The sequence below is a fragment of the Acidiferrobacterales bacterium genome, assembly GCA_028820695.1.
Taxonomy (GTDB): Bacteria; Pseudomonadota; Gammaproteobacteria; order Arenicellales; family JAJDZL01; genus JAJDZL01.
The window spans coordinates 1-47,533 of sequence record JAPPIB010000026.1 but is presented as its reverse complement, the minus strand read 5'-3'; the positions used below and the strand labels follow the sequence as shown (position 1 = coordinate 47,533).

Here is a 47,533-nt window from a genome sequence, read left to right as displayed (position 1 = left end):
GGTGAGGATGAGGATCATCACGGAGAGGAGGAAGACGATCACGGAAGGGCTGAAGACGAGGATGAGGATCATCACGGAGAGGAAGAAGACGATCACGGAAGGGCTGAAGGTGAGGATGAGGATCATCACGGAGAGGAGGAAGACGATCACGGAGAGGCCGAGGATGAGGATCATCACGGAGAGGAGGAAGAACATGCGCACGGTCGCTACGACATGCACATTTGGCTCGATGTTAACAATGCCAGGGTGATCACCGAAGAAACAGCCGAGCAGCTTGCGCAATTGTTTCCTCAACATGAGGCGCAACTGACTGCAAACGTGAAAACTACCCTTGAGAAACTGGATTTGTTGGAAACGGAACTACGGAGTTTGTCAGAATCTTTTTTGGACTCGCCGTATGTGGTGTTTCACGACGCATATCAGTACCTCGAAAAAATGCTCGGGCTTAACAATGTCGGGACGGTCACTGTGAATCCGGAGCGTTCCGCAGGTGCCAAGAGACTGTTGGAACTGCGCGAGACGATCCGCGAGACCGGGGCAACTTGCGCATTCAAGGAACCACAGTTCAATCCAAGTATTCTGGAAGTTCTCGCTGAGGGCACAGATCTGAAAATCGGAACACTGGACCCGCTGGGTGCAGATATTGAACCAGGTCCCGATGCCTACTTCGAGCTTTTGCGTAACATGGTGGTTTCACTGAAGGATTGCCTGGCCGATGCAAGTTAGTTTTCGACTGGCCTGCTCAACACCAGTCCGCTGTTTTCACCACGCGTTGATGCGCATATGAGAACGTACAATTCGCAATGAATTGAGCCGACGGATGGGCAAAACCGTTGGGCAACAAACTTCGAACCTCAGTGCTTGCAACCAGCACTACCTGATGAGTCACGATGGCTGATTCGCCATTCGCGTTTGCTGTGAATCAGCCACTTTTTCTGTACTGATTCAATTAAATCCGGGTCAATTACTCGGTTTCATCACTTCGGTGTACCCGGTCAGCCGAGTATAAGTCTACGACGTCTGCAAGTCCTTTTGCGTGGGTGTTTAACCAGAGCTCATCCAGAACTGGATCAAAATGGTATTCGATAAGTCCCGGTGGGATGCAGATGAACAACTGAAAGGCTGAAAATCATCGATTTGGGCAGTAGCAAGACTGTTCTTGTGATATAGTTTTTGTCATGCTAGCGATAATAACTGCCGTAATTGGTGCGGTTTTCCATGTGCTCGTAAGCGCATGGGAAGTTTATCTTCTCCTTTCGCCGTATTTCATATTCGGTTTGGCCTTTGCGGGCGTTCTCTACGTCCTGATTTCCCAACGCACCGTTATCCGACTTATGGGGCGAGAAGGGCTTGCGAGCGTTACGACAGCTGCGGCATTTGGCCTGCCGTTGCCTATATGCTCCTGCGGAGTGATTCCCATCACCGCAACCCTCAGAAAGAAGGGTGCGAGTCGATCAGCCTGCATGTCCTTCCTGATCACCACACCAGAAACTGGTATGGACTCAATTCTCGTCACCTGGGGACTGATGGGACCGATAATGGCGATCATTCGGCCCGTCGGTGCGTTCTTCTCTGCGCTGCTTGCCGGAATCTGCTCGATCGCGATGATACGCGGCCCCGACCCGGTACCCAAAGGAACCGAAAAGGAGCAGGATCATCACCATCACCACCATCATGACCACGATCATAGTCATGATTTTGAGGAAGACCCTGCTGTTGTTGGAGTTGGCGGGCTGATGACGTCAATTAAGGCTTCAAGTTCAAGGATGTGGAACAAGTTCATCAATTGGACACACATCGCAGAGTGGAATCGCCCGATGCTTGACCGCAGCGCGTTGGCTCTCCCGCTACGAGAAGTCCAGGATGCAGTTCCATTGAGTCGGGTGGGAAAACGCATGTTTACATTTGCGTTCATTGAAATGGCGGACGACATACTCTTCGCACTGGTGGTGGGCGTGGTGCTTAGCGGTGTGGTCATGGTTCTTGTCCCAGATAACATTGCGGAATATGGTCTTTACGGCTGGCGCATGTATCTCGTGATGCTGGTTGCCGGCGTACCGCTCTATATGTGTGCGTCCGCCAGCACCCCAATTGCCGCTGCACTTGTCGCCAAAGGGTTCAGCCCGGGTTCCGCGCTGGTCTTTCTCATGACCGGTCCAGCTACCAATACGGCAACCATCATCGTCCTCATGCAGCAGTTTGGACTGCGCTTCGTTTCGATCTATATCGGCAGCATTGTCTTTGGTGCCGTGGTCTGTGGTATTGCGCTTGACCTAATGCTTATCTACCTCGGTTGGGAAATTGCCCTGAACCTGGAGGGAAGAGGCTCGGGATTCGTGGGGTTTTTGGAATGGACAGGGGCAACTCTGTTGACGATCTTGATCGCATGGCGTTTCTGGAAGGGAGCCGCCGCGTCTGGATACCACGACCTGATGGGCAACATCAATTCTACCGTGCTGCAAGTCAGCGGGCTGGCAAAAGGAGCGCGGATGCGTGAGATATTTTCTCTTAGGTCAAAGCTCGTTCAGATCGGTGTTCCACTGGTTCTGGGTGTCTATCTCGCTACCGGTTTAACTGCGATTCCAGTTGGTTATCTTGGCTACGGCAAGCTGTTCGGCGAAGTTCGATGGCCTGCGCTTGCGCCAGGTCTTCATTACGCGCCGCCTCCCCCTTTCGGAACTATTGACATACATCCCCACACCGTCCAACACCGAATAATCGTGGGGTTGAAAGAAAACCTGAATGTCGAAGAAACAACTGTGAGTATCATTCAAGACGGTGCCGCAAATAAGCCGCGAAGGACTCAATGGCATAGAAAAGGCGACCTGCGCTCGCAAAAGACCTCTCTGGCTGAATTTCTGTCCGGTGACGAAAGCCTGCTGCGGATTTTGATTTCGGTTCATTACAGCATAGCCAATCCATATATGTTCTACTACGAATACGAGAACAGGGAAGATAGCATAGCCCATCACATACAGGCCATCGCGCGCGAATACATTGCAACCAATGAATTAAGTGACTTATTGTCAAAAAAGCGCGCAGAGATCGAGCACTTTATGTTCCATGAGCTGATACTGCATCTCAAAATCTCAAATCAGGTTAGGCACGATTCCCAGCATACCGAGGACCACGACATATCGTTTCAAGATGACCAGGGGACGATCGGCGGCGAGCAGCAAATGCAGGACGATCTCCGCCTACTGTCAGTGAATGTCGTGGATATTCATCCGGTACCCGAGACTATCCCGGCGTTTAGAGACGTTACAGATGCCAGTCAGGATCGTACCACTTCGATACTGGAGGCGGAACGTTCATTTACACTATTGGTACCGCGTGCTGTCGGCAACGCAGATGTCAAACTCAGACGCAATGTAGCTTTGGCCGATGGCCGCGTGATGAAAGCTCAGGCCGAGCAGCAAGCCTTCATTGCAAAAGCTGAATCGGTCAGCGAGGCACCGTCCATACTTCAGGACCTTTTGTGGTATGAAACCGTCGAGTCTGCTTACAATAACCGTCAGACGTTCATTGTACCTGAGCAGAAAACCCCGCAGAATCTCACCCTATGGCGTCGTGTCTCAAATCTCTTTGGCCGATCAGAACATGACGTAGAAACTGACAAATCGGAGCATGAATGATGAAACGCAGTGTAGGAATCGTAGTCGTGCTGGCACTAGCGTATTGGATTATCAGTACCAGTTTATTTGCGGTAGACGAAACTGAAGTTGCAGTCGTCACCCGTTTCGGAGAACCCTTGGAGGAAGTCCGTAACCCTGGACTACAAGTGAAAATGCCGTGGCCGGTCGATCGCGTGATTCGTGTCGATATGCGAAAGTTAATTCTCAAAAGCACCGCGCAGGAACTGCTGACGGATGACGAGAAAAATGTGATCATTGAAATGTTCTTGACATGGCAGGTAGTAAATCCCATGCAGTTTGTCGCGACAGTGCAGAATAAAGTTACAGCTGAGGCAAAACTGCACGATCTGATGGTTGCGCGGCTAGGTGCGATCGTCGGTAATCTCGCACTTGAAGATTTCATCAACGTAGGAATAGATAAAGTTGATTTTCACTTTCTCGCTGAAACAATCCGCGAACAAGTGGATAAGACAGCAATTGAGAATTTTGGTGTCGGCGTACTGTATTCGCAAATCAATGGCTTTACCCTGCCGGTGGAAAATCGAGCAAGTGTCGTTAGTCGTATGAAGGCGGAGCGAGCAAGAATTGCTGCGAGATATCGCAGCGAGGGTGCGGAAGAAGCCCTCAAGATTGAAGCCAAGGCTGCCGCGGAACATGAAAGGATACTGGCACGCGCACATGCGGAAGCGACAAAGATTCTGGGCGAGGCGGAAGCTGAATCGCTGCAAATCCTAGGCGAAGCCTATGCAAAAGATCCAGAATTCTATCGCTTCATCCGAAGTCTGGAGAGTTATGAATCCATTATCGGGGAACAAACCACACTGTTTCTCGAATCTGATTCCAAATTATTGAAAGTACTCAATGGTGAATGAACCACAAATAACCGAATCTGGATCGGAAAACGAAACGCTCAGCGTTCGCGTAATTCGGAGTTCGTTTGACTACCTCAGAAACATTCCGTTAGCTTACTACGGATTGGGCGTTATCGTCATCGCACTTGTGGCTGTGGTAGCATCTGGATTCTATCGGGTGGACTTGGATGAGACAGCTGCCAAGCGTCGCTTTGGACAATTGGTCGATGCCGAAGTTCAGCCGGGGCTCCGCTGGCATTTTCCGTTTGGTGTTGAGCGTGTCAACAAATTCAAGACAGCGCGGGTGCATTCAATTCAGGTTGATACCCAAATTCTTCCCCAGATGTCCACTATCTCTGGAGATTTCAATTTTGTTGACGCTACATTTGTAATTCAGTACAAGGTCACCAATCTCGAAAAATACCTTTTTCGACACGCAAACGCTATCGACATACTGCGGGAGGAAATCCGGGGCAGTTTTGTGCGGTTGATTTCGAATATGTTCATATACATGGTACTGGTGACGGAGAAGAAATATATCGAAGACACAATCATGGACGTACTGTCCGACGGCCTCGACTCGCTGGGAACTGGAATTGAAATTGTTTCGGTGAATATGGTGTCGGTCACACCACCGTTGGATGTCGTGCCTGCGTTTCGCACAGTCAATGATGCCAAGGCACAGCGACGTGAGATTGTAAATTCGGCGTTGAAGAGAAGCAAACTGACTCTGGCGCAAGCGAATGGCGTGGCAGCAAAAATTGTCGATGAGACAGTTGCCAGGGCGGAAGCACACATTGAACAATCTCGTAGCAATGCCAATACATTTTTGTTGCTGTTGGCGAGGAACGAAGTCAATCCAGAACAAACGCAGCACACTCTGTATTGGAATACCGTAAGGAAGGTATTGGGTAATGCCCGTGTAGTGGTGTTGCAGCCTGGGGAAGCTCCGAATATTGCGGTCAATCTACTTGAGAGTCCAAGTGGTGTGCCGGGTTTCGACGATGATAGGGAACACGAAGACAAGCGTCGATCGAGAAGGCTGACCAGCGAAGACGCACAACATCCCGGTTCGGCAGCTGGTCACGTAATGGGTGACACTCCTGACCGCGCACCTGGCTACGGCGGACATCAACCGGGGCAGGAACCGCATCATCTGGGCAACATTCCTGACAACACCAGACGCCTGCCAGAGCACGTGCTTGACCCGAATGTTCCAGACTCGATGAAATCAGAACCCGGACATCTTGGACTACCGCATACCGCCAATGATTCAGGCGTGGATTTGGGAGGGCAAGACTCCGACAATGATGGCCAGCACGCAACCGGTCTGGATGATGAACTGCATCAAGCCACTCAGAACGAACAGGCTCAGCAGCAAAGCGGACAGCTGTTACAGCCTGAACAGCAATCACAGATTTCTGAGAAAGAGGAACAGCACCCGGGTAATGAGGGCAAAGACGCCAGTCGGTACATGAACCAAACCGATTCATTACAGCATGGGAGCGTTGACGTAAACCCCAAGCGCGGCGGCTGACCGCCAGACTTGATTCCAGCGCAGCTGAAGGCCCGCACTACCGATAGAGGCGGGAAGCGAGAGTTGCCTGTTGCCCGATCGTTCAGTCAGATACTGATCTATCGTTGCAAACAGGTTGACCGGTATTGGAGGTCTATGGGATAAGATTCAAAAGGCACGATTCGCATGAGCGTCACCAGGAACGGTATATGCGAAGCAGCGGCTACAGATAGACCGCCACTAGGAACAATCCCTGAACAGCACCTAAAACAAGCAGGCTAATGCTGACGATTCCTGCACATGTAGAGTAGTAGGCAAGGCGTCTCGCCGTTTCATCGTAGTAGAACAACACCTCGTCGCGATCCATGCGGTCATTGACAAATTCGTGCATGGCAATTTCTGCCGAATGCGCTTCCCTGATTGTTGTCGCAGTAACCAAGATCAGTGTGACGGTGGAGAACAAGGTGCCTAAAACGAATGTCAGCAGCATGAACACACAGACCCAATGATAAACGCCGACCAGGTCAAGATAGTTCAGCATTCCGAATGTGGTCGCAACGCCACCGCCGTTGCCTAAAATGAGCATGCGCGCAGACTCAACGACAAAACGGAACATCGTGGAACGCCGCATATAGAGCACTTCGAGCATCTTTCGAAGCCAGTACTGTTGTGCAGCGAAATCAAATTCTGAAAGTTTCACGGTTGTCTATATTGAGTCTGTAATGTGAATGTTTGAACGGATATCTACTCAGTTCAGTCTCGCACGTCAATAGAATCCAATACTACAATCTGATTATTTCTTCCGACTTCAGTCATGTAGACTGTGTGCAATCCTTGATTCTGACCTTCTTCGAAGTGCAAGTCAATCCCTCCGATTTCAAACTCTTGTGTATCGAAAATATGATCCAACAGTGCTTTTCTGGTTGGTTCACCCTCGTCAGCTGACTGAAGAACTTGAATTACAAATCGTGCAGCCAGATACCCTTCGAAAGCGATGTAACTTAACCACGAGTCTGAATCCAGATCGTTCCTCATTGCGTAGGCATCCATCGCCCGGTTAAATTGAGCGACTAAAGGTACAGAATGATCATTAGTTGACGGCATGACTTGGGAAATCAGGACTCCCTGAGCATCGTCACCGAGTTCATCAATCAGAGCTTCAGAACCAACAGCAGAAAGGCTGACAAACTTTGGATTCAAGCCTTGCAAACGGGCATTGCGAATAAAACTTGAAGTTGCCGCATAGGATGAAACTATTCCAATTGCCTGCGGTTCAGCCTGGCGAATATCCCACACTGCGGATGACGCGACAGTGAGGTTACGCGCATGAGAGCCCCTTGCCGCCAATAGCAGTTCTCGTTTCCTGAGTTCCTGCATCACCCCGCGCAAACCAGTCCGGCCATATGCGTCATCTCGGTAGAAGACGGCGATTCTGTCAATGCCAATGCCGGTTAGATACTCTATCCAGGCTTTGGTTTCCTCTGAATACGCTGGTCGCAGATTGACGACAGTTCCATAGCGTTGCTTGCTACGTAAGAATTCGGCACCTGTATACGGCGAAATAAATGGTAATCCATATTGGTCCGCCAACGCTGCGGTAACTCTTCCGGTTGGCGTGCCGACACTTCCAATGAACGCGAAAATTTCATTCGAGTCAATAAATGACTGTGCAATCTCTTTGGTTTTCGCTGGATTATATGCATCATCCTTACTCAATAATTCCAACCGACGTCCGTTGATTCCTCCTTGTGAATTTACTTCATCGAAAGCAGCCCTGATACCCCACGCGAGACTATTCGCAATTCGTTCAGTTCGGCCGCTGAAAGGACCTGTTTGGCCAAATACAATCCGATCGGGGAAAACACCTGGATCAGATGCCTTGACTTGTGAACCAGCCAGAGTTGCGAGTGTCAACGCAAATGACAACAAAAAAACAACTGAAACCATTCTGGAGTCGGTTATTCTTCCAGCTCTTACGCGTGCTGAAACAGTAAGTCTGTCGATCACTTTATTCACCATCGAATAGTCGTCACGAGGACATCTTGTAATGAGTAATGTTTACTCATTCGCCCATCTGCATTATATATGCCTAACTGAGAGGACAAACGATCTATGAACATCCGCAACGGGTTTAGCAGTAGCTGATGAATGGTATATGTTGTTGGGGAATTGATCCGATCCGGAGTGGCGTGGGATAGAGTCAGCTCGGAATCAATGCATATTCGGCATCGATTGATTTCGGGAAAGGTTAGCCTACCATCGTCACAAGCTTGTCCAGACTGTCTTTGGCATCACCAAACAACATTCTGTTGTTTTCCTTGTAAAACAGAGGGTTGTCCACACCGGCATATCCTGAAGCCATGCTTCTTTTGAGAACGATAGTATGCTTCGCTTTCCACACCTCAATAACCGGCATGCCGGCAATAGGACTGTCGGGTGTATCCTGAGCGGATGGATTCACGATATCGTTCGCGCCAATCACCATGACAATATCGGTACCGGGCATGTCAGGGTTGATTTCATCCATTTCCTCAACGATGTCGTATGGCACTTTGGCTTCAGCCAGAAGAACGTTCATATGTCCTGGCATTCTGCCGGCGACAGGATGGATTGCAAATCTCACTTGCTTTCCGTCATCTCGCAGTTTTCGGGTCAGTTCAGCAACAGGATGTTGTGCGTGGGCGACAGCAAGTCCATAGCCGGGAACGATGACCACAGACTCTGAAGCGGAAAGCAACCCTGCAACTTCATCGACATTGACTTCTGAGATGGTGCCGTCTATGGACTCAACAGCCGAGCCGCCGGTGGTTCCGAATCCGCCAAGAATGACACTGACAAAATGGCGATTCATTGCCCGGCACATGATATAGCTCAATATGGCACCGCTGCTTCCGACGAGAGCACCGACCAGAATCAGCAGATCGTTTTCCAGCATGAATCCTGTTGCCGCAGCCGCCCAGCCTGAATAACTGTTTAACATCGAGATGACCACAGGCATGTCTGCGCCTCCGATTGCGAGCACAAGATGCAGGCCCAGCAGGAACGCGAGAAGAGTCATGATCAACAGTACATTGACACCACTTTGGTGGTCGCTGCCGAGAAATTCGGCACCAAGCCAGATACACAGGACTGCGATGATCAGGTTCAGCCAGTGACGGGCCGGCAACATCAGTGGTCGACTGGAGATTACCCCCTGCAATTTTCCAAATGCAGCGACAGAACCGGTGAATGTGATGGCACCAATAAAAACACCAATGTAGATCTCAACTTCATGAACGACTTTTTCCACACCTTCATACTCATGTAGTGGTTCGATGTAGTTGGCAAAACCGACAAACACCGCTGCCAGTCCGACAAGACTATGCAGGATAGCGACTAACTGCGGCATCGCTGTCATCTGAACCCGCATGCTTACGAGGATTCCGAAGACACCGCCAATCGCCATCATCGCGACAATAATTCCAATACTGTCGACTGCTTTGGCGGCGATTGTTCCACAGACCGCAAGTATCATTCCGAGTATTCCCAGAATGTTTCCGCGGACAGCCGAAGTCTGGTGGCTCAGACCACCGAGACTTAGGATGAAGAAAATAGACGCTATGATGTACAGCGAATTGATCAGGCCTTCAAACATTTATTTTTTGAACATCCTGAGCATGCGCTGCGTGACAAGAAAACCGCCGAAAATATTGATCGAGGCAATCAATATGGATACCGCGGCGAGCGCCTTGACGTAAGGATTGACCGCACCGATTTCAAGCAATGCCCCGACTATGATGATTCCGCTGATGGCATTGGTGACACTCATCAACGGTGTATGAAGTGATGGCGTTACGTTCCAGATTACATGCCAGCCGACAAATATGGCCAGAACGAATACGGTAAAGTGTGTCAGGAATGATGCTGGAGCATACAAACCGACGGCAACGATGGCTGCCAAGGCCAAACCGAAAGCGTAAGGACCGATCCTGAATTTTTTCGATTCTGGCGCCTCTTCCGCGGCGATGCCTTGTGATGGCGCGACCTCGTCAGCTGGTTTCTGTGCCAGGGGCTTCGGCGGTTCACTTTGCGGCGGTGGCCAGGTGATCTCGCCATTGTGAACCACAGTCGCGCCGCGTATGACCTCATCTTCCATGTCGATCATAATCTCGCCGTTGCGGTCGGGACACAGGTCATCCAAGAAATTGCGGATATTGGACGCATAAAGCTGGCTGGACTGTGAAGGCAGGCGACTGGGTAAATCCGTGTAGCCGATTATCGTCACTCCGTATGCTTCGGTTGCCTCATCGGGCTGCGTCAGTTCGCAATTCCCGCCCTGTTCGGCCGCCAGATCGACGATAACGCTGCCGGTTTTCATCGATCTCACCATCGCTTCGGTAATCAGTTTTGGTGCGGGCCGACCTGGAATCAGGGCGGTGGTGATGATGATGTCGACGTCCTCAGCCTGTTCGGCGAACAATGCCATTTCCGCTTCAATGAATTCCTTGCTCATCACCTTGGCATAGCCACCAGATCCAGACCCTTCCTCCTCAAAATCAAGCTCAAGGAATTCAGCACCCATGCTTTCGACCTGTTCCTTGACTTCAGGCCGGGTATCGAATGCTCGCACGATCGCGCCCAGGCTGGTCGCGGTTCCGATCGCGGACAGCCCGGCCACACCGGCACCGATTATCATGATCTTGGCAGGTGGCACACGTCCGGCAGCAGTGATCTGACCACTGAAAAACCGACCGAAGTGTTGCGCTGCCTCAACCACTGCCCGATAGCCAGCGACATTGGCCATTGAGGATAGGGCGTCAAGCTTCTGTGCCCGTGAGATACGCGGCACCGCATCCATTGAAATCGCACTGACCCCCTTGTCCGACAGTTTCTGCAGAAGTTCAGGGTTTTGCGCCGGCCACAAGAAAGCGATCAGGTGCTGACCTGACGAAAGCAGATCAGCCTCATCATACTGCCCACTATCACTGAATTCAGGTGCCCGGACTTTTGCTATTACGTCGGAGTTCTCCCACACAGATGTTCCGGCTGATACAACAGTCGCGCCTGCAGTTTCGTATGCGGAATCAGTATAATTAGCCAATTCACCGGCTCCGGATTCTACGACAACCTCGAATCCCATTTCCATGATTGACGGGACAATTTCGGGCGTTACAGCGACTCGCCGTTCTTTGTCGTGGATTTCTGTGGGAATACCGATTTTCATGGATTTGTCGGGGTTGATAACTGGTATTTGTGACTCACCGGTGAAGTGGGCACATTATATATACGCCCCGCAACATTTGGTAAGACTAAAACGAACTCGTAACTGGCAGATATCCGCAAAGAGATTACGGGCTAAAGCAATTGCAGTAGGAAAATTATCATGGAAACGACTCCAACAAGCGAAATTCTGAGTGAACTGGACGAGCGGGTTGAAGCGTTAAGGAGGTTTCTTTGACGTTGACAGCAAGGTTTTGGAATTGCAACAAATCATGGCATCCCTTGAAGACCCTGCGGTATGGCAGGACGTAGAACGCAGTCAGCGACTCAACCAGAAAAGAGTCAATCTTGAAAGAACCCTGCAACCGATCCAGTCACTGCGAACATCGGTTTCCGATGCTGCGGAACTTTGGGAGCTGGCTGTTGCCGAAGACGATGCCGAAACCATCGCGTCAATTGTCGAGGAAGTATCGCAGTTGCAGGAAAAGACCGATGCACTTGAATTCAGAAGCTTGTTCAGTGGCCAACTGGACTCTGCCAATGCTTTCGTGGATATCAAACCCGGGTCAGGCGGCACCGAAGCGCAGGATTGGGCGCAGATGCTGTTTGAGATGTACGATTACTGGGCAAGGAAAAAGGGGTTCGAGTCAGAAGTGGTTGATTACTCACAGGGTGAGGTAGCTGGAATCAAGAGTGCCACGCTGAAAATCAAGGGGGATTATGCGTTCGGTTGGATTCGCACTGAAAGTGGGATTCATCGATTGGTTCGAAAATCTCCATTTGATTCAGGGCAGCGCAGGCATACTTCGTTCGCCTCGGTATTCTGTTATCCGGAAGTTGATAACCAGATCAATATAGAGATTGATCCGGGTGACCTTCGAATTGACACCTATCGCTCGAGTGGCGCCGGTGGTCAGCACGTCAACAAGACAGACTCCGCAGTGCGAATCACGCACAAGCCAACCGGTGTGGTCGTACAGTGTCAGAATGATCGTTCTCAGCATAAGAACAAGGCAGAGGCGATGTCCATGCTAAAGGCAAGACTGCACGATATTGAGCGACAGAAGACCGAGAACAAACAGCAGGAGATTGAAGACTCTAAACCTGACATTTCCTGGGGGCATCAGATTCGTTCCTATGTGCTTGATCAGTCCAGGGTCAAGGACATTCGTACCGGCGTTGAAACAGGCAACACCGACGCGGTTCTTCACGGCGAGCTTGACCAGTTCATTGAGGCCAGTCTGAGAGCGGGGCTGTAGGACTCATGTCAGACAACGAACAGTCGCGGCTGCGCAGGCAGAAGCTGGCGAATCTGCGCGAACGCAATCATGTGTATCCAAATGCGTTTCGTCCGTCCAGCAGTGCTGCCGAGTTACATCGTCGTTTCGGTGACTGCGATGCTGAAGAGCTGAAGCTGACGGATCTGTCGGTTGCCCTCGGTGGGCGGATCATGAATTTCCGCAAGATGGGCAAAGTCACTTTTGCTGATTTCAGGGACTCATCTGGATCAATTCAACTGTTCGTGCGACAGCAAGCGATTGGGACTGAGGATTACGAAAAGTTTCAGGAGCTGGATATCGGTGACATTGTCGGCGCAAGTGGAAAGGTATTCAGAACCCGAACAGGTGAGTTGAGTATCGCGGTGGATGAATACCATCTGCTCACCAAGGCACTGCATCCGTTTCCGGAAAAGTTCCATGGGCTGTCCGATCAGGAACTTCGTTATCGGCAGCGTTATCTGGATCTGATCATGAATGAGGATGTTCGCAAAACCTTCCGAACCCGTTCCGCTATCGTGCAATGTATTCGCAAGTTCATGGACAGTCGCGGTTTTCTGGAAGTTGAAACACCCATGATGCATTCGATTCCGGGCGGTGCGATCGCAAAGCCTTTTGTCACCCATCACAATGTGTTGTCGCTTGACATGTATCTGCGTATCGCACCTGAGCTGTTTCTCAAGCGGCTTGTTGTCGGTGGCTACGATCGCGTGTACGAAATCAATCGAAACTTTCGTAATGAAGGTGTCAGTACGCAACACAATCCCGAATTCACAATGCTGGAGTTTTATCAGGCCTATGCGGACTACCGCGATTTCATGACGCTGACCGAGGAGATGTTTGAAGACATCACAGCATCTGTTTGTGACTCTGCTGTCGTTCAGTATGGCGACCTGGAAATCAATCTGGTTCCGCCATTCAGGCGAATTCCGCTACACCAAGCCGTTTTGGAGCATAACTCGTCGTTGGCTGCGGATGATTTAGGGAATCTCAAGGTGCTGTCCGATTACCTGGTTGGCATTGGGGGAGAGGTAAACAGTGTCTGGGGTGCCGGGAAAGTTCTCTTTGAGATCTTCGAAAGAACCGTAGAAGACCGGTTGATTGAGCCGACATTTATCACCGAATACCCGGTTGAGGTGTCGCCATTGTCGCGGGTAAGCGACTCGGACCCGGAAATTGCGGACCGGTTCGAATTTTTTGTTGCTGGAATGGAAATTGCAAATGGATTTTCCGAACTGAACGATCCGGAAGATCAGGCCGAGCGGTTCAGAAACCAGATTTTGCACCGGGAGTCAGGTGATGAGGAAGCCATGCAGTTCGATGAGGACTATATTCGGGCATTGGAGTATGGGCTGCCGCCGTCGGCCGGGGAGGGGATTGGAATCGATCGTCTCGCGATGTTGCTGACCAACCAAAAGTCTATTCGGGACGTGATCCTGTTTCCCTATCTGAAACCATCAGGTCGATAGAACAATGATACGCCCACTTGCGCTGTTTATCGGTCTGCGCTACATTCGGGCCAAACGTAGAACCCGATTCATTTCCTTTATTACCGGGACATCCATTCTGGGCATCATTATCGGCGTCTGGGCGTTGATTTCTGTATTGTCCGTCATGAATGGATTCGAAAGGGAGCTGAAATCCAGGTTACTGGCTGTCGCCGCGCACATCGAGGTCAGTGCCCCCGGGGGGTGGTTGGAAGATTGGCGTACAGCGATGTCTGACGTCGGGAAATCTGTACAACTCGAAGGGCAGGCGCCGTTTATCCTGACTCACGCCATGGTCAAACAGGGGAATCTGGTCAGTCCGGTCATTGTCAGGGGAATCAACCCCGAGTTGGAGTCCGCAGTATCCTCAATCGGGCAGCATATGGTCAATGGCGACCTGGATGATCTTGAGTCCGGGAAATTCTCGATTGTGATCGGTGAGGATTTGGCGCGCAGAATAGGAAATGTCAAAGTCGGCGACAAGATCGTGATTATCAGCTCCAGGGCACGGTCGACGTTGGTCGGAGTGGTACCAAGGCTCAAGCGCTTTACAGTGGCTGGTATCTTCAACCTGAATTTCTACGAATATGACAATGGTCTTGTCTTGACACACATTGACGATCTGGCGAAATTGCAGCATGTGGGTGATGCGGTTTCGGGTCTGCGATTGAAAGTTGGTGACGTATTCGAGTCACCCTTGATTACCCGCAAACTCAGATCAAGTCTGCCTCCGGGATACACGGTATCCGATTGGACAGATCAGTACTCCAATCTGTTTGAGGCTTTGAAGATCGAACGTCGGGTCATGTTCATCATACTTTTTCTAATCGTAGCGGTGGCCGCCTTCAATATCATTTCCACGCTGGTGATGCTCGTCTCGGACAAGAGTACTGACATTGCAGTTCTGCGCACCATAGGGGTCAGCCCGCGCAGTGTCATGGGAATCTTCATTGTCCATGGTGTTGTAATCGGCATAGTCGGTACGATGTTTGGCGCATTTGTCGGTGTACTGACAGGGTTGAACATGGAGACGCTGATTCCCTGGGCAGAGCAGTTGTTTGGAACACAGTTCTTCCCGGACGATATCTACATCATTACCAAGTTTCCAGCGCAATTGATATGGAGTGATGTCATCAAGATTTCGATCGCTTCGTTGGTGATGTGCTTTGTCGCGACGATCTATCCTGCTTGGAGAGCATCCAAGGTACATCCCGCTGAGGCGCTTCGATATGACTGATACAGTGTTGTCGGCCGATGGTGTCACTAAAGTCTACCAGCAGGGAACGCTCGATGTCAGTGTGCTTGATGGAGTCGATCTTCAGATTGACAAAGGTGAGCAGATTGCGATAGTTGGTTCATCGGGAACCGGGAAAAGCACCTTGCTGCATCTGTTGGCCGGCCTGGATGTTCCAACCGCTGGGACTGTCTCACTCAATGGTCGGAATCTATCGCAGTTGAGCGAGTCCGAACGGGGCAGGCTGCGCAATGAGACACTGGGCTTTGTCTACCAGTTTCATCACCTGTTGCCGGAATTCACGGCACTGGAAAACGTGATGATTCCCTTGATGGTAAGAAAGCTTTCGACCGAACAGATAAGGCGCGAGGCGATAGAGTTGCTCGAACGGGTGAATCTCTCGAACCGTCTCAACCATAAGCCAGGAGAGTTGTCCGGTGGGGAGCGTCAGCGGGTGGCAATTGCCAGAGCACTGATTATAAGGCCCCTATGCCTGCTTGCTGATGAGCCGACCGGGAACATTGACCGTCACAATGCCAAAGTCGTCCAGAACATGATGGTAGAACTGGACCGTGATTTGAACGTTGCGTTGGTCGTTGCGACGCATGACTTGCAACTTGCCAATGCGATGACCCGGATTTTCAGACTTGAAAATGGAGTTTTGAGAGAAGAATCCTGATTGTGCAGGTGTTCAGCAGTGAACGATGACATGCGAATATTCTTCGGCAGTCAGCAACTCCACTTTTTCCGAAACGGGTTTTCTCACATCCAGGATCTTGAAGTCCAGCTGCAGACGGAATTCGAAAGAGTTCAGGAATTCATCAAACTTCTCGCCTCCTGCGGTACCGACGACATAGTAATTGTCTTCGGAACTGTCATATTCGATCAGGATTGATGCAAGTGGCTGGGGAGCCGGCCCGCCGATTACCTTTGCCCCTTTCGCCGGATCATACACACTTCGCTCCGAGCAGCAATAGATGATTTTCTCGCGCTCCTGGCGTCTTCTTTGCTCGTCGAAAAATACGACTTTGGAATGTCGGTAATTTATGAAACTCGCATTTTTTGCAGGATAAGTCATTTTGTGAGCGCAGATTGCCGAGTATGCGACAATGGATTGCGAAGGCCCTGCACCGCCAGACCAGACGTACGGATCCTGATCGACAGTCGACAGTTTGACTCTCTGATCGACTGTCTTTCCGAGATTGAAGACCATGCAGGGGGTTGCAACATAGGGATAGTTGAACACAAAAACCTGTCCTGGCAGGAAATCCGATGACGACATCGGGATGCCGTTGCGCATCAATAGAGCACGGCTGTAGTAATTTGGTGTTGCCGCAGCATTGGTGGCGGTTGGATGCCAGGCAGCGAGAGCCGCCAGGTAAGAACCACAAACCTTGAAAAAGCCTCGTCGGGATGTCTTATTCATTGGCATTTCGTTTGATGGGATTCGTAGTCGCGAAGTATTTCCACGATCAGTTCGTCCTCATTCGCAATGGCCCGATCGAGTGGACTCCATCCGAATTTGTCTTTGACTGACATCCGTGCACAGTGATCCAGCAAGACTCTGACGACATCCTTGTGACCGTTGGTTGCAGCATGATGCAGTGCAGAGGCTTCATTCTCATCGCCTGCATTGACATCTGTAAGGGGATGCGCGAGCAGTTCACTCACAGCTTCTGCGTAGCCGGCGAATGAAGCCCGCATCAACGGGGTCCAATGATAGACGTCCCGACTATTGACATCCGCCCCCGAGTTGACCAGTTTCCTGACAATCACAGCATGGCCTTTGGCCGACGCGACCATCAGGGCGGACCAACCGAATTTCGCCGTGAGATTGACGCTTGCCCCTCGTTGAAGGAGAATATCAACAGTCGCCTCATCACCGCGAATGGCGGAGTACATCAGAGCCGTCCCGCCATTGTGATTGCGGGCATTGACATCTGCACCGGCCCGAATCAGATCGCCGACCATTTCCTTCATGCCAAATTTTGATGCGAGCATCAGGGCAGTACGTCCGTCATCAAGTGGTCGATTGACGTCATCGACATAGCCCAGCAGGCTATATGCAGTTTTCATATCCTCAGTCTTCAGTGCTTTGATGAATGCCACCTGATCCGCTTGAGTTGAGGCACTGACAAAACCCAGCAATAATGCCGGCCAAAGCCATAAATTGAATGCCCTAAGACTCATGTGCGGCTTATTGGACAGTGGTATTGCCTGCGTAGGGATTTGATGTGACTGATCTGAATTCATAATGTGATACGACTTCGCGCAAGGCACTTTCCACATCGTATTGGCCTGTCAGTCGGACCATGGCGTCATGTTGTGTAGCTTCATCCAGATCTTCCTGGAATGCGGCATGTTCAGCGGGTCCCAACTGATTTTGCTGGTTATGAATCACCCAGTAAGCAGCATCCGAAAAGAACCAACGAAGGATGGACTGGGTTGTCAGTAGCTTCAATGTCTCAAAATGGGTGGCAGTCTCTCCCGGAGTCAAGAGAATCTCGCCGGCCAGGGGGTCGAGTTCGTCAGTGAAGACCTCAATCCGGATGACGACAACAGCAGCCGAATTGTGTTTGATTACATCAGTTTCGATCGCCACCGGCACTGCATTTTGTGTTCGGGTGAGAATGCGACGGTCATGCTTGCTTTCAGATCCGCCGACTTGAAAGAATATTGCAGACTCCCATTCATCTGAGTCGAATTTGACCGGTATGCAGGTCACGCACGACCCGGTGTAGTCCATGCTGTCTCTAACAAATTTCGGAAATCTTTTCATAATTCTCGAATTGGGGTTTGAGGATGATGAACGTATTTATTCGAAAGTCACCTGATTGCGGGTCCTTTGAGCATGTTCAGTTTCGGCGATACTCTAAGCGGGATTCCATTGCATAAAAAACGCATCTTGGGCAAATCACCCAAGATGCGCATTCAATGAACGTTTCGGAACTTTCAACCGCTTGGTGAGGCAGTCGATTCTCCTGTACCAGCCGTTCCGGTTTCGGGATCGCCTGGCATTTCGGCAGTGTCCTTTACCTTTTCGTACCAGATATCATGATGCTGCTTCGCCCATTCGACACTGACATGACCTTTGGACATTGCATCGATTGAGCCTTCGCTTCCAATTGTGCCGATGTAAGCGTGACCGACGAAAATAGCGATCCACAGAAGGGCGCTTATGGTATGTACGACATGCATGAGCTGTGCGAGTTCCCGGGTATTCGCCACGCCAAAGTACTCCTGCACCCAGCCGATCAGTGTGAACCCGGACACACAGACCAGGACCAGCCCGATCAGCATCACGATCCAGAACCAGATTTTTTCTCCCGCATTGGCCTTGTCTGCACTTGGATGCCTGTTGCCGATAATCCCTCCACCTTGCATCAGCCAGCTGAAGTCACCCTTGCCTGGCAGGTTATGGCGAATCCACAAGATAAACATCAGCAAGGGACCGATTGCGAAAAACGGCCCGAGAGTATTGTGGATGTTGATGGAGAAACTTGCCCATAGGGCGTAGTTCTGCGGCCCGAATAGAGGAATCAGCAAAACCCGTCCGAACAGCAGGCTGAGTCCCGAAATGGCCAGGCAGATGAACAGCACCGCTGTATACCAATGCAGTGTTCGTTCCAATCCAGTCCATCGTTTCACCCGCCTTCCGGAAGCGGGTTCAGCGAGTTCAACCCGTCCTCTGAACGAATAGAACAAGAGTATGGAAACGACCACGAGGAATAGGAACCAACCACCATAATTGGCGATCAGGCCATTTCTCAATTCCCGCCAGTTCTGGCCGGTCGTGTTGTAAAGCACATTCGTTTCGATGTTTACGTCATTGCTGACGACGGAAGAATAGCCACTGCCGCCTTCGCGGACAACGCGCCAAAACTCGGATCTCTGGTTGGCTTCGCTGCCGGTTGCCTGAGCTTGCAGGGTGGTTTGGGATTCAGAAAAAAGATAACCGGTCATCGGCAGAGCCATTGCGCAAAACAGTATGAACGCAAAACTCCAGGCCATCCAACGGAACCTTTTGGATGTCGCGGTTTTTGAATTTCTAATTGGCTTTGCCATCTAAATAACTCCTATTCTAAATGATAACCTTAAGAAAGTCAGTTAACAATATGAATCAATAGTGATTTTTGTAATTATTCGTTTCAGTGAACGCTTGTTGTTCCGACAGAATGTCATCGGTCGGTCTGAACAGTATTGAAGCGTTCCTGAAGCATGCTGATCTGAGAGCCCTTATCGACTAACGGGTCTGCAGGTCCTTTGTAGACAGCTGGCTCATGAAGTGTAACCTCATAGTCATCCAGGCATCCGGCAAGAACCAACGATCCGAAGAGAACCACTATTGACAGAAAAAGCTTTTTACGCATATCTATACTGCTCCAAAAAAATGTTTGTTCGTTTCAGTAATTCAACTATTTCAACTTAGTCCGAAGGATAGGAAAAGGGGGAATGGCTCCCCCTTTTCACAATCTCCATTTTATCCAGCTGGATAAGCTGTTTCCCATCCCCAGGTTTGAGGACGTGTTCCACGTTGCAGAATACGCTCGCGGTAGATGTCGGCAATGATATCGCCATCACCGGCAATGAGTGCCTTGGTGGCACACATTTCGGCGCATAGCGGAAGTTTGCCTTCAGCAATCCGATTGCGTCCATACATCTTGTATTCCGCATCCGAATTGTCTGCCAGAGGACCACCTGCACAGAATGTGCATTTGTCCATTTTCCCGCGTACTCCAAACGCCTGCTGCTGCGGATACTGCGGCGCGCCGAAAGGACACGCATAGAAGCAATAGCCGCAGCCGATGCATAGATCCTTGTCATGCAGTACGATCCCGTCGTCGGTTGTGTAAAAACAATCGACTGGGCATACCGCCGCACAAGGAGCATCGGTGCAGTGCATACAAGCAACCGAAATTGATTTCTCACCGGGCTCGCCATCGCCGAGCACTACGACGCGGCGGCGATTTACGCCCCAGGGGACCTCATTTTCGTTTTTGCAGGCAGTAACACAAGCGTTACACTCAATGCACCGCTCGGCATCACAAAGAAATTTCATTCTTGCCATTTTGATAACCTCCTAGCTAGGTGCTGAGTTTGCAGAGAGTGACTTTCGACTCCTGCATTTGTGTTACTGAGTCATAACCATAGGTGAATGCTGTATTGCAAGCTTCACCCCGGACGTAAGGAGCGGTTCCTGCCGGATACTTGTCCACCAGGTCCTTGCCCTGGAACCAACCACCGAAGTGGAAGGGTGTAAACAAGACTCCGGGAGCCACGCGCCTAGTTACCATGGTCTTCACAAGTATCTTGGCACCTTCCGGTGTCATGATCCAGACCATCTGGCCATCGCGAATTCCACTGTCGTTGGCATCCTTGGGATTGACCTCGACAAACATGTCCTGCTGCAGTTCAGCAAGCCATGGATTGGAACGTTGCTCTTCTCCGCCGCCTTCGTATTCAACGAGTCTTCCACTGGTTAGAATCAGTGGATACTCGCCGGACACGTCTTCGGCCTGGATTGAAGCATAACGCGTGGGCAGTCGATAGAAGCGTTTCCTGTCCGCATAGGTCGGATATTTCTCTGCCAGTTCCCTGTCGGGAGTATACAGAGGCTCACGATGGATCGGAACCGCATCCGGGAAAGTCCAGACAATCGAGCGTGCCTTGGCGTTGCCGAAGGGTGCGCAGCCATGGGCTATGGCGACCCTTTGGATTCCGCCTGACAGGTCGGTTTTCCAGTTTTTGCCTTCTGCAGCAAGTTTCTCATCGTCAGTCAGGTCATTCCACCAGCCGAGTTGCTTGAGCAGCTTGTCGGTGAATTCAGGATGACCGTCCTGGATTTCCGAACCGACCGGATACGAATCCTCGGCGAGGAGATTGACTCCATCGCGTTCAGTTCCGAATCTGGCGCGGAAGCAAAGACCACCTTCAGCTACTGGCAATTCGGTGTTGTAAAGCACCGGCGTTCCAGGGTGACCCATTTCGGGGTTACCCCAGCACGGCCAAGGCATGCCGTAGTAATCACCGTTCGCCGGTCCGCCTTCGGCTTTCAGCGTGGTGGTGTTGAACGTGCCTTTGTTTGCCATGTGAAGCTTGAGACGTTCCGGGCTCTGACCGGTGTAACCGATCGTCCACATGCCCCGGTTGATTTCCCGGGTCACGTCTTCGATCAGCGGTTCGTCGTTGTTGACCTTGATATTCTTGGTAAACTCCCGATGAAACCCGAGTTTCTTCGACAGCTTGTAGAGAATGGTATGGTCAGGCAGTGACTCCCACACCGGATCAATAATCTTATCGCGCCACTGAATCGAGCGGTTCGATGCGGTTACTGAGCCGTAGGTCTCAAACTGTGTCGCCGCCGGCAGCAGGTAAATGCCGTCCGTGCGATCGTTCATCACAGCTGCATGGGTCGGATGTGGATCCACAATCACCATAAGGTCCAGCATTTCCATTGCCTTTTTCATCTCCGGACCACGTGTCTGACTGTTCACCGCATGACCCATGTAGATCATTGCGCGAACGTTGTCTCTCTGACCGATGTTGTCCTTGTCCTCAAGGATTCCGTCGATCCAGCGTGATACGGGGATGCCTTTGTAGTTCATGGGATGGACCGGCTTGCCTCCGTCGCCTTCGACTTCCGAGGCATCGAACTGGCCCTTGACCCATTCGTGGTCTAGATCCCAGACACGTGACCAGTGTTTCCATGCGCCGTTGGACAGCCCATAGTAGCCTGGCAGTGTATGAGAAAGAACGCCAAGGTCGGTGGCGCCCTGGACATTGTCATGTCCACGGAAGATGTTGGCACCGCCTCCGGATTTGCCGATATTGCCAAGCGCAAGCTGCAATACGCAATAGGCACGCGTATTGTTGTTACCGATCGTGTGCTGGGTACCGCCCATGCACCATACGATGGTGCCCGGTCGGTTCTCATTCATGATCTCAGCTGCCCGCTTGACGACTTCCGGTGGTGTGCCGGTCACTCGCTCAACCTCCTCAGGTGTCCATCTCGCGACCTCTTGGCGAATCTCGTCCATTCCGTACACGCGCTGACGGATATATTCCTTATCCTCCCAGCCGTTCTCGAAGATGTGCCACAGCACGCCCCAGATCAGTGCCACGTCGGAACCGGGTCGGAACCGGACGAAGTGATCTGCGTGTGCGGCAGTACGGGTGAAGCGAGGATCGCAAACGATCATCTTGGACCCCATTTCCTTGGCTCTCAGGATATGCTGCATCGCTACCGGATGCGCTTCGGCGGCATTGCTGCCGATGAAGAACATGGCCTTGGACTTGTGCATATCGTTGTAAGAGTTCGTCATCGCGCCGTAGCCCCAGGTGTTTGCCACACCTGCGACTGTGGTTGAATGACAGATTCGCGCCTGATGGTCAACGTTGTTGGTTCCCCACATCGCTGCAATCTTGCGGAAAAGATACGCCTGCTCGTTATTATGCTTGGCTGAACCCAGCCAATAGACTGAATCCGGTCCGGATTGCTCGCGGATTTCCAGCAGCTGGTCGCCGATCTCATTGATCGCATCATCCCAGCTGAGTCGTTTCCACTTGCCACCGGCCAGTTTCATAGGATAACGAAGACGCTTTTCGCCCATGCCATGCTCTCGGACAGTTGAGCCCTTCGAGCAGTGCGAACCGAGATTGAACGGAGACTCAAAATCTGGCTCCTGGCCGGTCCAGACTCCATTCTGAACTTCGGCTACAACCCCGCATCCGACGGAGCAGTGCGTACAGACACTGCGGCGAATTTCCGTGTTCACTCCTTCCATTGGTGAGAAGCCTTCGGCGGCCGCCTGGGCTTTTCTCATCAACTGTGGCGCAAACACAGAGGCCGCAGCTCCCGCACCTAGGGCGACGCCGGAACGTTTCAGAAACGTTCGGCGATCGATAGCTTCACCAATCGCGGCAATTCCGGATACTGATCCACTATCGCTGCTTCTAACAAGTTTCATAATTTATGACCTCCTTAGAATCGAGCGAGCCGATAGTATTCCCGAATATGCTCGGTTTGGTGATAACCGAGAGTCTTCGGCGCATCGCTTTTTTCCTTTTCAGGCTGGATATCTGCCGCCGACACAGAGGTCGAGGCTGATATCGCAGCGGCACCGCCAAGCACCGCCATGCCCTTGAGGGCGTTGCGTCGGGAGTCCCGGTCAACGAGTTTGCTATTTTTCATATAGCGTTCCTCCTCTTGTATGTCATTAAGTGACGTCACATACATACCAGGATAGTCAGGCCTCCTCTTGCGAATCAAACTGACATCTCGAGGTATTCGGTTTCAAAGTCGATAAATTCGATGCCGAATTCGCCGACTTTTTTGTAGAAATTCGCTTTTCTTGCTACAGCGAGATCCTTGAAGAATCTTCTGATCCATGGTCTGAGATGTTTCTTGAACATGGTTTGCTGGGCTTTGAACTGATATTCGTCGTCGCACTCAATCAGGATGCCCATGATGTCAAACAGGGCTGCGACATGGTCCTCGGGTTCCCGATTATTCTTGATCCGCTCAATGCCGAGCGCCTTGAGATCCTGACGGATCAGGCTCAGGGGCTTGTCCATCAGCATTCCGGTCACATACCATGACCCGTAGGGAACAAGCTCACCCCTTCCCACACCGATGAACAGATCGTGATACTCATCATCGAGTGTCTGGATATCGGTTGTGTCGCGCGCGGCATCCGCGAGTGCGTTGAGGGTGAGGAGAAATCTGTTGCTGGCTTCGGTGGTGGAGACGCCGAACAGGGCGACCGACTTGAGCGTGGCTTTCGCTGGGGGCTCAGCCAACAATTTTGAGAGCAAATAGTAGTAGTTCGCCCGAAAGCGGAAGTCCTCGCTAGGCTTTTCTTGCCTAATATTCATCTCTCCAATTTATTTCCAATTGATTGGAAATATTTATAGTAATTATTTGTTAGGGCTAACCTTACTTGATTGAGTGGGAGTTGTCAAGGTCATCTCCTCGCTCAACGCATATGATGTCTGTTGTCAGGCAGTCGACCAGTCGCTCGGTGAGAATTGCGATACAGCCGGCTTTTCCGCACTTGAAATTGCTGATTTTGATGTTGGATAATTTACCCGTGTGCAGCAGGGGACTTATTGAAGTTCTTGTGGTTCATCTGATCATGTCCGCTTGGGACCACAAACAGAACTTATTGCTTCAGTCTTGGCAGGCCTGCAAGTCAACATGAATGGATTCCAATCTCAATGAACGGGATGTCCCGTTCGCTCGAGAGAATAGCAAGACTATGGATATGGACAATGCAAATTTTGCAGGAAAGGTAGAATCGTGATCAGCGAAAATTCCGATGTAACTCAAGGCGACCAAAACTGGGCGCTGGGACTCAGTACAGTTGCGTTCACCGTTTGTTTTGCGGTCTGGACGATATTCTCAATTATCGGCGTACAGATCAAGGATGATCTGGGGCTTTCAGATACGCAGTTCGGGCTTTTGGTGGGCACGCCCATTCTCACCGGTTCACTCAGCCGCATTTTTCTCGGCATCTGGGCGGATCAGTACGGTGGCCGCATGGTTTTCTTTTTCGTCATGCTGGCAGCGGCATTCGCCACCTGCCTTCTCAGTCTGGCCGATTCGTATGGAATGATGCTTGTCGCGGCGCTGGGAGTCGGTCTGGCCGGCGGATCGTTTGCGGTCGGAATCGCCTACGTTTCCAGATGGTATCCGTCCGAAAGACAGGGCTCAGCGCTTGGAATTTTCGGGGTGGGCAACGTGGGTGCCGCGGTGACCAAGTTCAGCGCACCGTTTGTGATGGTCGCTTTCGGCTGGAAGTCCGTCGCCCTGATCTGGGCGGCTGCATTGGTGGTCATTGCATTCATCTTCCTGTTCACGACCAAGGACGATCCGGTTGTGGTTGCCAGACGCAAATCCGGACAAAAGCCGCGTTCGACACTGCTTGAGCTCGAGCCTTTGAAAAACATCCAGGTCTGGCGATTTTCGTTGTATTACTTTTTTGTGTTTGGCGCTTTCGTTGCGCTGGCTTTGTGGCTGCCGCGCTATCTGGTCGGGGTGTACGGTCTGGATATCAAGACTGCCGGTGTGCTGGCTGCTTTTTATTCCATACCTGCCAGCATATTCAGAGCCTATGGCGGTAGGTTGTCAGACCGCTATGGTGCGCGTCGAGTCATGTACTGGACATTCGGTGTCTGTGTTCTGTTTACCTTTCTATTGTCTTATCCGGATACTCAGTATGTTATTCAGGGCATTGATGGGCCGATTTCATTTTCGATGTCCATGGGTCTTGCGCCATTTGTCATTCTCGTCTTCGTACTGGGTTTTTTCATGTCATTGGGCAAGGCGGCAGTCTTCAAGCACATACCTGTGTACTATCCGAACCACGTGGGTGCGGTGGGTGGACTTGTCGGCATGATCGGGGGATTGGGGGGATTTGTCCTGCCGCTGGCGTTCGGTGTGATGAATGACATGACAGGTATCTGGACATCCAATTTCATGTTGCTGTTCCTATTGGTCTCTGCGGCGTTGATGTGGATGCATGTCTCGATCTTGCGCATGGAGCGAGAGGCCTTGCCCGAGAAAATGAAAGAACTCCCGCAATTGCCTGAGATGGAAGAGATTCACGAAACCCGGCACGTTGAGGCAATGTCACCGACATTGGACGAATGGAATCCCGAAGATGAGGATTTTTGGAAAACAACCGGTCGTCGGATTGCCCAGCGCAATCTTTGGATCTCCATACCCTGTCTGCTGTTGGCGTTTGCCGTCTGGCTGGTCTGGAGTGTGGTGGTTGCCAAGCTGCCGTCCATCGGGTTCAACTACACCACGGATCAGTTGTTTTGGCTGGCCGCTCTGCCGGGCGTATCCGGCGCCACGCTGAGGATCTTTTATTCGTTCATGGTGCCGATATTTGGAGGTCGGCTGTGGACCACGGTTTCCACTGCGTCCTTATTGATTCCGGCCATTGGCATCGGTTATGCGGTACAGGACCCCAATACACCCTACGCTATCTTTCTCGTGCTGGCGCTTCTTTGTGGCCTGGGTGGTGGAAATTTCGCCTCCTCGATGTCCAATATCAGCTTCTTCTTTCCGCGGGCCCAGAAAGGACAGGCCCTGGCCATGAATGCGGGTCTGGGAAACGCCGGTGTCAGCGTCATGCAGTTTGCTGTGCCCCTGATCATCACAGCAGGTGTTTTCGGAGCGTTGGGTGGTGCACCGCAGGGGGTTGCAGATGGGACTCAGTTGTGGTTGCAAAACGCCGGCTTCATCTGGGTGCCGTTTTTGCTGGTATCCTCCGCTGCGGCCTGGTTTGGCATGAACGACATCTCGTCGGCCAAGGCATCATTCAAAGAGCAGTCGATCATCTTCAAGCGCACGCACAACTGGATCATGTGCTGGCTCTACACCGGCACATTCGGATCCTTTATCGGATTTTCCGCTGGATTTCCGTTGCTTGCGAAAACCCAGTTCCCTTCGGTCGATTCGCTTCAGTATGTATTTCTCGGTCCGCTCATCGGTGCCCTGTCCCGTGCCGCCACAGGATGGATTGCTGACCGCTATGGCGGCGGACGGGTGACGTTCTGGACATTCCTGTTCATGATTGCTGCGGTGGGCGGTGTGATTTACTTCATTGGAATCAAGGACCATCCGGGCGCATTCTGGGGCTTTTTCTCCATGTTCATGCTATTGTTTCTCGCAACCGGTGTGGGCAACGCCTCGACATTCCAGATGATCCCGATCATCATGGCGGGCCAGGTCCGGAAACTGATGCCATCATTGTCAGCGCAGGACAGTCAGAGGCAGTCGGAAAAAGAGTCCGCCGCAATCATTGGATTCACCTCGGCAATTGCCGCGTACGGGGCTTTCTTCATTCCGAAATCCTATGGCACGTCGATATCCCTGACCGGCGGACCCACCGCGGCGTTGTGGGGATTTTTGTTATTCTATGTTACCTGTGCACTGTTGACATGGTATGTCTATACCCGAAGAGGAGGGCTTTTGCATGACATTGAACGCAAATGAGATGAGGGGACCGGTTTCCCGTCAGCTGCCAAGTCATAATCTGAAACGCAAGCGGAGTGCGTCATGAGTTTTCTCCTTGATCGATTGAATTTTTTCACCAAGCAGTCTGCGCAACCCTATTCTGATGGGCATGGGGTCACCACAAACGAAAACAGGGATTGGGAAACGACCTATCGCAACCGCTGGCAGCATGACAAGATTGTTCGCTCAACCCACGGCGTGAACTGTACCGGCTCGTGCTCCTGGAAGATTTTTGTCAAGGGCGGCATCGTGACCTGGGAGACGCAGCAGACGGACTATCCGCGCACGCGTCCGGAGATGCCGAATCATGAGCCGCGAGGATGTTCCCGCGGCGCGAGTTACAGCTGGTACCTGTATTCGGGCAACCGTTTGAAATACCCGCTGATACGTTCTCGACTTCTGAAGTCATGGCGCGAGGCCCGAAAGACCCTGCAGCCGGTCGCTGCATGGAAGTCCATTGTTGAGGACCCTGACAAGCGTTCTGACTATATCAAGGTCCGCGGTCACGGTGGGTTTGTACGCGCCGACTGGGATGAGGCTGCTGAACTCATTGCCTCGGCCAATGCCTACACGATCAAGACGCATGGACCGGACCGAATCAACGGGTTCTCACCGATTCCAGCAATGTCAATGGTGTCTTATGCGGCAGGCTCCCGATATTTGTCTCTGCTCGGCGGAGTCAGCATGTCGTTTTATGATTGGTATTGCGACCTGCCGCCATCCTCACCACAAACCTGGGGCGAGCAGACGGATGTTCCGGAATCTGCGGACTGGTACAACTCCGGATTTCTCATGTTGTGGGGTTCGAATGTACCGCAAACTCGTACGCCCGATGCGCATTTTTACACCGAGGCGCGCTATCGAGGGGCCAAGTCCGTCGTCGTTTCTCCGGACTACAGTGAGGCCGCGAAGTTCGCTGACCTGTGGATGAGTCCGAGACAGGGGACAGACTCAGCGCTGGCGATGGCGCTTGGCCATGTAATCTTGCGAGAGTTTCATCTTGATCGTTCCAGTGAATACTTTACGGACTATTGTCGTCGTTACTCGGATATGCCGATGCTGGTGCGACTGGTGGAGAAAGACGGTCACTTTGTCGCTGAGCGAATGGTGCGGGCTTCCGACTTTGACGACTGTCTGGGAGAGACAAACAATCCGGAATGGAAAACAGTTGCGTTTGACAGCGCTTCGGGAAAGGTTGTGGTGCCGCTGGGCGCAGTCGGGTTTCGCTGGGGTGAGAAGGGCAAATGGAATCTTGAGTCCATGGATTCTTCCGGTTCGGATGTTGAACTGCGCCTGACCAATATGGATGACGGGGCCCGGGACGGTGTGGTCGAGGTTGGATTTCCCTATTTTGGCAATCGACAACACGATTATTTTGAAGGAACCGATCATCCTGATGTGTTGGTGCGTCGGGTTGCGGCCAGGCGTATTCAGCTGAGGGAAAGCGAGGTCTGGGTTGCTACAGTATTTGACCTGTTTGTCTCAAACTACGGGCTTGATCGGGGACTGGGTGGCGATCATGTTGCAAGTTCCTATGACGACAATGTGCCTTACACTCCGGCATGGGCAGAGTCGATCACAGGAGTGCAGGCAGATACGATTGTGACGGTGGCGCGGGAGTTTGCCCTGAATGCTGAAAAGACGGAAGGTCGCTCGATGGTGATACTTGGTGCCGGATTGAACCATTGGTTTCACATGGACATGAATTACCGCGGCATCATCAATCTGCTGGTCATGTGTGGCTGTGTCGGCAAATCCGGTGGTGGTTGGTCTCATTATGTCGGACAGGAGAAACTGCGGCCGCAAACCGGCTGGCTGCCGCTTGCGTTTGCCTTGGACTGGGGACGCCCGCCGCGTCAGATGAATTCCACATCATTCTGGTATGCGCATACCGACCAGTGGCGATACGAGACACTGGGCATTGATGAGATACTCTCGCCTACGGCACCCGAGGGCCCGTGGGACGGTACCTTGATTGACTACAACGTGCGGGCGGAGCGGATGGGCTGGCTGCCGTCGGCGCCGCAACTTAAGACCAATCCATTGACGATTGCCCGACAGGCAAAGCAAGCGGGCATGGAAATTCCGGATTTTGTTGTTGAAAAATTCAAGAGCGGGGAGCTTCCCATGTCCTGTGAGGACCCCGATGACCCGGATAATTGGCCGAGAAACCTGTTTGTCTGGCGGTCCAATCTGCTTGGTTCTTCGGGTAAGGGACATGAGTACTTTCTCAAGCATCTGCTTGGAACCAGCCACGGTGTGCAGAATCGGGATCTGGGCGAGACCGGCGGACACAAGCCGCTGGAAGTCGCTTGGCACGAATCTGCACCGGAGGGCAAGCTTGATCTGCTTGTCACTCTGGACTTCAGGATGTCGACGACGTGCATGTATTCGGACGTTGTATTGCCGACTGCGACGTGGTACGAGAAAAATGATCTGAACACTTCCGACATGCATCCGTTCATTCATCCGCTGTCTTCAGCGGTGGATCCGGTCTGGGAGTGTCGCAGCGACTGGGAGATCTACAAATCCATTGCCAGGAAGTTTTCCGAGGTTGCGCCCGAGGTGCTGGATGTGGAGACCGACGTTGTTCTGGTGCCGATTTTGCACGACACTCCGGCGGAAATCGCCCAGCCCTTGGAAGTTCAAGACTGGAGGCGGGGGCAGACTGAGCCCGTTCCGGGCCGGACCATGCCCGGGATTGCTGTCGTCGAGCGAGATTATCCCAACGTGTACAAGCGGTTTACGGCACTGGGCCCGCTGATGAACAAACTTGGCAATGGCGGCAAGGGCATTGCCTGGAACACCGAGCATGAAGTGGACTATCTGGGACAGCTCAATGGCGTGGTGAATGACGAAGGACCGACACAGGGCATGCCGCGGATTGAAAGTGATATTGATGCCACTGAAGTCATTTTGTCGCTGGCGCCTGAGACCAATGGAGAGGTTGCGGTCAAGGCCTGGACTGCGCTTTCAGGCGCGACCGGTCGTGACCACGCGCATCTTGCTATTCCAAAGGAAGACGAGAAAATTCGTTTCCGTGACGTTGTCTCCCAGCCGAGAAAGATCATCTCATCGCCGACCTGGTCCGGGATTGAGTCCGAGAGTGTGTGTTACAACGCAGGTTATACGAACGTGCATGAGCTGATCCCCTGGCGGACGCTCAGTGGACGGCAGCAGCTTTACCAGGACCATGCGTGGATGCAGGCGTTCGGTGAGAGTCTGTGTGTCTACCGTCCGCCGATCGATACCAAGACCATCAAGCCGATCATCGATGAAAAAGATGACGGTATGCCACAGGTGGTGCTGAATTTCATCACCCCGCACCAGAAATGGGGCATTCACTCAACCTATACGGACAACTTGCTGATGTTGACACTGTCGCGTGGCGGTCCCATTGTCTGGTTGTCTGAAACAGACGCCCGCAAGGCGGGCATATCGGATAACGACTGGGTGGAAGCTTACAATGTGAACGGGGCGCTGGTTGCCCGCGCGGTAGTTTCCCAACGTATACGGGAGGGAACGCTGTTCATGTACCATGCCCAGGAAAAGATTGTCAATGTACCCGGCTCACCGGTCACCGGTCAGCGCGGGGGCATCCACAACTCAGTGACTCGTGCGGTGTTGAAACCGACTCATATGATCGGAGGCTATGCCCAGCAATCTTGGGGGTTCAACTATTACGGCACAGTCGGCTCAAATCGCGATGAATTCGTCATAGTCCGTAAAATGAAAAAGGTCGATTGGATGGAAAGACCGTTTACCGAAAAGATGGAGGCTGCACAATGAAAGTACGTGCTCAAATCGGCAAGGTGCTCAATCTTGATAAATGCATTGGGTGTCATACCTGCTCGGTGACCTGCAAGAACGTCTGGACCAGCCGGGAAGGCATGGAGTATGCCTGGTTCAACAATGTGGAGACCAAGCCGGGTATCGGGTATCCCAAGAACTGGGAAAATCAGAAGCGATGGAAGGGCGGATGGACGCGAAAGAGTTCCGGTGATATTGAGCCGCGCATGGGTGCGAAGTGGCGGATCCTGGCCAACATCTTTGCCAATCCCGACCTGCCGGAGATTGATGACTATTATGAGCCGTTCACTTTCGATTACGAGCACCTGCAGACTGCCGATGAAAGTCAGGCAATGCCAACCGCCCGCCCGCGCTCACTGATAACGGGTGAGCGGATGGAAAAAATCGAGTGGGGTCCGAATTGGGAGGAGATTCTGGGCGGTGAGTTTTCCAAGCGGTCCGAAGACTATAACTTTGAAGGCATCGAGAAGGAGATTTACGGACAGTTCGAAAATACATTCATGATGTATTTGCCGCGACTTTGCGAGCACTGTCTTAATCCGACCTGTGTGGCGGCCTGTCCGTCCGGTGCCATTTACAAGCGCGAAGATGATGGCATTGTCCTGATTGATCAGGAGAAGTGCCGGGGCTGGAGAATGTGTGTATCCGGTTGTCCCTATAAGAAGATTTACTATAACTGGTCATCGGGCAAATCAGAAAAGTGCATATTCTGCTATCCAAGAATTGAGGCTGGAGAGCCAACGGTGTGCTCTGAGACCTGTGTTGGCAGAATCCGATACCTGGGTGTCATTCTCTATGACGCCGACAGGATTCGTGAAGCGGCCTCGGTGGAGGATGAACAGGATTTGTACGAAGCGCAGCTTGATGTGTTTCTGGATCCAAATGATCCCGAGGTGATTGCCCAGGCGCGTGCAGACGGGGTACCTGAGGCATGGCTGGATGCCGCCCGGCGCTCACCAGTGTGGAAACTTGCGATGGACTGGAAGATTGCGTTCCCGCTTCATCCAGAGTATCGGACCCTGCCGATGGTCTGGTATGTGCCCCCGCTGTCGCCGATTCAGTCCTCAGCACAAGCGGGCAAGATCGGCATTGATGGTGAGATGCCTGATGTTCGCTCGCTTCGCATTCCGATTCGCTATCTGGCGAATCTGCTGACTGCGGGTCAGGAAGAGCCGATTGCAAATGCGCTTGAACGAATGCTTGCCATGCGGGGCTATATGCGGTCCAAAACGGTCGATGGCGTCATCAATATGGAGATCGCGCAGCGCGTGGGGATGACTCCCGGCCAAATCGAGGACATGTATCAACTTATGGCCATTGCCAATTATGAAGATCGGTTTGTCATCCCGACCGCCCATCGGGAAACAGCCGAAGACGCTTATGACTTGCGCGGAGGGTGTGGATTCAGTTTTGGCAACGGTTGCTCGGGAGGCACATCACCGACCAACATTTTTGCGACCACTGTGCGCAAGAAGGTGCGCACGCCAACGGAGTTTATCCGATGATCAAGACGTTCAAGGTATTGTCGGCGGTGCTGTCTTATCCGTCTGTTGATCTGCAGGCGGCGGTCGACGATATGAAGTCTGCGGTCCGGGAAGAGGCGTTGCTGGCTCCTGAGCTGATCGAATCCTTGTCTGCATTTCTGAACGAGTTTTCGCACACCGACCTTTATGAGTTGCAGGAACGTTATGTTCTGCTGTTTGATCGCACACGGAGTCTGTCATTGCATCTATTCGAACACATTCACGGAGAGAGCCGCGAACGCGGTCAGGCGATGGTTGATCTTGCCGAGCAATACAGGCAGAAGGGCCTGGTGATCTCCAATCGGGAACTGCCGGACTATCTGCCGCTGTTTCTGGAATACCTGTCAACCATGGAGATGCCTGAAGCGCGGGATGTGTTGGCGCAGCCACTGCATATCATTGCGGCGCTCGGGCAGCGTTTGCAACGGCGGGACAGCAGCTACGCAGTGCCATTTGCGGCACTCGAAGGCCTCGCAGCCCTGGTGCCGGAGTCACAGGCTGTGCAGGCGATTTTGGACGAATTGGAGGACAATCCTGAAGATTTTGAGCAATTGGATCAGATTTGGCAGGAATCTGAAGTTGTCTTTGGACCCGGCACGGGTCAGGACAGTGGGTGTCCGCAGGATTCGCCGGGTTTGTCGAGCGTCCGGGTTGCCGTTCCAAGTCAGACAATGAAACAAGCTTCATCCAAGCATTAATCGATATGGCCAGTTATATGCATACCCTGATTTTCGGCTACTACCCCTATGTGGCCTTGGTTGTACTCCTGATTGGAAGCATCGTGCGTTATGATCGCGAACCTTACACCTGGCGTTCGGGGTCGAGTCAGCTGTTGCGTCGGCGACAGTTGATTGTCGGGTCGGTGCTGTTTCATGTTGGCGTCCTGATTGTGTTTTTTGGACACTTGGTCGGCCTGCTAACGCCGATCGAGGTATTCGATGCAATCGGAATCAGTCATGGTTTCAAGCAGCTGGCAGCGATTGTGGTTGGCGGCATCGCGGGTGTCATGGCGGTTGTTGGCGCAACGCTTCTGCTAATGCGAAGGTTGTTTGACCCGCGAATTCGAGCCACCTCAAGTTTTTCGGACACTTCGATACTGATTCTTCTTTACGTTCAATTGCTGTTGGGCCTGGCAACGATATTGGTATCGGTCCAGCACCTGGACGGCGAAGAGATGGTGAGATTCATGGAATGGTCGCAGGCGATATTCACATTTCGCAGTGGTGCGGCTGATCATATTGCGCATGTGCACTGGATATTCAAACTTCATTTGTTCATCGGGCTGACCATATTCCTGCTCTTTCCGTTTACCCGGCTCGTTCATATGCTGAGTGCGCCAGTTCGGTACCTTTGGCGACCTGGCTACCAGATCACCCGCAGCAAGCAGAAAGCCAATCCAACTGCCCGAGGCTGACTGACAGATGCTGCGGGGTTCCATCCTCGTCAATGGTGTTGAGATTTCGACGGAAGCCGTTGCGGCGGAAAGTCAGCACCATCCGGCAGCCAATCCACAGGATGCGCAACAGGCGGCGGCACGGGCGTTGGTGGTGCGTGAGCTGCTGTTACAGGAAGCCAATCGGTCGGAATTGATTCCGGAGCCGAAAGCCGATTCACAAGGGAATGTTGAAACGGACGATGAGGCGCTGGTCAGGCAGTTACTTGAGCAGGTGATTGACATACCGGATGCGAATGATACCGAGTGTCGTCGATATTACGATCAGCATCTTGAGAGATTTCAAAGTCCTGACCGGTACGAGCCGAGACACATATTGCTGAGTGCTGATCCCAAAGATGAGAAGGCCTATGCAGCGGCGGTCAGCAAGGCTGAAAATTTGATTGCACAATTGCAGGAGTCGCCGGATCAATTTGAGGATTGCGCCCGAAAGCACTCGGATTGCGAATCAGCAAAAGACGGCGGAGATCTTGGCGAAGTGATTCAAGGTCAGACATCGGATGCAGTTGACCGGTGTCTCGTGCAACTTGAAGAGGGGGAGCTTCATTCCCAGCCAATTGAGGCCCCTTATGGTGTTCACGTTCTGCAACTGATTCGAAAGACGTCTGGACAGACGCTCAGATTTGATGCGGTGCAGGGGAAAATTGCTGAGTATCTCGAAGAAAGCAGCTGGCGTCAGGCGATCACCCAGTACATTGAAATGCTGTTCGGGCAAGCGGCAATTGAAGGGACGACCTATCAGGAACTGATGGATGATTGATGCCTGATTCAGTTACTACAAACGGGTTCGAAGACAACGCTGACAAGACGATGTGCAGTTAATGGTTTTGCTCCTCTCTACTAGATTTTGTTCCGCGGAAATCCTCCTTCAGCCGCGAACATGTCTTTGACCCGGCAGTCCTCGCACATTTCAAGCCGGGCGACCGCTTCCGGATCCTGGAACATCCAGTGACCCTTGAGTTTGTCCTTCATTGTTCTCAGCATGGCACTGGTTGCGAATGCCTTGCCGCAGACTCGACAATGAAACGGTGCATCCTCATTCATTGTTCGAGCTCTCATTCTTGAGTCCGTGTCAAACAGATACCGCTGACTTCGGGTGATCGAACTTTCCGGACAGGCCGACTCACACAAGCCGCACTGAACACAATTGTTCTCAATGAATGCAAGTTTCGGCACTTCGCCGCCGGCCTCAAGCGCGGACGCAGGACAGACGGATACGCAGCCCATGCACAGAGTGCAGGTGTCGGTGTCCACCATGATCTGTCCAAAGGGCGAATGACCTGGCAGGTTAATCGAGTCCGGCTGCTTCGGCGATTGCGAGTGCAGATGCTCCAGGGCGATTCGCATATCCGTTCGCTTGATTCCAGTCGGCGCGAATTTTGCCGGACTGATATCCATTTGTGCCAGTTGCTGAATCGCTGATTCCGATACTTCGCGGTCTTCGTCTGTCTGCATGAGCTGTATGGGGTGGAACGAGTGACCCATGCCCTCTAGAAACCGGTCCAGTATCTCGATCTGATGTTCAAGTTCTTGACGCACAGACTGTGCGACATCCGAACACAGTACGGCCGCCCCGGCTGCACCATAGGCGAGTAGCGAGAAGAATATGTCAAGCCCAAGGGCGCCAACTTCCTCTACCTGAACCGGCAGGATATTCTCACCCATCTCGGTAATCTGGGCAGATACGATCGGAGTTCCTCCCTCCCGGTCGTAAAAGAGCACGACGGCGTTGTGACCGCCATTTTCACGATATCTCAGCAACAACTGTCGCAAAACGTCAAGTTGATTTTCTGATGGCGGGTAAGCATAGGTGGCAGCACCTGTGGGACAGGCTGCTGCACAGACACCGCCGCCCTGGCACAGATGGGAATTGAATTCGATGGTCTCGCCGATTGATGTGATCGCATCGGTTGGACATGCATCGATGCATCGGGTGCAGGCGACGATTCCGCTTCTGCTGTGCGCGCAGATATCCGGGTCATAATTGAAGTATTTCGGTTTTTCAAAGTTTCCGACCAGTTGCGATAACTCCTCCGCAGTTCGCCTGATACGCTTGTCGCTCTGCTCGGCGGGTTCGATTCGGAAATACCCGGGCGGTGGGACCTGTGCCTCGAACTTCGATGATTCTGACAGGTCGAGTATCAGATCGAACAAACCAGACGCAATGCCAACAGTCTTGCCAAAGTCAAACTCCCTGTCGTTCTTGAATGCGATTATGGAAAACGCACCAAGGTAACCTTGGGCAGAGAAGTCGTCGGCCGAAAACATCTGCGGGAGATATTCGGTGTCGCCCTGATGATCGGTATCGGCTTCATCATCTTCTTCGGTGATGAGCAGGTAGCAAGTCAGTTCGGTATCCACCATATTTCTCGCAGCCTTGATGGCTGAGCTTCGCGCCCCGGCGATGACAACCTGTCCCAGTGATTGATAGGCGACAAGGGAAGTTGGCGTCGGCTCAACCGACAGCGCCTCGAATGATGCGAGCCTTGCCTTCCCGTTTTCAGTCAGCGCAGGCAGTTCAAACTGTTCGGTCAAGGTCATGATGTCGAACGTTCATCCGGGTACAGCGGATCCGGTTCCCCGGCGACTTCGGAGTCAGGTGTTGACGGCTCTTCGTCATCAGGCGCCTTAACTGAATCGTCCGCTTCGCCTTCTTCACCGGCCAGCGTTTCAATCTCTTGCTGTTCCTCAACCGGTTCGGTCTCTGCCTCGAGTTTACGCCGGGCTTCCTCTTCGGCCTTCTTTCGCTCTGCGTGATACTTCATATCCGACGTGACGATGTCACCAAGTTCCTCAAATGTGGTGAAGTCGTCATCGTAGTCGTTCAACCCATCGCGCACATTGAAGACCGCTGCCTTGAACAGCCGTCGAAGCGCCAGTTTCCTGATCGATTCGTCAACCTCATCCGACATGAAAACTGAATAATCACTGTCGTCATCCAGCGACTCCAAAGACGGCAGATCAACCGGTGTCTTTTCCTCGGCCTCAACCTCTTCGCGATTGTCGTCTGTTCCCTCTGTCTGGACGATGTCCCGGGATTCTTGCATCTCGTCTGGTTGCGGCGGGTCGGATCTGCCGCTCTCCTCGCGTTCCTGGGCTTTCCGTCTCGACCACTCATGCAATCGCGATTGGGTCATCGTTGCATCCTCATTCAGTCGTTCGGTTCGGTCGCGGCTGGTTTGCTTCTTCAAACCAATTTTTACGTTTTCTTTTTTTCTTGGTTTGCGGAACGTAGTTTTCGACTATGTACTGTTCTATCTTGTCCCGGACATCAGTCGGCAAGGCCGCCGACAGGACCAGGCAGTCTGTTTCAAGATGAGCGCCGGCCTCGTCCTGCGATACGGTTGCGAAAATCGGCATCGGAACCGAATCGTCATCGACAGTATCTGTTTCAAATACTACAAATGCGTAGGGTATCTCTGAAAGGAAATTATACCAATAACCTTCGGCAGCATCTAAATGCAGCCGGAGCTGAACACCCTTCCACATGTATTGCGAGATCTTGTCTGAAGTATGGATCGGGTGAGGCCCGTCCAGGGAGGCTGGTCCTTCCGGATCAGAAAGTATCGTGGTGAGTTCCCACTGGACCGACGGCCAGCCGTTGAACGTCTTGGTATGACATTCGACGACGATCGTCAGATTGAATGTCATCACCGCGACTGATTTTTGAGGGTGCACTCCGATTCACCATGGATGTGTGGCTTTCCCTATATAATAATATGTGTAATGCGTTCAAGTAATGATTCAATGAGCGATTCCGAATCCATTGCCATGACTCCGCTGCTGTCATCAGCTGGATTGCGGCCAACGCATCCGGTTCAAGCCATCGACGAATTCGGAGATCAGCGCGACCTGCGCGTCGCCGGTGAGTTTCCCCTGACCATCAAGGTTGACGAGCGGGAAGTCGTCACCCTGATGACATTGGGCACCCATCCCGAACTGCTGACCTTGGGTTATCTTCGCAATCAGAGACTGGTCGAGTCGGTTACCGATATCAAATCGATCAGAGTCGAATGGGACCAGGAAACCGCACATGTGGAAACCCGCGCAGGGCAGGGAATCGTCGATTGGGAGAGCAAGTTGTCAAAAAGAACCGTTACGACCGGTTGCGGGCAGGGCACGATGTTCAGTTGGACGCTGAATAAGATATACGAGTCCCCATTGCCTGCGGCGTCAGTGCGCCAGTCCACGTTATATGGACTATTGAAAAACATCGCCCAATACAACGAGATCTACAAACAGGCAGGTGCGGTTCATGGTTGCGCACTTTGTGAAGATACCGAAATCGAGCTCTTTGTCGAGGATGTGGGGCGGCACAATGCCGCCGACACCATTGCCGGTCAGATGTGGATGGATGGCACCTCAGGCGGCAACAAGATCTTTTACACGACAGGTCGGCTGACATCTGAAATTGTCATGAAGGTAGCGCACATGGGCATACCGATACTACTATCCCGTTCAGGCGTTACGTTCATGGGACTGGAACTGGCACAAGACCTTCGCGTGACCATGATCGCCAGAGCCAAAGGCCGACATTTCCTGGTCTATAACGGTGCCAATACCATCGAATACGATCAGGTTCCGCAACGACGGGCAGCGATTGCGAAAAGACATCTTGCTACCGGATGACACGGAGTGACAGTCGACAGTTTCTTTCGGTCAGTCTGGAATAGCCGTAATCCCGTCGCATTGCTGTTGTGGCCTGTCAGTCTGATCTATTGCGCGATAGTGTCCCTGCGAAGGGTGGCGTACGCGAGTGGCCTTTGCCCGATTTCCCGATTCAGTGAACCGATCATCGCAGTCGGTAATATTACAGTTGGCGGAACAGGGAAGACACCGTTCACGATCTGGCTGGCCAACTATCTCAGTGAATATGGTTTCCGACCAGGTGTAGTCAGCCGCGGTTATGGCCGCCGGAATATCTCGGACACATTGATGGTCCGCTCAGACAGCAATCCTGATGAGGTTGGAGACGAGCCGCTCGTGATCGCGCAGCGGGCCCAGGTGCCAGTTGCCGTCGCCAAGAAACGTTCGGATGCCGTACGGATGCTGCTTGAGAGGACAGACTGCGACATATTTGTCTGTGACGATGCCCTCCAGCACCACTCACTCGCCGTGGATCTGTCGATTGCGCTGGTTGACGCAAAGGCCCGATTCGGTAACGGGTTTTGTCTGCCAGCCGGGCCCTTGCGTGAACCGGCGGGCCGTCTGGATTCGGTAGCTCTTAAGCTGGTAAAGGGAGCTGGACGTAGTGACGAGAACGCAATGCGATACGAAATTGCGCAGTTGGTCAATGTCAGGGATAATGGAAACAGACGGACCGTGGAATATCTCAAGGGCCAGAGGATTACGGCTGTCGCTGGAATTGCAGACCCGGATAGTTTCTTTGATATGCTGCTGAATCTGGGAGTCGAATTGACCCGGGTTCCCTTCCCGGATCATCATCAGTTTACCGAACGTGATTTCGACTCCATCGATCAGGATAATGTTACTGTGGTGATGACCGAGAAAGATGCAGTCAAGTGTCGCGGGTTCGCCCGGGATAACTGGTGGTATGTTGCAATTGACGCGACCGTTTCCGATCAGTTTGTCGTTACGCTTGCAGACAAGCTGTCAGTATGGAAAAAAACGTCGTTCCATCCCGAAAATCCATGAATTGTCCGTTCGACATCGTAATTCCAGCCCGCTACCATTCTTCAAGAATGCCTGGTAAACTACTTGAAGATATCTGTGGCAAGTCTATGATAAAACGTGTTATCGAACGTGCAAAAACGAGTGGAGCAGAAAATGTCATTGTCGCCTATGATGATGAGAGAATCGGTCCGGAGATTGAATCTGTTTCGGGTGCTGTTGCGTGCAAGACCTCATTTGATCATCCCAGCGGAACCGATCGCGTTGCTGAAGCGGTCGCCACATTGGGCTTGCCGAATGATCGCATCGTTGTCAATCTCCAGGGAGATGAGCCGCTCATCCCGCCGGCACTGATTGATCGGGTTGCCGCGGCACTGTCTGAAGCCGATGAGGCCGCGGTGGCGACAGCGGCCAAACCTCTTCGATGTCACTCGGAGCTCCGGGATCCGAATATTGTCAAATGTGTAGTGGACCACAATTCGTATGCCTTGTATTTCTCCCGTTCAGCCATTCCGTGGCACACATCGCAGACGATCGAAAGTGAGATCGCTTTTCATCATATCGGAATCTACGCCTATTACGCGGGTTACCTGGTGCAGCATGCCCAACGGGAAGTCTGTCCGCTCGAGGCGGCCGAAAGACTGGAGCAATTGAGGGTGATGTATAACGGTGATAGAATCATCGTTGTCATCGAAGAAAGTTACGAATCACTGGGGATCGATACACCTCAGGATTTGGAGTACGCCAGACAACTGCTTGCGGACCGATGAATATCGAAAGTTCAATCAGCCGAGCACCCGGGGGAAGACAGTATGGTGTGCTGTTTGTGTGTCTGGGCAACATCTGCCGCTCACCTTCTTCCGAAGGAGTCTTCCGCAGTATGGTCGAAAGCCGTTCGCTTGATTGCGAGATCAAGGTGGATTCGGCCGGAACCGCGGGATACCACGTAGGTGCGCGGCCTGATTCGCGAGCGATCGAAGCGGCGGCAAAACGAGGAGTCTGCATCTCAAACTTGCGGGCGCGAAGGGTGAATCTTCAGGATTACGCGAAATTTGACTACATCATCGCGATGGACCTGTTCAACTATGAGGACCTTGTATCGCTGGCCCCGTCGGACTACAAGGGGCGGATCTGTCTGTTTATGGATTTTGCGCCACAATGGGAAGCACGGGAGATTCCAGATCCGTACTATGGTGGCGGCGAAGCATTTGAGCTGATGTTGGACATGATTGAAGCCGCTTCGAAAGGGCTGATTGAGGACATCCGCAAACGGACGTCAAGTCTTTGAGATTCGATATTGAGATGTATATTGAAGTTCATATACCCGACCAGAATCTGATCGCGTTTGGAAACGGGGGAGAAGTCCTGATGAACACAAAGGTGTCGACCGCAAGAAACGGGGCGGGGGAGCAGATCAACAGTTGGCGGACACCGCGGGGCTGGCATAGCATCAGGGCAATGATCGGGAAGCATGCACCGGAAAACACCGTGTTTGTAAGACGCCGGCCGACAGGGGAAATCTATTCTGATAAGTTGGCCAGACAAAATCCGCAAAGAGATTGGATTCTGACCCGGATTTTATGGTTGAGCGGTCTGGAGCCGGGATTCAATCGACTCGGCGATCGGGACACCATGCGACGTTTTATTTACATCCACGGCTGTCCTGACAGCGATCCCGTTGGTGTTGAGGGCTCCTCGGGGTGCATCAAGATGCGCAATGCACAGATTCTAAAGTTATTTGAACTCGTTGAGGTGGGCACGCTGGTCTATGTCAACGACGGCAGTTCGACATGAGTCCGTCTGACAATCAACAGTTGGGCCCTGTGATGACAGCCATCGCGGGCAGGCAGTTGTCAGCGACCGACCGGGAACGTTTGCTTAGCCCAATCATCGGTGGCGTCGTGCTGTTCGACCGAAACTATGAATCTCCTGAACAGATGCGGCACCTTGCCGACGAGATTCACGCCTTGCGGTCTCCAGCCCTGCTCATTGCGGTGGATCAGGAAGGAGGCCGGGTCCAGCGACTGAAAACCCACATGACCCGGTTGCCTCCACAGGCCGTATATGGCCGAATTTACGACGAAAATCCGGACTTTGGTTGTGATGTTGCGGAATTTGGTGGTTATCTGATGGCGACTCAGGTGCTGGAGACAGGCATCGACATCAGTTTTTCGCCGGTGCTTGATGTCGTTACCACGCAATCGGAAGTGATCGGCGACCGAGCCTTTCACTCCGATCCGAATGCAGTGGCGCTGTTGGCTGAATCATGGATTCGCGGTATGCAGAAGGCTGGTATGAAGTCAGTTGGAAAACATTTTCCCGGACACGGTGGCGTTGCCGGTGATACGCATTTTGAATGCCCTGAAGACAATCGAAGTATCCAGGAAATCCTGAACTGCGATCTCGTGCCCTACCGACGGCTTGGTGAAAGACTGTCTTCCGTCATGACAGCTCACGTGCTCTATCCGGACTGCACCTCGGCGATTCCAACTTATTCCTCGTTCTGGTTGGATCATATGCTGCGGGAAGTACTGGCGTTTTACGGTCCGATCTTCAGTGATGACCTGTCGATGTCAGCTGCCGAAGAGGCGGGTGATATCGATACCCGTCTGTATGCGAGTCTGACCAGTGGTTGCGATATCGCATTGATCTGCCAGAGCGAAAGCGATACAGACAAAGCGATTGATCACCTGACGAAAAACAGTTACTGGCGGGACCCGACCTGGCAGTATGCCCAACTGAAGCCGGACACCGCGGACACCGCGGAACAGATATCAGGCGAGAGGGAGAAGTTTCTCGAAATCGTCGATCATTACAAGGAATCCTGACTCCGGTTTGGCAGTCGCCCTGAATCCCGGCCGATTCTCAGTTTGCGCGTTCAATATATTCCCCCGATTCCGTATTCACTTTCACACGGTCACCGACATTGACAAATGTCGGTACATTGACCCGGATGCCAGTCTCGACCGTTGCCGGTTTGGATGACCCGGCCGCAGTTTGCCCTTTGACGACTGTTTCAGTTTCGATGACTTCCAAGGCCACATTGTCGGGGAGTTCAACGCCGATCGGCGAGTCGTTGTACAGGTTGATCTGAACTTCGATGTCAGGAATCAGATAACCAACCTGATCGCTCAGTTCCTCAGCACTGAGTTCGGTCTGTTCGTACGAATTCATATCCATAAAGATATATCGATCCGCTTCCTGATACAGATACTGCATCTTCCTGAACTCCACATGCGCCTTTTCCACCTTGTCGTCAGAACGAAATCGCTCATTGCGCTTGGTTCCCTGAGATATGTCCTTCATTTCCAACTGGACGAATGCACCGCCTTTGCCCGGTTTGACATGGGTCTTACGAAGAATTTTCCATAGCGAGCCGTCAATGGAGAGCAAGTTTCCTACCTTGACTTCGAACGCGGATAATTTCATTAGTACTATCTCCTTCGGTAATTCAACTAAAATCTAACCCAAAACACTCAGGACATCCTGTAACTGCTGACTCGATACCCCAACCAGTCACATCCCTGCCATGAAAGATCAGCCAGTCACGACTCCCGGTACCGGCACCAATCAATTCCTCAAAGGTGTTTCCACATCGTGTGGTGTTTACGTCATGAGAGACAAGGATGGGTTGCCATTGTACATCGGCAAGGCAAAAAATCTCAGAAACCGTCTGCGCTCGTATTTCCGGTTGACTGGACTTTCCTACAGGATCGAGACGGTCATGCAACAGATGACCGAAATCGAGACGATCGTCACGAAATCCGAAACGGAAGCGCTGCTGTTGGAAAACAATCTGATCAAGTCAGCCAAACCCAGATACAACATCAACCTGCGCGATGACAAGAGTTATCCGTATATCCGTCTGGACGACTCCCATGAGTTTCCAAAACTGATGTTCTATCGAGGGAACAGAAAAGAGCCTGGAAGATATTTCGGACCATTCAGCAGTGCGGCAGCAGTGCGGGCGACGCTCTCTCAGTTGCAGAAGGTATTTCCGGTGCGGCAGTGTCGGGATTCATTCTATCTTCACCGTTCCAGGCCGTGTCTGCAATATCAGATACAAAGATGCACGGCACCGTGCGTTGGACTGGTGGACCGCGACAGCTATATGGATGATGTGGAACAAGTCGAGCGCTTTCTCATGGGAAAGAACCGGGATCTGAATAACTTGCTGGTCAGCCGGATGGAGCATTGCGCAGCTGACCGGGATTTTGAGCAAGCCGCAGAGTACAGGGATCGAATCGCCGCGATCCAACGTCTGAGAGAATCGCAGACAGTGGAAGGAGGGGATTCGGATGTCGATGTGATCTCGGCTATCAGTGCCGGCGGCATAATTTGTATCCAATTGGTCATTTTTCGCAGCGGACGCAACATCGACTATCGGAACTACTTCCCGAAAATCAAAGTTGAGGTCGATGTCGGGGATGTCCTGTCCGAGTTTATCCCCAGGTACTATCTGGATCGCGACGTTCCACCAATGATTCTTGTCAATCATCGCATCGACGACAAACAGCTGATCGAGCACACCTTGCTGGAGCAACGTGGCCGGCAGGTGGAAATTCGGCTGCCTCAGCGCGGGAGAAAGGTCAAGCTTGTGAAGATGGCGATCGCAAACGCTGAAGATGCATTGCGTCGACGATTGGATGACAAGCACTCGCTGATCCGAAGATATGCCGCGTTGACCGAGATGCTCCGTCTCGATGCAGTCCCGGAGCGTATGGACTGCTTTGACATCAGTCATACGTTCGGTGAAAAAGCGGTCGCCTCATGTGTGGTATTTGACCAAAACGGCCCCCTGAAATCTGATTACAGAAGCTTCAATCTTCATGTTCCGACAGCCGGCGATGATTACGCAGCGCTTCGAGAGGCGCTGACTCGACGGTACAGCAAGGTCAGGGACGGCAACGGCAAGATGCCGGACCTGGTATTGATCGACGGCGGAAAGGGGCAGTTGGGCTGTGCGGTCGATGTGATGGATGAGTTGCAGATTTCCGACATCAGATTGGCTGCGATCTCAAAAGGCAAAGAGCGTAAGGCTGGCGCGGAGCAGGTCTGGACACCGGAGTCAGACGGTCCTGTGCCCATCAACCCTACGGCATTGCTGGTTCTGCAACAGATTCGGGACGAAGCTCACAGGTTCGCATTGCTCGGTCACCGAAGTCGACGGGATAAGGCAAGAAAGCAGTCTGTCCTGGAACGTATACCGGGTATCGGCAACAAGCGCAGGTCGAATTTGCTCAAGCATTTCGGCGGATTGCAAGGGATCTCGCGGGCCGGGGTCGAAGAAATTGAAAGTGTGCCCGGAATATCGTCTAAACTTGCACATGCCATCCACTACGAAATTCACGGAGATCAATCTTCAGAATGATTCTGACTTTGCCCAACATACTGACTTTTGCACGTATTGTTGCCATTCCCATTTTTGTTGGAGCTTATTTTTTGTCATCCGACGGCAGCAACAATGTAGTCGTCATCGTATTTGTTCTCGCCGCGGTGACTGACTGGCTGGATGGATTTCTGGCGAGAATACTGAAAAAAACATCCACCTTCGGCGCATTTCTAGATCCGGTAGCTGACAAGTTGATGGTTTGCACAGCATTGGTGTTACTGGTTTCGGACCATCAGCTCGCCGATGAATTGATGTTCAATGTCGTGTTTGTGGTTTCAATTCTGATAATCGTGGGGCGGGAAGTCTCCGTTGTTGCGTTGCGGGAGTGGATGGCGGAGTTGGGGAATCGTGCCAGTGTCGCGACTTCCTACCTCTCAAAAGGCAAGACCATGATGCAGATGATCGCAATTGTTCTGTTGCTGTATGGACAGCCGGTCGGGGAGTTCCAGACATTGATCGCCGGGGAATTACTGCTGTACGTCGCCGCTACATTGACGATCTGGACGATGACGATCTATCTTCGGGCAGCAGTACCGACGTTGATGTCGACAGATCGGGATACAGGCTCAGAGTCGGATTTGCCGGACTGAACCCCGAGAAAAATTCCATTGTAATTTGGCAGCACAATTCTTAAAATAATTCGCTCTGACTTTGTGGCAACAGGCACATGATTGTCGAGCGGGAATAGCTCAGCTGGTAGAGCGCAACCTTGCCAAGGTTGAGGTCGCGAGTTCGAACCTCGTTTCCCGCTCCAGATTTCCAGCCGCTGATATTCGTCTGCGGTGAACCTTCCGATTGCATCTGGCCGGTCCCAGACTTATGGGTATATCTAAAGTCGGGGACGACTCACTCCGACCCCGCGGAAAATCGGCCACTTCGAAATGCATCAGGCCCAGCCAATTCCATGCAAAAACTGTCGACAGCCAGCTTCCCGACCGCAAGCATCTTCCAATCGGCCCAGGCCAATCGATTGAATCCCGGCTTGTTGAATTCAACTGAATCCCATCTTTCCCCCGAAGCCAGAGGAGCCACTTCTGTCTTTGCCGAGTTTGCGGCAACCGCGGTGGTGCGCTCTTCAGCAACTGATGCAGTACGAACTGCGATCCGGCGCAACCGGACCGTCTGCAGATTCAAATTGACGGTCAAGTTCCTGTTCATGAGTGCAGTTACCCGTTGGGATCACCGAAAAATCCGATGGACCTGGATGAGGTTGTGACGAAGTTCGCTGCGAATTCGAGACTCACGGTTGAATCGTTCGATTACCTTTTGAAATGGCCTGAAACTGCCGATTTGCGTGAATATTTTGACAGTTCCCAACTCATTGCGCAAGACTGAGATCAGACCGAAGCAGTCCTCTCGGATACAGGAAAATCTACAGTATGCGGTAGCGTGAAGTTCATTTTCTTGGGTTAAAATTGTTTATCATGATCAGCATTGGAACGACAAATTCCTCTGACAGCCAGTTATTCGACAGGTTGTCAGTTTTCCTCATCTGATTCTTTCTTGGCCGAGTGGCAGAGGGGTTATGCAGCGGCCTGCAAAGCCGTCTACGCCGGTTCGAATCCGACCTCGGCCTCCAGTTTATCGTTCTATACTTGTATTCTGACAATGCCCGGGTGGCGAAATTGGTAGACGCAAGGGACTTAAAATCCCTCGGGATAACTCCCGTGCCGGTTCGAGTCCGGCCTCGGGCACCAACAGTTGCCTGAGCACAGTCAGCACATCGCAACGAGAGTGTCTACCAGTGATTCGACTTCGTCTTCAATAATGATGCTGTCAACCCATTGTTGCGAGACGAACCCTTGCTGTTGCTGGTGCGCCAGCAACTGCTTGAGAACCTCGTAATATCCTGACGTGTTCAACATGCCAACTGGTTTGTCATGGTATTTCAGCATATTCCATACCAGGACGGTAAACAGTTCCTCGAGCGTTCCAAAGCCACCCGGCAGGGCGATAAAGGCATCAGACCGCTCAAACATGATGTGTTCCCTTTCCGCAAGTGTATCGACATAAATCAGTTCTGAAATGCTATCCTCAGGAACTTCGACTTGCAGAAGCTGTCTGGGGATCACGCCTGTAACCTTACCGCCGGCCTCCATCGCGCTGCGGGCGAGTGTTCCCATCAGTCCGATGGACGCACCGCCATATACGAGTCCGATATTCCGGGATGCCAGATAACGGCCCATTTTTTGGGCGTCTTCCTGATATCGCTCGGATTGTCCTGACTGTGAGCCAAGAAACACACAAATTTGCATCACTGATGGAACTGAGTTGGTTGCAAGAAGTCAAAGGGAAATAGTATCGATGCGTCATTTTATCCATTGCGGATTCCAGACTTCCAAACAATTCCCTGATTCGCAAAGTGTCCGACGTTGCCGATGAATGCGAATCGCACGGCCCAATTCCAGCGCAATCTCACCGACGGCGTTCTCCGACTCGAAAAAAATGCCCTGAAATCGCGTTAGAGCATTATTTTCGCATCAACAGCCCGATTCTGGCG

40 protein-coding genes, 3 tRNA genes and 1 pseudogene are annotated in these 47,533 nt (G+C 52.1%); 25 read left to right on the top strand and 19 right to left on the bottom strand.

Annotated elements, in window-relative coordinates:
- From OXI60_03670 to OXI60_03655, 4 genes are all read left to right on the top strand, one after another.
- Window positions 1–726, top strand: a 726-nt coding sequence (locus OXI60_03670) for a zinc ABC transporter substrate-binding protein (protein MDE0308914.1), incomplete at its 5' end; no start/stop codon positions are given.
- A 452-nt stretch (window positions 727–1,178) separates the two neighbouring features.
- Entirely contained in the window at window positions 1,179–3,635 is a 2,457-nt protein-coding gene (locus tag OXI60_03665; GenBank protein ID MDE0308913.1) for an SO_0444 family Cu/Zn efflux transporter, read from the top strand.
- On the top strand, window positions 3,635–4,507 hold the full coding sequence (locus OXI60_03660; protein MDE0308912.1) for a protease modulator HflC: 873 nt from the start codon (window positions 3,635–3,637) through the stop codon (window positions 4,505–4,507). Before OXI60_03665 ends, OXI60_03660 begins: the two co-directional genes overlap by 1 nt.
- Entirely contained in the window at window positions 4,497–6,023 is a 1,527-nt protein-coding gene (locus tag OXI60_03655) for a protease modulator HflK (protein MDE0308911.1), read from the top strand. Before OXI60_03660 ends, OXI60_03655 begins: the two co-directional genes overlap by 11 nt.
- A 202-nt stretch (window positions 6,024–6,225) precedes the next feature.
- On the opposite strand, the gene OXI60_03650 is transcribed toward OXI60_03655, so the two are convergent.
- The 4 genes from OXI60_03650 to OXI60_03635 form a co-directional block, all read right to left on the bottom strand.
- Complete coding sequence (locus OXI60_03650; GenBank protein ID MDE0308910.1) at window positions 6,226–6,702, bottom strand: hypothetical protein; 477 nt, start codon at window positions 6,700–6,702, stop codon at window positions 6,226–6,228.
- Between the two features lie 53 nt (window positions 6,703–6,755).
- Complete coding sequence (locus OXI60_03645) at window positions 6,756–8,021, bottom strand: ABC transporter substrate-binding protein (protein ID MDE0308909.1); 1,266 nt, start codon at window positions 8,019–8,021, stop codon at window positions 6,756–6,758.
- A gap of 229 nt (window positions 8,022–8,250) precedes the next feature.
- On the bottom strand, window positions 8,251–9,636 hold the full coding sequence (locus OXI60_03640) for an NAD(P)(+) transhydrogenase (Re/Si-specific) subunit beta (GenBank protein MDE0308908.1): 1,386 nt from the start codon (window positions 9,634–9,636) through the stop codon (window positions 8,251–8,253).
- Window positions 9,637–11,205: a Re/Si-specific NAD(P)(+) transhydrogenase subunit alpha gene (locus tag OXI60_03635; GenBank protein MDE0308907.1), complete on the bottom strand. Its 1,569-nt coding sequence runs from the start codon at window positions 11,203–11,205 to the stop codon at window positions 9,637–9,639.
- 241 nt (window positions 11,206–11,446) lie between these two features.
- Between OXI60_03635 and prfB the strand changes: the two are divergent.
- The 4 genes and pseudogenes from prfB to lolD all read left to right on the top strand — a co-directional run bounded on the left by prfB (window position 11,447) and on the right by lolD (window position 15,878).
- A pseudogene (gene prfB / locus OXI60_03630) lies at window positions 11,447–12,460 on the top strand (peptide chain release factor 2).
- 5 nt (window positions 12,461–12,465) lie between these two features.
- Window positions 12,466–13,947, top strand: a complete 1,482-nt coding sequence (lysS, locus tag OXI60_03625) for a lysine--tRNA ligase (protein ID MDE0308906.1) — start codon at window positions 12,466–12,468, stop codon at window positions 13,945–13,947.
- Between the two features lie 4 nt (window positions 13,948–13,951).
- Window positions 13,952–15,202, top strand: coding sequence for a lipoprotein-releasing ABC transporter permease subunit (locus OXI60_03620; GenBank protein ID MDE0308905.1), 1,251 nt, complete (start codon window positions 13,952–13,954; stop codon window positions 15,200–15,202).
- Window positions 15,195–15,878: a lipoprotein-releasing ABC transporter ATP-binding protein LolD gene (lolD, locus tag OXI60_03615; GenBank protein ID MDE0308904.1), complete on the top strand. Its 684-nt coding sequence runs from the start codon at window positions 15,195–15,197 to the stop codon at window positions 15,876–15,878. Before OXI60_03620 ends, lolD begins: the two co-directional genes overlap by 8 nt.
- 12 nt (window positions 15,879–15,890) lie before the next feature.
- On the opposite strand, the gene OXI60_03610 is transcribed toward lolD, so the two are convergent.
- The 9 genes from OXI60_03610 to OXI60_03570 form a co-directional block, all read right to left on the bottom strand.
- Complete coding sequence (locus OXI60_03610) at window positions 15,891–16,625, bottom strand: hypothetical protein (GenBank protein ID MDE0308903.1); 735 nt, start codon at window positions 16,623–16,625, stop codon at window positions 15,891–15,893.
- Window positions 16,622–17,389 carry an ankyrin repeat domain-containing protein gene (locus OXI60_03605; GenBank protein MDE0308902.1) on the bottom strand — a complete coding sequence of 256 codons (768 nt, stop codon included), beginning with the start codon at window positions 17,387–17,389 and terminating at the stop codon, window positions 16,622–16,624. Before OXI60_03605 ends, OXI60_03610 begins: the two co-directional genes overlap by 4 nt.
- 7 nt (window positions 17,390–17,396) lie before the next feature.
- Entirely contained in the window at window positions 17,397–17,978 is a 582-nt protein-coding gene (locus OXI60_03600; protein ID MDE0308901.1) for a hypothetical protein, read from the bottom strand.
- A gap of 173 nt (window positions 17,979–18,151) precedes the next feature.
- Complete coding sequence (locus OXI60_03595; GenBank protein MDE0308900.1) at window positions 18,152–19,264, bottom strand: formate dehydrogenase subunit gamma; 1,113 nt, start codon at window positions 19,262–19,264, stop codon at window positions 18,152–18,154.
- Window positions 19,265–19,377: 113 nt separating this feature from the next.
- A complete protein-coding gene (locus OXI60_03590; GenBank protein ID MDE0308899.1) occupies window positions 19,378–19,569 on the bottom strand; it encodes a hypothetical protein in 192 nt (63 codons plus the stop codon).
- 110 nt (window positions 19,570–19,679) lie between these two features.
- Window positions 19,680–20,267, bottom strand: a complete 588-nt coding sequence (fdh3B, locus tag OXI60_03585) for a formate dehydrogenase FDH3 subunit beta (protein MDE0308898.1) — start codon at window positions 20,265–20,267, stop codon at window positions 19,680–19,682.
- 16 nt (window positions 20,268–20,283) lie between these two features.
- Window positions 20,284–23,166 carry a formate dehydrogenase subunit alpha gene (locus OXI60_03580; GenBank protein ID MDE0308897.1) on the bottom strand — a complete coding sequence of 961 codons (2,883 nt, stop codon included), beginning with the start codon at window positions 23,164–23,166 and terminating at the stop codon, window positions 20,284–20,286.
- A 14-nt stretch (window positions 23,167–23,180) separates the two neighbouring features.
- The gene (locus tag OXI60_03575) at window positions 23,181–23,390 is read right to left on the bottom strand and encodes a twin-arginine translocation signal domain-containing protein (protein MDE0308896.1); all 210 of its coding nucleotides are present in this window, start codon (window positions 23,388–23,390) and stop codon (window positions 23,181–23,183) included.
- A gap of 74 nt (window positions 23,391–23,464) precedes the next feature.
- Entirely contained in the window at window positions 23,465–24,073 is a 609-nt protein-coding gene (locus OXI60_03570; protein MDE0308895.1) for a molecular chaperone TorD family protein, read from the bottom strand.
- Window positions 24,074–24,497: 424 nt separating this feature from the next.
- On the opposite strand from OXI60_03570, the gene OXI60_03565 reads away from it, so the two are divergent.
- The 6 genes from OXI60_03565 to OXI60_03540 all read left to right on the top strand — a co-directional run bounded on the left by OXI60_03565 (window position 24,498) and on the right by OXI60_03540 (window position 34,770).
- Window positions 24,498–27,203, top strand: coding sequence for an MFS transporter (locus tag OXI60_03565; GenBank protein ID MDE0308894.1), 2,706 nt, complete (start codon window positions 24,498–24,500; stop codon window positions 27,201–27,203).
- A 63-nt stretch (window positions 27,204–27,266) separates the two neighbouring features.
- Complete coding sequence (locus tag OXI60_03560) at window positions 27,267–31,013, top strand: nitrate reductase subunit alpha (protein ID MDE0308893.1); 3,747 nt, start codon at window positions 27,267–27,269, stop codon at window positions 31,011–31,013.
- Window positions 31,010–32,539, top strand: a complete 1,530-nt coding sequence (gene narH, locus OXI60_03555; GenBank protein ID MDE0308892.1) for a nitrate reductase subunit beta — start codon at window positions 31,010–31,012, stop codon at window positions 32,537–32,539. The genes OXI60_03560 and narH overlap by 4 nt, the downstream gene beginning before the upstream one ends.
- Complete coding sequence (gene narJ, locus OXI60_03550; protein ID MDE0308891.1) at window positions 32,536–33,255, top strand: nitrate reductase molybdenum cofactor assembly chaperone; 720 nt, start codon at window positions 32,536–32,538, stop codon at window positions 33,253–33,255. Before narH ends, narJ begins: the two co-directional genes overlap by 4 nt.
- A 5-nt stretch (window positions 33,256–33,260) precedes the next feature.
- Complete coding sequence (gene narI / locus OXI60_03545) at window positions 33,261–33,971, top strand: respiratory nitrate reductase subunit gamma (protein MDE0308890.1); 711 nt, start codon at window positions 33,261–33,263, stop codon at window positions 33,969–33,971.
- Window positions 33,972–33,978: 7 nt separating this feature from the next.
- Complete coding sequence (locus OXI60_03540) at window positions 33,979–34,770, top strand: peptidylprolyl isomerase (protein ID MDE0308889.1); 792 nt, start codon at window positions 33,979–33,981, stop codon at window positions 34,768–34,770.
- Between the two features lie 80 nt (window positions 34,771–34,850).
- Here the strand turns inward: OXI60_03540 and OXI60_03535 are convergent, their stop codons facing one another.
- From OXI60_03535 to OXI60_03525, 3 genes are read right to left on the bottom strand one after another with little or no spacing between them, the layout of a single operon-like run.
- Window positions 34,851–36,551, bottom strand: a complete 1,701-nt coding sequence (locus tag OXI60_03535) for a 4Fe-4S binding protein (GenBank protein MDE0308888.1) — start codon at window positions 36,549–36,551, stop codon at window positions 34,851–34,853.
- Window positions 36,548–37,147 carry a DUF3306 domain-containing protein gene (locus tag OXI60_03530; protein ID MDE0308887.1) on the bottom strand — a complete coding sequence of 200 codons (600 nt, stop codon included), beginning with the start codon at window positions 37,145–37,147 and terminating at the stop codon, window positions 36,548–36,550. Before OXI60_03530 ends, OXI60_03535 begins: the two co-directional genes overlap by 4 nt.
- A gap of 10 nt (window positions 37,148–37,157) precedes the next feature.
- Window positions 37,158–37,661 carry a DUF3305 domain-containing protein gene (locus OXI60_03525; GenBank protein MDE0308886.1) on the bottom strand — a complete coding sequence of 168 codons (504 nt, stop codon included), beginning with the start codon at window positions 37,659–37,661 and terminating at the stop codon, window positions 37,158–37,160.
- Window positions 37,662–37,757: 96 nt separating this feature from the next.
- Here OXI60_03525 and OXI60_03520 point away from each other — a divergent pair, with 96 nt between their 5' ends.
- The 6 genes from OXI60_03520 to nagZ are packed head-to-tail and all read left to right on the top strand — an operon-like array spanning window position 37,758 to window position 42,469.
- The gene (locus OXI60_03520; GenBank protein MDE0308885.1) at window positions 37,758–38,639 is read left to right on the top strand and encodes a formate dehydrogenase accessory sulfurtransferase FdhD; all 882 of its coding nucleotides are present in this window, start codon (window positions 37,758–37,760) and stop codon (window positions 38,637–38,639) included.
- 6 nt (window positions 38,640–38,645) lie between these two features.
- Window positions 38,646–39,665: a tetraacyldisaccharide 4'-kinase gene (gene lpxK, locus OXI60_03515; protein ID MDE0308884.1), complete on the top strand. Its 1,020-nt coding sequence runs from the start codon at window positions 38,646–38,648 to the stop codon at window positions 39,663–39,665.
- On the top strand, window positions 39,629–40,411 hold the full coding sequence (kdsB, locus tag OXI60_03510) for a 3-deoxy-manno-octulosonate cytidylyltransferase (protein ID MDE0308883.1): 783 nt from the start codon (window positions 39,629–39,631) through the stop codon (window positions 40,409–40,411). Before lpxK ends, kdsB begins: the two co-directional genes overlap by 37 nt.
- Window positions 40,408–40,929: a low molecular weight phosphotyrosine protein phosphatase gene (locus OXI60_03505; GenBank protein MDE0308882.1), complete on the top strand. Its 522-nt coding sequence runs from the start codon at window positions 40,408–40,410 to the stop codon at window positions 40,927–40,929. The genes kdsB and OXI60_03505 overlap by 4 nt, the downstream gene beginning before the upstream one ends.
- Before the next feature lie 14 nt (window positions 40,930–40,943).
- Window positions 40,944–41,435, top strand: a complete 492-nt coding sequence (locus OXI60_03500; GenBank protein MDE0308881.1) for a L,D-transpeptidase — start codon at window positions 40,944–40,946, stop codon at window positions 41,433–41,435.
- Entirely contained in the window at window positions 41,432–42,469 is a 1,038-nt protein-coding gene (gene nagZ / locus OXI60_03495) for a beta-N-acetylhexosaminidase (GenBank protein MDE0308880.1), read from the top strand. The genes OXI60_03500 and nagZ overlap by 4 nt, the downstream gene beginning before the upstream one ends.
- Window positions 42,470–42,506: 37 nt before the next feature.
- On the opposite strand, the gene efp is transcribed toward nagZ, so the two are convergent.
- Window positions 42,507–43,070, bottom strand: coding sequence for an elongation factor P (gene efp / locus OXI60_03490; protein MDE0308879.1), 564 nt, complete (start codon window positions 43,068–43,070; stop codon window positions 42,507–42,509).
- A gap of 100 nt (window positions 43,071–43,170) precedes the next feature.
- On the opposite strand from efp, the gene uvrC reads away from it, so the two are divergent.
- The 3 genes from uvrC to OXI60_03475 all read left to right on the top strand — a co-directional run bounded on the left by uvrC (window position 43,171) and on the right by OXI60_03475 (window position 45,787).
- Window positions 43,171–45,012: an excinuclease ABC subunit UvrC gene (gene uvrC / locus OXI60_03485; GenBank protein MDE0308878.1), complete on the top strand. Its 1,842-nt coding sequence runs from the start codon at window positions 43,171–43,173 to the stop codon at window positions 45,010–45,012.
- The gene (pgsA, locus tag OXI60_03480) at window positions 45,009–45,623 is read left to right on the top strand and encodes a CDP-diacylglycerol--glycerol-3-phosphate 3-phosphatidyltransferase (GenBank protein ID MDE0308877.1); all 615 of its coding nucleotides are present in this window, start codon (window positions 45,009–45,011) and stop codon (window positions 45,621–45,623) included. Before uvrC ends, pgsA begins: the two co-directional genes overlap by 4 nt.
- 88 nt (window positions 45,624–45,711) lie before the next feature.
- A tRNA-Gly gene (locus tag OXI60_03475) sits at window positions 45,712–45,787 on the top strand.
- Window positions 45,788–45,879: 92 nt separating this feature from the next.
- Here OXI60_03475 and OXI60_03470 read toward each other — a convergent pair.
- Complete coding sequence (locus OXI60_03470; GenBank protein MDE0308876.1) at window positions 45,880–46,191, bottom strand: hypothetical protein; 312 nt, start codon at window positions 46,189–46,191, stop codon at window positions 45,880–45,882.
- 347 nt (window positions 46,192–46,538) lie between these two features.
- Between OXI60_03470 and OXI60_03465 the strand changes: the two genes are divergently transcribed.
- Window positions 46,539–46,612: transfer RNA gene (locus OXI60_03465), tRNA-Cys, on the top strand.
- 31 nt (window positions 46,613–46,643) lie between these two features.
- Window positions 46,644–46,730, top strand: a tRNA-Leu gene (locus OXI60_03460).
- Window positions 46,731–46,748: 18 nt separating this feature from the next.
- On the opposite strand, the gene OXI60_03455 is transcribed toward OXI60_03460, so the two are convergent.
- Entirely contained in the window at window positions 46,749–47,288 is a 540-nt protein-coding gene (locus OXI60_03455; GenBank protein ID MDE0308875.1) for a TIGR00730 family Rossman fold protein, read from the bottom strand.
- Between the last annotated feature and the right edge of the window lie 245 nt (window positions 47,289–47,533).

Coding starts and splice junctions, on each gene's coding strand:
- OXI60_03530 (MDE0308887.1), bottom strand. CDS start 37,147: ATGACCCAATCGCGATTGCATGAGTGGTCGAGACGGAAAGCCCAGGAA.
- OXI60_03635 (MDE0308907.1), bottom strand. CDS start 11,205: ATGAAAATCGGTATTCCCACAGAAATCCACGACAAAGAACGGCGAGTC.
- OXI60_03640 (MDE0308908.1), bottom strand. CDS start 9,636: ATGTTTGAAGGCCTGATCAATTCGCTGTACATCATAGCGTCTATTTTC.
- lolD (MDE0308904.1), top strand. CDS start 15,195: ATGACTGATACAGTGTTGTCGGCCGATGGTGTCACTAAAGTCTACCAG.
- OXI60_03505 (MDE0308882.1), top strand. CDS start 40,408: ATGAATATCGAAAGTTCAATCAGCCGAGCACCCGGGGGAAGACAGTAT.
- OXI60_03500 (MDE0308881.1), top strand. CDS start 40,944: ATGTATATTGAAGTTCATATACCCGACCAGAATCTGATCGCGTTTGGA.
- efp (MDE0308879.1), bottom strand. CDS start 43,070: ATGAAATTATCCGCGTTCGAAGTCAAGGTAGGAAACTTGCTCTCCATT.
- OXI60_03575 (MDE0308896.1), bottom strand. CDS start 23,390: ATGAAAAATAGCAAACTCGTTGACCGGGACTCCCGACGCAACGCCCTC.
- OXI60_03535 (MDE0308888.1), bottom strand. CDS start 36,551: ATGACCTTGACCGAACAGTTTGAACTGCCTGCGCTGACTGAAAACGGG.
- OXI60_03665 (MDE0308913.1), top strand. CDS start 1,179: ATGCTAGCGATAATAACTGCCGTAATTGGTGCGGTTTTCCATGTGCTC.
- fdh3B (MDE0308898.1), bottom strand. CDS start 20,267: ATGGCAAGAATGAAATTTCTTTGTGATGCCGAGCGGTGCATTGAGTGT.
- OXI60_03540 (MDE0308889.1), top strand. CDS start 33,979: ATGCTGCGGGGTTCCATCCTCGTCAATGGTGTTGAGATTTCGACGGAA.
- OXI60_03610 (MDE0308903.1), bottom strand. CDS start 16,625: ATGAATAAGACATCCCGACGAGGCTTTTTCAAGGTTTGTGGTTCTTAC.
- OXI60_03580 (MDE0308897.1), bottom strand. CDS start 23,166: ATGAAACTTGTTAGAAGCAGCGATAGTGGATCAGTATCCGGAATTGCC.
- OXI60_03605 (MDE0308902.1), bottom strand. CDS start 17,389: ATGAGTCTTAGGGCATTCAATTTATGGCTTTGGCCGGCATTATTGCTG.
- OXI60_03595 (MDE0308900.1), bottom strand. CDS start 19,264: ATGGCAAAGCCAATTAGAAATTCAAAAACCGCGACATCCAAAAGGTTC.
- OXI60_03570 (MDE0308895.1), bottom strand. CDS start 24,073: ATGAATATTAGGCAAGAAAAGCCTAGCGAGGACTTCCGCTTTCGGGCG.
- narJ (MDE0308891.1), top strand. CDS start 32,536: ATGATCAAGACGTTCAAGGTATTGTCGGCGGTGCTGTCTTATCCGTCT.
- narH (MDE0308892.1), top strand. CDS start 31,010: ATGAAAGTACGTGCTCAAATCGGCAAGGTGCTCAATCTTGATAAATGC.
- OXI60_03660 (MDE0308912.1), top strand. CDS start 3,635: ATGAAACGCAGTGTAGGAATCGTAGTCGTGCTGGCACTAGCGTATTGG.
- OXI60_03600 (MDE0308901.1), bottom strand. CDS start 17,978: ATGAAAAGATTTCCGAAATTTGTTAGAGACAGCATGGACTACACCGGG.
- pgsA (MDE0308877.1), top strand. CDS start 45,009: ATGATTCTGACTTTGCCCAACATACTGACTTTTGCACGTATTGTTGCC.
- narI (MDE0308890.1), top strand. CDS start 33,261: ATGGCCAGTTATATGCATACCCTGATTTTCGGCTACTACCCCTATGTG.
- OXI60_03525 (MDE0308886.1), bottom strand. CDS start 37,661: ATGACATTCAATCTGACGATCGTCGTCGAATGTCATACCAAGACGTTC.
- uvrC (MDE0308878.1), top strand. CDS start 43,171: ATGAAAGATCAGCCAGTCACGACTCCCGGTACCGGCACCAATCAATTC.
- OXI60_03455 (MDE0308875.1), bottom strand. CDS start 47,288: ATGCAAATTTGTGTGTTTCTTGGCTCACAGTCAGGACAATCCGAGCGA.
- OXI60_03470 (MDE0308876.1), bottom strand. CDS start 46,191: ATGAACAGGAACTTGACCGTCAATTTGAATCTGCAGACGGTCCGGTTG.
- OXI60_03645 (MDE0308909.1), bottom strand. CDS start 8,021: ATGGTGAATAAAGTGATCGACAGACTTACTGTTTCAGCACGCGTAAGA.
- OXI60_03655 (MDE0308911.1), top strand. CDS start 4,497: ATGGTGAATGAACCACAAATAACCGAATCTGGATCGGAAAACGAAACG.
- OXI60_03620 (MDE0308905.1), top strand. CDS start 13,952: ATGATACGCCCACTTGCGCTGTTTATCGGTCTGCGCTACATTCGGGCC.
- kdsB (MDE0308883.1), top strand. CDS start 39,629: ATGGAAAAAAACGTCGTTCCATCCCGAAAATCCATGAATTGTCCGTTC.
- nagZ (MDE0308880.1), top strand. CDS start 41,432: ATGAGTCCGTCTGACAATCAACAGTTGGGCCCTGTGATGACAGCCATC.
- OXI60_03520 (MDE0308885.1), top strand. CDS start 37,758: ATGAGCGATTCCGAATCCATTGCCATGACTCCGCTGCTGTCATCAGCT.
- lysS (MDE0308906.1), top strand. CDS start 12,466: ATGTCAGACAACGAACAGTCGCGGCTGCGCAGGCAGAAGCTGGCGAAT.
- OXI60_03560 (MDE0308893.1), top strand. CDS start 27,267: ATGAGTTTTCTCCTTGATCGATTGAATTTTTTCACCAAGCAGTCTGCG.
- OXI60_03590 (MDE0308899.1), bottom strand. CDS start 19,569: ATGCGTAAAAAGCTTTTTCTGTCAATAGTGGTTCTCTTCGGATCGTTG.